The organism is Nocardiopsis alborubida (assembly GCF_012396365.1).
Taxonomy (GTDB): Bacteria; Actinomycetota; Actinomycetes; order Streptosporangiales; family Streptosporangiaceae; genus Nocardiopsis; species Nocardiopsis alborubida.
Genome location: NZ_JAAXPG010000003.1, coordinates 57,672 through 114,547, shown reverse-complemented (window position 1 = coordinate 114,547; position 56,876 = coordinate 57,672). Strand labels below are relative to the sequence as shown.

General features: G+C 71.7%; 51 protein-coding genes (1 of these 51 only partly in view). 18 read left to right on the top strand and 33 right to left on the bottom strand.

The features are described from left to right. Positions 1 to 147 precede the first annotated feature (147 nt). Positions 148 to 990, bottom strand: coding sequence for a GNAT family N-acetyltransferase (locus HGB44_RS04270; protein ID WP_061079888.1), 843 nt, complete (start codon positions 988 to 990; stop codon positions 148 to 150). Between the two features lie 91 nt (positions 991 to 1,081). Further along, on the bottom strand, positions 1,082 to 2,722 hold the full coding sequence (locus HGB44_RS04265; RefSeq protein WP_061079889.1) for an alpha/beta hydrolase: 1,641 nt from the start codon (positions 2,720 to 2,722) through the stop codon (positions 1,082 to 1,084). 148 nt (positions 2,723 to 2,870) lie between these two features. Here HGB44_RS04265 and HGB44_RS04260 point away from each other — a divergent pair, with 148 nt between their 5' ends. Next, entirely contained in the window at positions 2,871 to 3,335 is a 465-nt protein-coding gene (locus HGB44_RS04260) for an Lrp/AsnC family transcriptional regulator (protein ID WP_013154624.1), read from the top strand. Between the two features lie 99 nt (positions 3,336 to 3,434). Here the strand turns inward: HGB44_RS04260 and HGB44_RS04255 are convergent, their stop codons facing one another. From HGB44_RS04255 to HGB44_RS04245, 3 genes are all read right to left on the bottom strand, one after another. After that, positions 3,435 to 5,144 (bottom strand): flavin monoamine oxidase family protein, encoded by a 1,710-nt coding sequence (locus HGB44_RS04255; protein WP_061079890.1) that lies wholly within the window; start codon positions 5,142 to 5,144, stop codon positions 3,435 to 3,437. Between the two features lie 176 nt (positions 5,145 to 5,320). Further along, a complete protein-coding gene (locus HGB44_RS04250) occupies positions 5,321 to 6,127 on the bottom strand; it encodes a carbon-nitrogen hydrolase family protein (RefSeq protein ID WP_061079891.1) in 807 nt (268 codons plus the stop codon). A gap of 236 nt (positions 6,128 to 6,363) precedes the next feature. Further along, positions 6,364 to 7,848 carry an amino acid permease gene (locus HGB44_RS04245; RefSeq protein WP_061079892.1) on the bottom strand — a complete coding sequence of 495 codons (1,485 nt, stop codon included), beginning with the start codon at positions 7,846 to 7,848 and terminating at the stop codon, positions 6,364 to 6,366. A 482-nt stretch (positions 7,849 to 8,330) separates the two neighbouring features. On the opposite strand from HGB44_RS04245, the gene HGB44_RS04240 reads away from it, so the two are divergent. Both HGB44_RS04240 and HGB44_RS04235 read left to right on the top strand, forming a co-directional pair. Beyond that, complete coding sequence (locus HGB44_RS04240; RefSeq protein ID WP_061079893.1) at positions 8,331 to 8,711, top strand: type II toxin-antitoxin system RelE/ParE family toxin; 381 nt, start codon at positions 8,331 to 8,333, stop codon at positions 8,709 to 8,711. A 1-nt stretch (position 8,712) separates the two neighbouring features. Further along, positions 8,713 to 9,030 (top strand): helix-turn-helix domain-containing protein, encoded by a 318-nt coding sequence (locus HGB44_RS04235; protein WP_061079894.1) that lies wholly within the window; start codon positions 8,713 to 8,715, stop codon positions 9,028 to 9,030. Positions 9,031 to 9,118: 88 nt separating this feature from the next. Here the strand turns inward: HGB44_RS04235 and HGB44_RS04230 are convergent, their stop codons facing one another. From HGB44_RS04230 to dxr, 5 genes are all read right to left on the bottom strand, one after another. Next, positions 9,119 to 9,310: a DUF1918 domain-containing protein gene (locus HGB44_RS04230; protein WP_061079895.1), complete on the bottom strand. Its 192-nt coding sequence runs from the start codon at positions 9,308 to 9,310 to the stop codon at positions 9,119 to 9,121. Between the two features lie 157 nt (positions 9,311 to 9,467). After that, positions 9,468 to 9,920: a hypothetical protein gene (locus HGB44_RS04225; protein ID WP_061079896.1), complete on the bottom strand. Its 453-nt coding sequence runs from the start codon at positions 9,918 to 9,920 to the stop codon at positions 9,468 to 9,470. A gap of 177 nt (positions 9,921 to 10,097) precedes the next feature. Beyond that, a complete protein-coding gene (gene ispG, locus HGB44_RS04220) occupies positions 10,098 to 11,255 on the bottom strand; it encodes a flavodoxin-dependent (E)-4-hydroxy-3-methylbut-2-enyl-diphosphate synthase (protein WP_017568356.1) in 1,158 nt (385 codons plus the stop codon). 354 nt (positions 11,256 to 11,609) lie between these two features. Continuing rightward, positions 11,610 to 12,965, bottom strand: coding sequence for a M50 family metallopeptidase (locus HGB44_RS04215; protein WP_061079897.1), 1,356 nt, complete (start codon positions 12,963 to 12,965; stop codon positions 11,610 to 11,612). A 21-nt stretch (positions 12,966 to 12,986) separates the two neighbouring features. Next, positions 12,987 to 14,207, bottom strand: coding sequence for a 1-deoxy-D-xylulose-5-phosphate reductoisomerase (dxr, locus tag HGB44_RS04210; RefSeq protein ID WP_061079898.1), 1,221 nt, complete (start codon positions 14,205 to 14,207; stop codon positions 12,987 to 12,989). Between the two features lie 464 nt (positions 14,208 to 14,671). Between dxr and HGB44_RS04205 the strand changes: the two genes are divergently transcribed. Then, the gene (locus tag HGB44_RS04205; protein ID WP_061079899.1) at positions 14,672 to 16,357 is read left to right on the top strand and encodes a CocE/NonD family hydrolase; all 1,686 of its coding nucleotides are present in this window, start codon (positions 14,672 to 14,674) and stop codon (positions 16,355 to 16,357) included. A gap of 163 nt (positions 16,358 to 16,520) precedes the next feature. Beyond that, a complete protein-coding gene (locus HGB44_RS04200; RefSeq protein ID WP_061079906.1) occupies positions 16,521 to 17,576 on the top strand; it encodes a trypsin-like serine peptidase in 1,056 nt (351 codons plus the stop codon). An 84-nt stretch (positions 17,577 to 17,660) separates the two neighbouring features. Here the strand turns inward: HGB44_RS04200 and HGB44_RS04195 are convergent, their stop codons facing one another. Next, positions 17,661 to 19,085, bottom strand: a complete 1,425-nt coding sequence (locus HGB44_RS04195; RefSeq protein ID WP_061082097.1) for an aldehyde dehydrogenase family protein — start codon at positions 19,083 to 19,085, stop codon at positions 17,661 to 17,663. Between the two features lie 311 nt (positions 19,086 to 19,396). Here HGB44_RS04195 and HGB44_RS04190 point away from each other — a divergent pair, with 311 nt between their 5' ends. After that, the gene (locus tag HGB44_RS04190) at positions 19,397 to 21,205 is read left to right on the top strand and encodes a coiled-coil domain-containing protein (RefSeq protein ID WP_061082098.1); all 1,809 of its coding nucleotides are present in this window, start codon (positions 19,397 to 19,399) and stop codon (positions 21,203 to 21,205) included. 48 nt (positions 21,206 to 21,253) lie between these two features. Here the strand turns inward: HGB44_RS04190 and HGB44_RS04185 are convergent, their stop codons facing one another. Continuing rightward, positions 21,254 to 21,745 (bottom strand): AAA family ATPase, encoded by a 492-nt coding sequence (locus HGB44_RS04185; RefSeq protein WP_061082099.1) that lies wholly within the window; start codon positions 21,743 to 21,745, stop codon positions 21,254 to 21,256. A gap of 154 nt (positions 21,746 to 21,899) precedes the next feature. Between HGB44_RS04185 and HGB44_RS04180 the strand changes: the two genes are divergently transcribed. Next, complete coding sequence (locus tag HGB44_RS04180) at positions 21,900 to 22,784, top strand: hypothetical protein (RefSeq protein ID WP_061082100.1); 885 nt, start codon at positions 21,900 to 21,902, stop codon at positions 22,782 to 22,784. Between the two features lie 81 nt (positions 22,785 to 22,865). Here the strand turns inward: HGB44_RS04180 and HGB44_RS04175 are convergent, their stop codons facing one another. The 4 genes from HGB44_RS04175 to HGB44_RS04160 form a co-directional block, all read right to left on the bottom strand. Continuing rightward, positions 22,866 to 23,288 (bottom strand): thiol-disulfide oxidoreductase DCC family protein, encoded by a 423-nt coding sequence (locus HGB44_RS04175; protein ID WP_061082101.1) that lies wholly within the window; start codon positions 23,286 to 23,288, stop codon positions 22,866 to 22,868. Positions 23,289 to 23,436: 148 nt separating this feature from the next. After that, on the bottom strand, positions 23,437 to 23,856 hold the full coding sequence (locus HGB44_RS04170) for an SdpI family protein (protein WP_061082102.1): 420 nt from the start codon (positions 23,854 to 23,856) through the stop codon (positions 23,437 to 23,439). A 217-nt stretch (positions 23,857 to 24,073) separates the two neighbouring features. Next, entirely contained in the window at positions 24,074 to 24,868 is a 795-nt protein-coding gene (locus HGB44_RS04165; protein WP_061082103.1) for an LPXTG cell wall anchor domain-containing protein, read from the bottom strand. A gap of 166 nt (positions 24,869 to 25,034) precedes the next feature. Beyond that, positions 25,035 to 25,226 (bottom strand): hypothetical protein, encoded by a 192-nt coding sequence (locus HGB44_RS04160; RefSeq protein ID WP_061082104.1) that lies wholly within the window; start codon positions 25,224 to 25,226, stop codon positions 25,035 to 25,037. Positions 25,227 to 25,563: 337 nt separating this feature from the next. Here HGB44_RS04160 and HGB44_RS04155 point away from each other — a divergent pair, with 337 nt between their 5' ends. After that, on the top strand, positions 25,564 to 26,988 hold the full coding sequence (locus HGB44_RS04155; protein ID WP_231972543.1) for an AAA family ATPase: 1,425 nt from the start codon (positions 25,564 to 25,566) through the stop codon (positions 26,986 to 26,988). Further along, complete coding sequence (locus HGB44_RS04150) at positions 26,985 to 28,073, top strand: tetratricopeptide repeat protein (RefSeq protein WP_061082105.1); 1,089 nt, start codon at positions 26,985 to 26,987, stop codon at positions 28,071 to 28,073. Before HGB44_RS04155 ends, HGB44_RS04150 begins: the two co-directional genes overlap by 4 nt. Positions 28,074 to 28,133: 60 nt before the next feature. Here HGB44_RS04150 and HGB44_RS04145 read toward each other — a convergent pair whose 3' ends face one another. The 5 genes from HGB44_RS04145 to HGB44_RS04125 form a co-directional block, all read right to left on the bottom strand. Continuing rightward, a complete protein-coding gene (locus tag HGB44_RS04145) occupies positions 28,134 to 29,240 on the bottom strand; it encodes an ABC transporter ATP-binding protein (RefSeq protein WP_061082106.1) in 1,107 nt (368 codons plus the stop codon). Next, positions 29,237 to 30,343, bottom strand: coding sequence for an ABC transporter ATP-binding protein (locus tag HGB44_RS04140; protein WP_061082107.1), 1,107 nt, complete (start codon positions 30,341 to 30,343; stop codon positions 29,237 to 29,239). Before HGB44_RS04140 ends, HGB44_RS04145 begins: the two co-directional genes overlap by 4 nt. 1 nt (position 30,344) lies before the next feature. Continuing rightward, positions 30,345 to 31,388, bottom strand: a complete 1,044-nt coding sequence (locus HGB44_RS04135) for an ABC transporter permease (RefSeq protein WP_061082108.1) — start codon at positions 31,386 to 31,388, stop codon at positions 30,345 to 30,347. Then, entirely contained in the window at positions 31,388 to 32,392 is a 1,005-nt protein-coding gene (locus HGB44_RS04130) for an ABC transporter permease (protein WP_061082109.1), read from the bottom strand. The genes HGB44_RS04135 and HGB44_RS04130 overlap by 1 nt, the downstream gene beginning before the upstream one ends. Positions 32,393 to 32,649: 257 nt before the next feature. Continuing rightward, on the bottom strand, positions 32,650 to 34,317 hold the full coding sequence (locus HGB44_RS04125) for an ABC transporter substrate-binding protein (RefSeq protein ID WP_061082110.1): 1,668 nt from the start codon (positions 34,315 to 34,317) through the stop codon (positions 32,650 to 32,652). A gap of 341 nt (positions 34,318 to 34,658) precedes the next feature. On the opposite strand from HGB44_RS04125, the gene HGB44_RS04120 reads away from it, so the two are divergent. After that, positions 34,659 to 35,066, top strand: a complete 408-nt coding sequence (locus HGB44_RS04120; protein WP_061082111.1) for a hypothetical protein — start codon at positions 34,659 to 34,661, stop codon at positions 35,064 to 35,066. Positions 35,067 to 35,105: 39 nt separating this feature from the next. On the opposite strand, the gene HGB44_RS04115 is transcribed toward HGB44_RS04120, so the two are convergent. Further along, positions 35,106 to 35,609 (bottom strand): hypothetical protein, encoded by a 504-nt coding sequence (locus tag HGB44_RS04115; RefSeq protein ID WP_210751148.1) that lies wholly within the window; start codon positions 35,607 to 35,609, stop codon positions 35,106 to 35,108. Between the two features lie 106 nt (positions 35,610 to 35,715). Next, positions 35,716 to 36,246, bottom strand: a complete 531-nt coding sequence (locus tag HGB44_RS04110; protein WP_061082112.1) for a gluconokinase — start codon at positions 36,244 to 36,246, stop codon at positions 35,716 to 35,718. A 138-nt stretch (positions 36,247 to 36,384) separates the two neighbouring features. Between HGB44_RS04110 and HGB44_RS04105 the strand changes: the two genes are divergently transcribed. Beyond that, positions 36,385 to 37,101: a FadR/GntR family transcriptional regulator gene (locus HGB44_RS04105; protein WP_061082113.1), complete on the top strand. Its 717-nt coding sequence runs from the start codon at positions 36,385 to 36,387 to the stop codon at positions 37,099 to 37,101. Positions 37,102 to 37,128: 27 nt separating this feature from the next. Here HGB44_RS04105 and HGB44_RS04100 read toward each other — a convergent pair whose 3' ends face one another. Next, positions 37,129 to 38,505, bottom strand: coding sequence for a GntP family permease (locus HGB44_RS04100; RefSeq protein WP_061082114.1), 1,377 nt, complete (start codon positions 38,503 to 38,505; stop codon positions 37,129 to 37,131). A gap of 593 nt (positions 38,506 to 39,098) precedes the next feature. Here HGB44_RS04100 and HGB44_RS04095 point away from each other — a divergent pair. From HGB44_RS04095 to HGB44_RS04065, 7 genes are all read left to right on the top strand, one after another. Beyond that, positions 39,099 to 39,731 (top strand): DJ-1/PfpI family protein, encoded by a 633-nt coding sequence (locus HGB44_RS04095; protein WP_061082115.1) that lies wholly within the window; start codon positions 39,099 to 39,101, stop codon positions 39,729 to 39,731. 2 nt (positions 39,732 to 39,733) lie between these two features. After that, complete coding sequence (locus HGB44_RS04090) at positions 39,734 to 40,189, top strand: MarR family winged helix-turn-helix transcriptional regulator (protein ID WP_061082116.1); 456 nt, start codon at positions 39,734 to 39,736, stop codon at positions 40,187 to 40,189. Positions 40,190 to 40,292: 103 nt separating this feature from the next. Beyond that, a complete protein-coding gene (locus HGB44_RS04085) occupies positions 40,293 to 41,297 on the top strand; it encodes a threonine aldolase family protein (RefSeq protein ID WP_061082117.1) in 1,005 nt (334 codons plus the stop codon). 266 nt (positions 41,298 to 41,563) lie between these two features. After that, entirely contained in the window at positions 41,564 to 42,355 is a 792-nt protein-coding gene (locus HGB44_RS04080; RefSeq protein ID WP_061082118.1) for an IclR family transcriptional regulator, read from the top strand. A 322-nt stretch (positions 42,356 to 42,677) separates the two neighbouring features. Next, positions 42,678 to 44,177, top strand: coding sequence for a glycerol kinase GlpK (gene glpK / locus HGB44_RS04075; RefSeq protein WP_061082119.1), 1,500 nt, complete (start codon positions 42,678 to 42,680; stop codon positions 44,175 to 44,177). 217 nt (positions 44,178 to 44,394) lie between these two features. Continuing rightward, positions 44,395 to 45,147 carry an MIP/aquaporin family protein gene (locus tag HGB44_RS04070; protein ID WP_061082120.1) on the top strand — a complete coding sequence of 251 codons (753 nt, stop codon included), beginning with the start codon at positions 44,395 to 44,397 and terminating at the stop codon, positions 45,145 to 45,147. A 435-nt stretch (positions 45,148 to 45,582) separates the two neighbouring features. After that, complete coding sequence (locus HGB44_RS04065) at positions 45,583 to 47,151, top strand: glycerol-3-phosphate dehydrogenase/oxidase (RefSeq protein ID WP_061082121.1); 1,569 nt, start codon at positions 45,583 to 45,585, stop codon at positions 47,149 to 47,151. An 83-nt stretch (positions 47,152 to 47,234) separates the two neighbouring features. On the opposite strand, the gene HGB44_RS04060 is transcribed toward HGB44_RS04065, so the two are convergent. The 9 genes from HGB44_RS04060 to HGB44_RS04020 form a co-directional block, all read right to left on the bottom strand. Beyond that, the gene (locus tag HGB44_RS04060) at positions 47,235 to 47,438 is read right to left on the bottom strand and encodes a cold-shock protein (RefSeq protein ID WP_061082122.1); all 204 of its coding nucleotides are present in this window, start codon (positions 47,436 to 47,438) and stop codon (positions 47,235 to 47,237) included. 729 nt (positions 47,439 to 48,167) lie between these two features. After that, a complete protein-coding gene (locus tag HGB44_RS04055) occupies positions 48,168 to 49,076 on the bottom strand; it encodes an ATP-binding cassette domain-containing protein (protein WP_061082123.1) in 909 nt (302 codons plus the stop codon). An 8-nt stretch (positions 49,077 to 49,084) separates the two neighbouring features. Further along, the gene (locus tag HGB44_RS04050) at positions 49,085 to 50,041 is read right to left on the bottom strand and encodes an ABC transporter ATP-binding protein (RefSeq protein ID WP_061082124.1); all 957 of its coding nucleotides are present in this window, start codon (positions 50,039 to 50,041) and stop codon (positions 49,085 to 49,087) included. Further along, positions 50,041 to 50,949, bottom strand: coding sequence for an ABC transporter permease (locus tag HGB44_RS04045; RefSeq protein ID WP_061082125.1), 909 nt, complete (start codon positions 50,947 to 50,949; stop codon positions 50,041 to 50,043). The genes HGB44_RS04050 and HGB44_RS04045 overlap by 1 nt, the downstream gene beginning before the upstream one ends. Next, positions 50,946 to 51,941, bottom strand: coding sequence for an ABC transporter permease (locus HGB44_RS04040; RefSeq protein WP_061082126.1), 996 nt, complete (start codon positions 51,939 to 51,941; stop codon positions 50,946 to 50,948). Before HGB44_RS04040 ends, HGB44_RS04045 begins: the two co-directional genes overlap by 4 nt. 190 nt (positions 51,942 to 52,131) lie before the next feature. Beyond that, the gene (locus HGB44_RS04035; RefSeq protein ID WP_061082127.1) at positions 52,132 to 53,835 is read right to left on the bottom strand and encodes an ABC transporter substrate-binding protein; all 1,704 of its coding nucleotides are present in this window, start codon (positions 53,833 to 53,835) and stop codon (positions 52,132 to 52,134) included. 545 nt (positions 53,836 to 54,380) lie between these two features. Next, entirely contained in the window at positions 54,381 to 55,400 is a 1,020-nt protein-coding gene (locus HGB44_RS04030) for a LacI family DNA-binding transcriptional regulator (protein ID WP_061082128.1), read from the bottom strand. Positions 55,401 to 55,521: 121 nt separating this feature from the next. Continuing rightward, the gene (locus tag HGB44_RS04025) at positions 55,522 to 56,403 is read right to left on the bottom strand and encodes an Fpg/Nei family DNA glycosylase (protein WP_061082129.1); all 882 of its coding nucleotides are present in this window, start codon (positions 56,401 to 56,403) and stop codon (positions 55,522 to 55,524) included. Positions 56,404 to 56,536: 133 nt separating this feature from the next. Then, on the bottom strand, positions 56,537 to 56,876 hold the 3' portion of the coding sequence (locus tag HGB44_RS04020; protein ID WP_061082130.1) for a DEAD/DEAH box helicase family protein. It continues 2,780 nt past the right edge of the window; the window shows 340 of its 3,120 coding nt (coding positions 2,781–3,120); its start codon lies off the right edge, out of view — the gene reads right to left on this strand; it ends in the stop codon at positions 56,537 to 56,539.

Here is a 56,876-nt window from a genome sequence, read left to right as displayed (position 1 = left end):
GTGGGTGGCAGAGGGCGCGGTGCGCCACGGACCTGGGACCAGGCTAACCGGCCGCGGCTCCCCCGTCGGCGGTGCGGGGTCGGATCTGACGCGGGTTCGTCAGAACGCCCTCGGCGGTACGGGACCGCGGGGCCGGGCCCGGCACGCTCAGAACAGCACCGACATGACCTCGCCGACCTGGCGGAAGCCGACCCGCTGGTAGGCGGCGCGAGCAGGGGTGTTGAAGTCGTTGACGTAGAGGGTGACGCGGGGCGCGATCTCGGCGAGGGCGTACTCGACCACGGCGGCCATCCCCGCCGTGGAGTGGCCCTGTCCGCGCAGGTCCGGGTGCACCCACACGCCCTGGACCTGGCAGGCGTGCCGGGTGACCGCGCCGATCTCGGCCTTGAACACCACGCGCCCGTCCTCGATGCGGGCGAAGGCCCGGCCGGTGCGCACCAGTTCGGCCACCCGGGCCCGGTAGAGCGCGCCGCCGTCTCCGGAGTCCGGCGGGACGCCGACCTCCTCGGTGAACATGGCCACGCAGGCGGGCACGATGGTGTTGAGCTCGGACAGCCGGACCCGGCGCACCAAGGGGTCGGCGGGCACCGAGGGCGGGCCGCTGATCTCCAGGACGGGTTGGCTGGCCCGGATGACGCGGGCGGGCCCCCACGCCGGGGTGACCTGCTGCCAGAAGTCGCTGACCGCGTCGACGGGACCGACGATCGAGGAGCAGCGGCGTCCCCTCCATCGGGCGTGGTCGGCGAAGCTGCGGATCGCGGCCGGTCCGGCGTTGACGGGGACGAGGTTGGCACCCGAGTAGCACAGGGCGGTCAGGCGTCCCCTCTCCGTGTGCCCCCACACCTCGGCACCGCCGGCGCCGCCGGAGAGGCCGGTGGCCATCAGGCGGGAGGTGACGAAGACGTTGCCCACGGGGTCGGCGTCCAGGAGCGCGCGGACGGCCTCCCGGTCGCGTTCTCCGAGGATCCGTACCGGCGAGGTCCGCAGCATCGCATCTCCCCCATCTTCCCAGTGCCCTCGTGCGGGCGCCGGGGGACGACCAACCAAGCCTGTTCGCGCCGGTTCCAGCCTATTCGACCGGTTACTCCGCCGCCCCGGACTCCACGATCGCGCCCACGTGGTGCCCGGGTACCGGCGCGGGGCGCTCCACCATGGTCCCAGGTGCGTTCTGGGCGGTACGCGGCTGGGGTTCGGGGCGTCCCTCACAGGTGAGGTCGGGCCCCTCGCCCCCGGCGCGCGCGGGCAGCTCTCCGTCCCGGAGGTAGGCGGTGACGATCTCGTCCACGCAGTCGTTGCCGGTGAGCGAGACGCCGTGGGTGTGGCCGCCCTCCTCGGTCACCAGGACCGATCCGGGCAGGCGCTCACGCAGGGCGAAGGCGCCCTCGACGGGGGTGGCGCCGTCCTCGGTGGCGTGGACCAGAAGCACGTCGCCCTCGTAGGCGGAGTGCTCGCCGGGGCCGTCGCCGACCTGGAACCAGTCGCCGGATCCGGCGCTCCAGGACGCGCACGGAGCGTTGTACCAGGTGTTGTTCCAGCTCATGAAGGGCGCCTCGGCGTGGGACTTCTCGGTGTCGGCGCTCCATGTGGACCAGTCCCGGGGCCAGTGGGAGTCGGTGCACTGGACGGCGAGGTAGCCGCCGTAACCGCGGTCGGAGCCGGCGTCCTCGCCGTAGGCCTCGTACAGGGCGAGCAGCGGGGCACTGTCGGACCCGGTGATCCGGGCCGAGAGCGCGTCGGCGACCGAGGTCCAGTAGGCGCTGCTGTAGGCGACCACCATGGCCGTGCCCTCCAGCTCGGTGGGGCCGACGGTGCCCTCGGCGGGCTCGTCCGCCAGTTCCGAGCGCAGCGCGTAGTAGGCCTCGGCGACCTGCTCTCCGGTCGTGCCGAGCCCGTAGACGTCGTCGTGGCGGGCGGTCCAGGCGAAGAAGTCGTTCGCCGCGCGGTCCAGCGCGCGGTTCTGGGCCAGGTTGCTCTCGTACCAGGGCTTGTCGGGGTTGACGACGCTGTCCAGGACCAGGGAGCGGACGCGGTCGGGGTAGAGCGCGGAGTAGACGGTGCCCAGGTAGCTGCCGTAGGAGTAGCCGAGGTAGTCGATCCGCTCCCGGCCCAGGGCGGCCCGGATGGCGTCCATGTCGTGTGCGGTGTCCACGGTGCGGGCGTGTTCGAGCAGGGGGCCGGTGTTGTCCGCGCAGGCCCGGGCGTAGGCCTGGGCGTCGGCGCGCAGCTCCTCCTCGGCGGCCGCGTCGGCGGGCACGGTGTCGGGGCGCACGGGAGTGAAGTGGTCGGGGTCGCAGGTGATGGACGGGGTGGAGGCGCCCACGCCGCGCGGATCGAAGGAGACGACGTCGTAGGTCTCGCGGAGCTCCACGGGCATCCGCCAGTGGGTGTAGGAGGCCCACTGGCGTCCGGCGCTGCCGGGGCCTCCGGGGTTGACCAGAAGGGTGTGCCGGGCCTCGCCGCTGGCGGGGACCCGCGAGAGCGCGAGTTCGACGGTGTCGTCACGGCCGCCGAGCCGCTCGCCGTCGGCGGTGCGTGCGAGGGGGACGGTGAGGGTGGCGCACTCCAGGTTCTCGTCCGCGACGGGCTGGATGTCCTCGCAGGGGACCCAGTCGAGTCCCCCCTGGTCGATGCGGGTGGTCTGACCGGCCTGCGCGGGGACCGCCGCGACAAGGGAGGCCAGGACCGCCACGGCCGAGACGCCGGCCCGGGTTCGTGCTCGCACTCGTCCACTCCCTCACACGGTTGATTACTCTATGAATTGTTATCACTTCGGAGGGTGATGAGCGGATGCGACACGAACCCCCGCGGGACACACCCCGGTAGCATGTGCCCTGCCTCAATCAGACGTGGACAGACGGGGACGAAGCGCAATGCGGCTGGATCGTGTCGATGAGCGGATCATCGCGATACTCGGCGCGGACGCGCGGATGAGCTTCGCCGAGATCGGCCAGCGGGTCGGGTTGAGCCCCTCGGCGGTCAAGCGCCGCGTGGACCGGCTGGTGGAGTCCGGCGCGGTGCGCGGGTTCACGGTGGTGGTGGAGCCCCAGGCCGTGGGGTGGACCACCGAGGCCTTCATCGAGCTGTACTGCCGGGCCCGCACGTCGCCGGGCGAGATCCGGACGGGCCTCGCGGGCTACGCCGAGATCACCTCCGCGTGCACCGTCACCGGGGAGGCGGACGCCATCGTGCAGGTCCGCGCCCGTGACACCCACCACCTGGAGGAGGTCATCGAGCGGCTGGGCGCCGAGCCGTTCGTGGTGCGGACCAAGAGCACGCTCGTGCTGTCGCGCCTGGTGGACCAGCCCATCCTCGCCGGGACGGCCGACCTGCCCTGAGGCGCCTTCCCGCGGCGGGGCCGCGGGAAGGCGCCCAAAAGAGGTACCGTTCGGGCGTCGGCGGGCGACGGGCGGGCGGAGCCCCGAAGAGGTACGGCCTCAGTCCTCGGGGAGGGCGACCGGCGCCAGGTCCTCGAACAGGTCGCCGGGGCCCGGGTTGGACGGGTCGGTCCCGCCGCCGAAGTGGTGGACCACGCCCCACACGGCGTTGAGCGCGGTCTGCACGGCGCCCTCAGCCCAGCCCGCCGTCCAGGACACGTCGTCCCCCGCCAGGAACAGGCCGCGGTGGCGCTCCTCCAGGTCGTCCTGGCGGAAGTGTGTGAACAGGCGGCGCTGGTAGCGGTAGTGGCCCGGCAGGTTGGCCTTGAACGCGCCCATGAAGTAGGGCTCGTCCTCCCACGACACCGTCACCGGGTCACCGGTGATGTGCGAGCGGATGTCCACGCCCGGGTAGATCTTGGACAGCGACGAGAGCATGACCTCCAGGCGCTCGTTGGCCGACAGCGGCAGCCACTTGAGCGAGTCGTCGCACCAGGTGTAGGACATGCAGATCGCCGCCGGGCCGTCCGGGTCGGACCCCTCCAGCAGGTAGGTGCCCCGGGTCATGCGGTCGGTGAGCGTCATGCTCATGGCGTCGCGGCCGGTCTCGGGGTCGCGGTCCCGCCAGAACGCGCGGTCCACCGGCACGAACAGCTTCGAGGACTCCATGTAGTGGGTGCGCTCGATCGCCGTCCAGTGGTCGATGGGCAGCAGGTCCTCGTCGCAGTCGATCTTGGACAGCATCATCCAGCTCTGCGCGGTGAACACGGCCGCCGCGTAGGTCCGGATGGAACCCGAGGCGTCGGTGACCGTGATGTTGCCCGCCGGGGAGCCCTTGGCCGCGGTGCGGCGCAGGGCGGTGACGGCCGGGCGCGGGCCGCCCTCGTGCAGCGAGGCCAGGGTGGTGCCCTGCGCCCAGTGCACGAGCTTGTCCGGGGCGTCCTCCCACAGGCGCAGCGGCAGCTGCTCCACGCCGCCCACGATGCCCATGTGGTCGTCGTCGGCGCCGGTGTAGGTGACGCGCAGGATCTCCAGGATGGAGTTGGGGAAGTCGGTGTCCCAGCCGCCGGTCCCGAAGCCCACCTGGCCGAAGATCTCGCGGTGGCGGAAGGAGGCGAAGGCCGGGGAGTCGCACAGGAAGCCGTAGAAGGTCTGGTTGTCGAGCCGGGCGACCAGCTCGTTCCAGATCTCCTTCTGGGTGGCCACGTCGCGCTCGCGGATGGCCTTCTGCATACGGGTGTGCTGGACGCCGTCCAGGGCGGCGTCCCAGGCGCGGGCCACCTCGCGGTAGACCTCGGGCAGGTCGTCGAGGGAGGTGGCGTAGTGGGACTCGCCCTTGAGGTCGACCACGGTGCTGGGGGTGGCCGGGGAGAGCGGGTTGGGGAACGGTGCCGTCTCCAGACCGGCCCGGTCCACGTAGTGCCAGAAGGCGGTGGAGGAGGGCGGGAAGCGCATGGCGCCCATCTCGGCGACCACGTCGTCGGGGCAGCCCGCGAGCCTCTCGGTGCGCAGCCGCCCTCCGATGCGGTCGGCCTCGTACACGACCGGCTTGAGGCCCATCTTCATCAGCTCGTAGGCGGTGACGATCCCCGACAGCCCGCCGCCGATGACGGCGACCTCGGTGCCGTGGCGCTCCGCCGGGACCTGCCCGAGTCCGGCGGGGTGCTCCAGGTAGGCGTCGTAGGCGAACGGGAAGTCCGGCCCGCACATGTTCAGCGGCGTGCTCCGCTCGGGTGCGGCACCGGCGGCCGTGGGCACGGCAGACGTCATTCTCCAACCCCTCCTTCGTGGGTGTGGTCCGGCGGGGACGCCGGTCGGTGTCCGTGCGCGGCGGCACGGGTCGTGGTGGGTCAACGGCTCGGGTGGGTTCGGGGACGCCTGCGGGTTCGCCTCGGCGCGGGCCTGCGGGGGCCGGGCGACGCGGCGCCCGCCGCCTCAGGCGGCGGTCACGCGGTGAGCGTCCGGTACAGGGCCGGGCGGCGGTCGTCCAGGTAGGACTGCTCGCGGCGGGCGCGGGCGAGAGCGTCCGGGTCGACGTCACCGACCAGGAACTCCTCGCCGGTTCCGGCCCGCAGCGTCTCGGAGCCGTCGGGCGCGAGCAGGGTGCTCAGTCCCGCGTAGCGCAGGTCGCCCTCGGCGTCGCAGCGGTTCACGTACGCCAGGTGGATCTGGTTCTCCAGGGCGCGCACGGGCACGATCCGCTCGGGCACCTCGGTGAAGGGCAGCATGAGCGCGGTGGGGACGACGAGGAGTTCGGTACCGGCGAGGGCGTGGGCGCGCACGGTCTCGGGGAACTCGACGTCGTAGCAGACCAGCAGGCCGACGCGGACCCCGTCGAGGTCGGTCTGGACCACCGGCTCCGTGCCCGGGGAGAACGCCCCGCGGTCCAGGCCGCCGAACAGGTGGGTCTTGCGGTAGGTCCGGCGGGCGCCGTTGGAGTCCACGAGCTGGACGGCGTTGTACACGGTGCCGTCGGCGCGCTCGGGGAAGCCGTGGACGATGGCGACGCCGGTGTCGGCGGCGATGGCGGCGACCGCCTGGCTGAGGGGGCCGTCGAAGGGTTCGGCGAGCCGGGCCAGGAGGTCGGGGCCCAGGTTGTAGCCGGTCAGGGACATCTCGGGTCCCACGAGCAGGCGGGCTCCGGCGGCGGCGGCGGCTCTGGCGCGGTCGGCCAGCCGGTCGAGGGCGGCGGCGGGGTCCGCGCCGGGTCCGGCGCCCTGGTCAAGGGCCACGCGCAGGGGTCCGCGTGTCACTGCCTCACCTCGCTGTTCTCCGTCGTCTCGGGGCCGCGTCCACTCTAGGTGGGCGAAGGCGTCGAAACAGTGCACACGATTCGGGGATTCCCGCGTATTTCCAGCAGTATGCAGCTGTTCCTTGCGTACGAGGACGGATTCGCGCAGCATGACGTACGCCCAACCCTCCCCGCGAACACACGCGGGGGCCGGGGGATCCCCCCGGCCCCCGCACGCGCGGTTTCCGCCCCGCCCGGCTAGGAGCGGACCCCGGTGACCTCGGGGTCGGTCTCCAGCGCGGAGCGGCGCATGCCGTAGGAGAAGTAGACCGCCACGCCGACGGCGAGCCAGACCAGGAAGGCCGCCCACACGCTCATCGACATGCTGAACATGAGGTAGGCGCAGGCCAGCACGCCCAGCACCGGCGTGACCGGCGCCCCCGGCACCCGGAAGGCGCGCGGCAGGTCGGGCCTGCTGCGGCGCAGCACCAGGACGGCGACGTTGACCAGGGCGAAGGCGAAGAGGGTGCCGATGGCGGTGGCGTCGGCGAGCGGTCCGAGCGGGACCAGGGCGGCGAGCACCGCGATGAGCACGGAGGTGATGAGGGTGTTCGTGCGCGGGGTGCCCTTGGCGTCGAGGGTGGAGAAGGCCTTGGGGATGAGCCCGTCGCGCGACATGGCGTAGAGGATGCGGGTCTGGCTGTAGAGCACCACCAGGACCACGCTGGCCAGGGCCAGGACCGCACCGGCGGCGAAGATGACCGCCCACACGGGGGTGCCGGTGACCGAGGTCAGGATGCCCGCGAGGGAGGTCTCTCCGTCGACGAAGCCGGTCCAGTCGAGCGCGCCGACCGCCGCGAAGGCGACCAGGCAGTACAGCGCCGTCACCAGGATCATCGCGAACATGATGGCCCGGGGCAGGTCGCGCTGCGGGTTCTTGGCCTCCTCGCTCGCGGTGGAGACCGAGTCGAAGCCGATGTAGGAGAAGAACAGGGTGGCGCCCGCGGCACTGACACCGGCCATGCCCATCGGCATGAACGGGGCGAAGTTGCCGTCCTGGACGGCGGTGATCGCGATGACCACGAACATCACCAGGATGGCGACCTTGACGGCGACCATGACGGCGTTGACGCGGCTGCTCTCGCGGACCCCGGCGAGCAGGGCGAACATGGACAGCAGGACCACGACGGCGGCGGGCAGGTTGATCACGCCGCCCTCCATGGGACCGGCGAGCACCGCGCCCGGCAGGGACAGACCGGTGGTGAGCTGGAGAAGCTCGTTGATGTACTCGCCCCAGCCGACGCCGACCGCCGCGACCGACACCCCGTAGGTGAGCATGAGGCACCAGCCGCACACCCAGGCCATGAACTCGCCGATGGTGGCGTAGCTGTAGGAGTAGGCGGAGCCGGAGGCGGGGATCATCCCGGCCATCTCGGCGTAGGCCAGCGCGGAGAACAGCGCGGTGATCCCGGCGAGCACGAACGAGACGATGACGGCCGGCCCGGCGACGGGGACGGCCTCGCCCAGCACGACGAAGATGCCGGTGCCCAGGGTGGCGCCGATGCCGATCATGGACAGCTGCCAGAAGCCCATGTGCCGCTGGAGGCCGCTGCCCTCGGAGTCCCGGGTCTCGGCGACGAGCCTCTCGATCGGCTTGCGCCTGGTGAGGCGCTGCCTCAGCGCGGGCGCACCGCCCGGGCCTGGGGCCCCGCGGGTGCCCGCCGAGCTCTTCTGGTCCACCACGTGTTTACTCCTCGTTCATGTACGTGGGCACACCGCTCCCCCGAGGGAGGCACGGAGGGGGATGGGGCCCGGTCGCCACGCATCCGGGCGGCCCGAAGCCCTCAGCAACGGTAGCCGCGTTACCTACGTAACATGACCCACATTCGTTGCGTCTGTCCGTTTGAAGCAGCGGTTTCGTGCGTGACCGCGCAAGGAAACGCACGCCCTTGTGAGGGATGCCACACAAAATCACCCTGGGTGACCGCCGCCACTTCGGACAGCGAACAGGCTGGTCAGGAGCGCACGAAGGAGCCCCGGGCACGACGACGGGCCGGAACCGCCCGTGTGCGAACGCGTTCCGGCCCCCGTGGCCAGCTCCCCGGCCAGCGAAGAGCAGCGCGAGCCGGCAGGCTTCCCGGAGCTCCGCTCGCGACCCGAGCCTCGCCGGCAAGGCCACTTCTCCAGCAAGTAGAACCTTCACATCATAGAACGCTCATAGCATAATGAGTGTGTCCTGGAACGTGATCCTGCTGGATGAGGTGGATGCTTGGCTACTGAATCTGGCAAAGGAAGAACCCGATCTGGCTGATCGTGTGATCGCCGCCGTCAACCGCCTGGAGACGGCAGGCCCTACCCTGGGCCGCCCCTTGGTCGACTGCATCAAGGGCTCAACCGTCCACAACATGAAGGAACTGCGCCCCAGAACATCGGGGACGACGGCCGTGCGCATCCTGTTCGTCCTCGACCCGGCGAGGCAGGCCGTATTACCGGTCGCTGGTGACAAGGCCGGTCGGTGGCAACGGTGGTACGAGGAGAACGTTCCGCTGGCCGAGGAGCGCTACCAGCGGTGGTTGGACGGCGAGTACGGCGTGGAGAGAGGTTGACATGGCAAGAAGCTGGAAGGACGTCAGAGCCGAGATGGTCGAGTCAGCAGGGCTCGACGAGGAACGGATCTCCGCGCTGGAGGCCGAACTCCGAAACGAAGAACGCGCTTATCGACTCGCGGAGATCCGCAGGGAGCACGGGCTGGATCAGACTGCCCTCGCCCAGAAGCTGGGCGTGTCCCAATCCCGGGTTTCCCGGATCGAGCGCGGAGAACTCGACCGCGCCGAGATCGCCACCATCCGGAGCTACGTCGAGGCGCTGGGGGGAACGATGGAGATCGTGGCGAGATTCGGGGACGAGGCACTCACCGTGAGCTGAGGCCCCGCGTCGGGTGTGGGGCGGGCGCCCTTCCCCACACCCGACGCGTCTGTCCGGCCGAAACGGCGGGACCGCGCGACCGGTCGGGCTACTCCGCCGTCGCGGGCACGACCACGGCGTCCGGCCCCGGGTAGATCAGGGTCTCGCGGCCATCGGGGAAGCGCACCACGTAGGGCGGTCCCCCGTCGGAGCCGCGGACCTCGACGACCTCTCCCGCCCGGTCCTCCGTACTCGTCCCTCTGTCCCTGACATGGATCCGGTCCCCCACACTCGCATGCACCGGCAGGCCCTCCCGTTTCTCGCGTGCTCGTCCTCACGTCACCGCCGACCGGCGGAACGGGATGTTCCTTTCCCGCCCCCACCTGCGCAGACAACGTCCCCTTACCGCGGGAAGCGGGACAGGGAAGGCACGGGGTGACGTTCCCGACGGCCCCCGGTCAGGAAGCTCCGCCGTCCGGGGTCCGGGGCTCCCGGAGCCGGGCCGTCTCCAACAAGGCGGCCTCCAGCGCGCGCCAGTCGGCCCTGTTCGCCATCCACCGCCGCACCGGGACGGGGGTGCGCGTCCCGTCGGCGGCCACGTGCACGAGGCCCGCTCCCTCCGCGGCGAAGCGCTCCCCCCGCTCGGCCGTGACCCCCCTGGCGAGCGGGCCGAACCTTCCGGGACCGGAGACCGACGACCACCCCGCCCCGATCTCGGGGTCGAACCAGAAGTAGGTCCTGGTCAGCTGCACGGCACCCGCGACGGTGACGGCGACGCCGATGAGCAGGCCCATGGTGAACTCCCCCAGTCCCAGCAGCCACACGCCGAGGACGAGGTTGAGCAGACCGAGTGCGAGGAGGAGTCCTCCGACGACCGGGGTGAAACGCACCTTGATCCGTGAGGGGGACACGAGGGCTCCTGAGGGGGTGTCGTTCCGGCTGTTGCCGGTCCCATCATGGCCACTGGGTGCGCTGAGCACAACGGAGAGCGACCGTTCCGTCGCGCTGTCGTGGGGTGCGCACCGCACACGCGAACGGCCGCGCCGGTCCCGGGAGGGGCGGCGCGGCCGTCGGGGCAGCGGGGCGGGTCAGCCGGCCACGGAGACCGTGGGCGCACCCGACTCGGCGCCGGACTCGCCCATCTCCTCGGCGATGCGCATGGCCTCCTCGATGAGGGTCTCCACGATCTGGGACTCGGGCACGGTCTTGATGACCTCGCCCTTGACGAAGATCTGGCCCTTGCCGTTGCCGGAGGCCACGCCCAGGTCGGCGTCGCGGGCCTCGCCGGGGCCGTTGACGACGCAGCCCATGACGGCCACGCGCAGCGGCACCTCCATGCCCTCCAGGCCCGCGGTGACCTCCTCGGCGAGCGTGTACACGTCCACCTGGGCCCGGCCGCAGCTGGGGCAGGAGACGATCTCCAGGCCGCGCTCACGCAGCCCGAGCGACTCCAGGATCTGGTTGCCGACCTTGACCTCCTCCGCGGGGGGCGCGGACAGGGACACGCGGATGGTGTCGCCGATGCCCTCCGAGAGCAGCGCGCCGAAGGCCACGGCGGACTTGATGGTGCCCTGGAAGGCGGGACCGGCCTCGGTCACACCCAGGTGCAGCGGGTAGTCGCAGGCCGCGGAGAGCTGGCGGTAGGCGTTGACCATGACCACGGGGTCGTTGTGCTTGACCGAGATCTTGATGTCGCGGAAGCCGTGCTCCTCGAACAGCGAGCACTCCCACAGCGCCGACTCCACCAGCGCCTCCGGGGTGGCCCTGCCGTACTTCTCGAGCAGGCGCTTGTCCAGCGAACCGGCGTTGACGCCGATGCGGATCGGAGTCCCGGCCTCACCGGCCGCCTTGGCGATCTCGGCGACCTTGTCGTCGAACTTCTTGATGTTGCCCGGGTTGACGCGCACGGCCGCGCATCCGGCGTCGATCGCCTGGAACACGTACTTGGGCTGGAAGTGGATGTCGGCGATCACCGGGATCTGCGACTTCTTGGCGATGATCGCCAGGGCGTCGGCGTCGTCGTTGGTGGGCACGGCCACGCGGACGATCTGGCAGCCCGCGGCGGTCAGTTCCGCGATCTGCTGGAGGGTCGCGTTGATGTCGGAGGTACGGGTGGTCGTCATCGACTGCACGGACACCGGGGCGTCCCCACCGACGGGAACGTTCCCGACCATGATCTGCCGCGTCTTGCGCCGGGTCGCGAGCGGGCGCGGCGGTGCGGCGGGAATACCGAGATCGACGGTCACGCTTGATTCACCTCGTCTGCCGCCGGAGAGGGGGCGGCACTTGATTCGTCCGTTTCGGGAATGGGTGTCCGGCGCAGCGCGCGGGTCCGCGTCCGGGGATCACCGTGTTCGGCGGCCTTGGCTACGCCGTCGTTCCCGGATCGCGCCCCCAGGTTACCCGTACCCGGGGGCCTTCCCGGCACGGAAGGCGGACCAGGCGTACCAGGATGAACGCCCGGCGCCGCGGGGGTGGCCACCGCAGGTCGCGGGGTCACCGGAGCGGTGACGAGGAGCGGTCCCGGTACACGGCGTCGGCTCGCCGGACCGACCGGAGGGACCCCCGTCCCGGCGGCCGGAAGGCCGCCGGGACGGGGGTCAGCCGAAGAGTCTGACCGGGTTGAACAGGTCGGCCACGAGCAGGACCACGCTGAACACCAGGAAGCAGGCCACGACCACGTAGGCCACCGGTGTCAGCATCGCCACGTCCACCGGCGCCGGTTCGGGCCGCCGGAACGCTCTGGCCCAGCCGCGCTTGATCCACTCCCAGATGGCACCGGCCATGTGCCCGCCGTCCAGCGGCAGGATCGGCACCAGGTTGAAGGCGAACAGGAAGAGGTTCACCCCGGCCAGGATCTGGATCATGATCGCGGCGGTGTCGGCCACGGGGAGCCCCTGGGCCATGATCTCGCCGCCGATGCGGGAGATGCCGACGATGCCCACCGGGGAGTCCTGCGTGCGCTGCTCGCCCAGGAAGGCGGCGGCGAAGACGTCGGGCACCTTGCTGGGCAGGGAGATGAGGGCCTCGCCGACGCCGATCATCATGCCGCCCATCTCGGCGGCCGACTCGGCGAGGGTGAGCGGGGCGCGCTCGGTGGCGAAGACGATGCCGAGGAAGCCCACGACCTCGGTCTCGTAGACGCGGTAGCCCTGCTCGTCGTAGACCGGCTCGCCGTCGGCGTCGGTCTCGTAGACGAACTCGCCCTCTGCGTCGCGGGCCGGGAGTTCGTTCTCGACGATGTCGACGTCCAGCGGCAGCCGCTCGCCGCCGCGCTCGACCACGATCTCGGTGCCGCCCATGGCCTCGCGGATCTGCCGGTTGGCGGTGCTCCAGTCCGGGGTGGACTCGCCGCCGACGGAGACGATGACGTCGCCGGGCAGCATCCCGGCCTCGGCGGCGGGCGTGGGCGGGGCGTCCTCGCAGTCGGTGGCGGAGCTGTCCGCGGGGACCACGCACTCGCTGACCGTGGCGATCTGGGTGGTGCTCTGCGGCACCCCGATGCCCATGAACAGCACGGCGAGCAGGATCGCGGCCAGGATCACGTTCATGCCGGGCCCGGCGAACATCACGATGAGGCGCTTCCACGGCGCACGCTGGTAGAACTGCCGGTCCTGGTCCTCGGGGGAGAGCTCGACGTAGGACGCCTCCCGCGCGTCCTCGGCCATGGCCCGCCAGCGCGAGAGCCTGCGGGAGCTGCCGTCGGCGGCCTGGCGCGAGGGCGGGAGCATGCCGACCATGCGCACGAACCCGCCCAGCGGCACCGCCTTGATGCCGTACTCGGTCTCGCCCCTGCGGACGGACCACAGGGTCTTGCCGAAGCCCACCATGAACTCGGTGCACTTGATCCCGAACATCTTGGCCGTGGACATGTGTCCCAGCTCGTGCCAGGCGATCGAGAACAGCAGGCCGAAGACGAACAGGACGATCCCGACCACGGTCATCAGGGCGACCATGCATCTCTCCTCAGGGCGGTGTCAGGCCTGGCGCGCGAGCAGCTCGCGCGCACGCGTGCGGGCCCAGGTGTCAGCGGCGTACACGTCGTCCAGGCTCAGGTGTCCTCTGTGGGAGGACGCTCCCCCGGTACGTTCTGTTCGCTGGTGCTCCGAGACTACCCGGGAGACGGTGTCCATGATGGCCGGGAACGCGAGGTTTCCGCGGAGGAAGGCGTCGACCGCCTCCTCGTTGGCCGCGTTGTAGACCGCGGGCGCGGTCCCGCCCGCGGCGCCGACCTCGCACGCCAGGCGGACCGCGGGGAAGGCGTCGTGGTCCAGGGGCTCGAAGGTCCAGGTGTGGGCGCGGGTCCAGTCCATGCCGGGCGCGGCGTCGGGCACGCGGTCGGGCGCGCCGAGCCCGTAGGCGATGGGGATCATCATGCTGGGCGGGCTGGCCTTGGCGATCGTGGAGCCGTCCACGTACTCGACCATGGAGTGGACGACCGACTGCGGGTGGACGACCACGTCGATCCGGTCGAAGGGCACGTCGAACAGCAGGTTGGCCTCGATGACCTCCAGCCCCTTGTTGACCAGGGTGGCGGAGTTGACGGTGATGACCGGGCCCATGCTCCACGTGGGGTGGTTGAGGGCGTCGGCGGGGGTGACGGAGGCCAGTTCGTCGCGGCCGCGGCCGCGGAAGGGGCCTCCGCTGGCGGTGACGACCAGGCGGCGCACCTCGTCGCGGCGGGCGTGGACGTGGCCCTGCGCGGGGCTGGCGAGTTCGCCCTCGGGCAGGTGGGGGAAGCACTGGGCGATGGCGAAGTGCTCGGAGTCGACCGGGACGATCTGGCCCGGCCGGGCGAGTCCGCGCACGAGCGGCCCGCCGATGATGAGGGACTCCTTGTTGGCCAGGGCGAGGGTGCGCCCGGCGCGCAGCGCGGCGAGGGTGGACTCCAGGCCCAGGGCTCCGGTGATGCCGTTGAGGACCACGTCGCACTCGCTCCCGGCGAGCTCCGCGACCCCCTCGGGTCCGGCCAGGACGGTGGCGCGGCTGCCGTGCCCGGCGAGGGCGCGTGCGAGCTCGGCCGCGCGGTCGGGGTCGGCGACGGCGACCAGCGGGACGTCGAGCTCGGCCGCCTGCTTGGCGAGCAGGTCCACGCGCCCGCCTCCCGCGGCCAGGCCCACCACGCGGAAGCGGTGGGGGTTGCGCTGGACGATGTCGATGGCCTGGGTCCCGATCGAACCGGTGGAACCGAGGATCACTGCTGTTCGCTGTTCTTCTCGCACGCTCCCCATTGTTCCGCAATCCGCCGGGTGGAGTGCGGGGGCTGTGGACGAAGGCCGACCGTCGAAGGCGGCGGCCCGCCGGAGGGAGGGCGCGGACCGGTGGTCCGCTCCGGGGGCGGTGCGGGGGCACGGGTCGGCGTTCACCCCCCCGGGGGGGGTGACGTGGAGCTTGCGGCGGTCCCCGGCGAGGCGCCCGCGGGGCTGGCGGCGGAGGACCGCCGCGAACGCGCGTCACCGGGTCTTTACAACCGGTGGCGGGTGACCTAACTTAACCGGTGAGTAAGTTACCCCCCGGTTAAGGCAACACGACAAGACCACCCCCGTGAGGCGGCCCCCGGGCGCCTCCGCCGGAACCCCCGGGTTCCGGCCTCCCCGATGGCGAGACGGCGCGACGACCCATCGGTCACCCCACCCCGCCAGTCCCCTGAGGTTCCCCCGTCATGCGCCCTGCCAGAACCCCCTCCCTCCCCGCGCCCTCCGAGGGCGGACCGCCCCCGAGCGCTTCCGGACTCCGCGCCCTCGCGCGCCTCCTCCCCCGCCTGCTGTCCCTGGCCCTGGCGGCCGTGCTCGCCGCCGCGGTCCTCTCCCCCACCCCGGCCTCGGCCGCGGTCGGCGCCAGCATCAGCTACGAGACCATCGTCAGCCACGACGGCACCGAACTGAAGGCGAAGGTCATCACCCCCACCGGAGTCGAGGGCCCGCATCCGCTGCTGGTCATGCCGTCCGCCTGGGGCACGCCCCACCTCCTCTACGTGGGCGCCGCCGCCAGGCTGGCGCACGAGTCCGGCTACCAGGTCGTGGCCTACACCTCGCGCGGCTTCTGGGACTCGGGCGGCGGGATCGGGGTGGCCGGTCCCGAGGACCGCGCCGACGCCAGCGCCGTCATCGACTGGGCGCTGGAGAACACCGACGCCGACCCCGACCGCATCGGCATGGCCGGGATCTCCTACGGGGGCGGCATCAGCCTGCTGACCGCCGCCGAGGACGAGCGGATCCGCGCCGTGGCCTCGCTGAGCGGCTGGGCCGACCTGGCCGTCTCGCTGTACCCCAACGAGACCGTCGACGCACAGTCGGCCGAGCTGCTCCTGCTGGCGGGCAACCTCACCGGCACCCCCGGCGAGGAGCTGGCCGGGATCGGGGCCGCCTACCGGCGCGGCGACATCCAGCCCGCCCTGGACGTGGCCCCGGACCGGTCGGCGGCCACCAAGGTGGACGCCATCAACGCCAATGGCACGGCCGTGATGATGGCGCACGCCTGGAACGACGGCATCTTCCCCGTCGGCCACATCACCGACTTCTACGAGGAGCTGGAGGTCCCCAAGCGGCTCATGCTCACCCCGGGCGACCACGCCACGCAGGAGCTGTTCGGCGCGGCCGGACTGCCCAACGAGGTGTGGGAGGCCCTGGGCGACTGGTTCGACCACCACCTGCGCGGCCAGGCCAACGAGGTGGACGCCGAGGGGCCCGTGCACGTCAGGCCCAACAACGGGCGCGGCGGCTGGTCCACGCACCCCGACTGGCCGTCGGTGACCGCGAGCACCGACCGGTACCACCTGGCCGAGCCGAGCACCGACTGGTTCCGCTGGCAGAGCAGCGGCGCCATGGAGCCCGAGCCCTCCACCGGCTGGAGCTACCGCTTCCGGACGGGGATCGGCACACCGGCCGAGAGCGGCACGGTGATGGTCTCCGGTGCCCTCCAGCAGTTCTTCGACATCCCGACCGGGGTGCTGCTGCCGACGGTGGACCGCTACCGGGCCGCCGTGTGGACCAGTCCCGCCTACTCCGAGGGGGTGCGCGTGGCGGGGACGCCGGAGGTCTCCCTCACGTTCACGCCGACCGCTCCGGACCAGTCGGTGTACGTGTACCTGTACGCGATCGACGGGCGGGGGACGGGTTCGCTGCTCTCGCACACGCCCTACACCATGCGCGGGGCCACCCCCGGTGAACCGGTCACGGTGGACACGGAGCTGGCGCCGGTGGTGTGGGACGTGCCCGCGGGGCACCGCCTGGCCGTGGTGGTGGACAGCATGGACGCGCGGTACCAGGACGAGAGCGACGTCGGGGACCGGGTGAGCGTGACCTCTCCCGAGGAGGCCCCCGCCCGGGTCACGGTGCCGCTCGCCTGACGGTCGCCCGCAACGGCGCGGTCTCCCGCGGCGCCGGTCCGGGCGCCCTCCCGACCGCCTCCGGCACGCCCCCGCGCCGGAGGCGGCCCCTTCTTCCCCCGCCGCGCGCGACACAAACACAAAGTAGCAACTCGACTACCGAAAGTGTGCGAGGATGCTGGTCATGACCTCGTCCACCGCACACAGGATCCTCGCACCCCTCGCCGCCGCGACGGTCGCCGCCGGGGGGCTCTTCCTCGCCGAGCAGATTCCCGCGCCCGCGTCCGCCGTCACCCAGGCCATCCACTCCCCCGCGGTTCCCGCGCAGGAGGACCGCGAGGCCCTGGCGCGCGTGGCGGGGCTCTCCCACCAGAGCGCCGCCGTGACCGGCGACCAGCACCAGGCCGTGCTGGACTACTGGACCGAGGAGCGCATGGCCGCCGCCGAGCCCATCACCGGCATGCTGGAGGACGTCCTCCTGCCCGCTGAGAGCGGGGCCGCGCCGGACGAGGGCGTCGAGCACCAGGCCGCGCCGCGCCCCGACAGCCGGGGCGAGCGCTGGACCTCGGGCGGGCTGGTCACCAGGACCACCGGCAAGGTCTACCTGACCATGGACGGGCGCGACTTCACGTGCTCGGCGTCGGTGGTGGACGCGGCGAACCGGAGCACCGTGGTCACCGCCGGGCACTGCGCCAAGGACGGCCGGGGCTCGTGGGCCCGCAACTGGACCTTCGTGCCCGGCCACGCGGACGGGGAGAGCCCCTACGGGCGGTTCACCGCCAGCGATCTTCTGGTGGCGCCCGAGTGGTCCCGCGAGGCCGACGACAGCTACGACTTCGCCATGGTGGTGCTCAACCCCGACGGGGGCACCACCGTCCAGGAGCGGGTGGGCTCCCAGCGGATCGCGTTCGGCACCTGGACCGAGGACAGGGTCCGCGAGGGGGTGCAGGTGTACACGTTCGGGTACCCGTCGGCGTCCCCGTACGAGGGCAGGCACCTGCACTACTGCTCGGGCCGCACCGAGCCCGACACCGGCGGCACCACGGCCAACGGGGTGCGCTGCTCCATGACGCAGGGCTCCAGCGGCGGCCCCTGGTTCACCGGTTTCGACACCGGTACCGGCCGGGGGACGGTCACCTCGGTGGTCAGCTTCAAGTACGCCGACGACCGCAGCGTCCAGTACGGCCCCCGGCTCGGCCAGGAGGCGCGTGACCTGTACGAGCAGGCCGCCCAGCTGTAGTGTCCCGCGGAACGGGCGGTGCCCCCCGGCCCCCGTGGCCGGGGGGCACCGCCCGTCGCGGACGCGGGGCGGGCCCCGGCGGTCCTACACGTCGATTCCGGTCAGGACCAGGACCCGCTCGTAGGACAGGTCGGTCATGGCGGCGCGCACGCCCTCCTTGCCCACACCCGACCCCTTGACGCCGCCGTAGGGCATCTGGTCGGCGCGGAACGTGGGCACGTCGCCGATGACCACGCCGCCCACCTCCAGCTCGCGGTGGGCGCGGAACGCGGTGGGCAGGTCGCGGGTGAACACGCCCGCCTGGAGCCCGAAGTCGCTGTCGTTGACCGCGGCGAAGGCGGCGTCGGTGTCGGCCGCGCGCTGGAGGACCAGCACCGGGCCGAAAACCTCCTGGCGCACCACCCGGGCGTCGTCCGGGGCCTCGGCGAGCACGGTCGGCGCCACGGTCACGCCGTCGCGCGTGCCGCCGGTGAGGAGCTTGGCCCCGGCGGCGACGGCCTCGTCGATCCAGGAGGCCACGCGCTCGGCCGCGGCCGCGTCCACCAGCGGGCCCACGTCGGTGGCCGGGTCGGCGGGATCGCCCACGCCGAGCGCCTCCACCCGCTCCACCAGGCGCGACACGAACTCGTCGTACACGGCGTCCTCGACGATGACGCGCTGCACGCCGATGCACACCTGTCCGGCCTGGTTGTTGCCGAACAGGGCCACCCGCTGGGCCGCCCAGTCCAGGTCGGCGTCGGCGAGCACCACGGCCGCGGCGTTGCCGCCCAGTTCCAGGGTGACGTGCTTGTGCGGGGCCAGGCGGGGCAGCTGCCAGCCGAAGGCACCGCCGGTGAAGGAGATGACGGGCAGGCGCTCGTCGGTGATGAGGGAGGCGGCGCGGTCGTTGGGCATCGGCAGCACCGACACCATGCCGCCGGGCAGGTCCGTCTCGGCGATGATCTCGCCCAGGATCAGGGCGGTCATCGGGGTGGCGGGGGCGGGCTTGAGGAGGATCGGCGCTCCGACGGCGATGGCCGGGGCGACCTTGTGGGCGACGAGGTTGAGGGGGAAGTTGAACGGCGAGATGCCCAGGACCGGCCCCTTGGGGACGCGGCGCACCAGGGCCATGCGACCGGTGCCGCCCGGGTCGGTGTCCAGGCGCTGGAGCTCGCCGCTGTCGCGGCGGGCCTCCTCCGCGGCCCAGCGGAACACGGACACGGCGCGTCCGGCCTCGGCGCGGGCCCACTTGATCGGTTTGCCGCTCTCGGCGGTGATGGTGCGGGCGATCTCCTCGGCGCGCTCGCCGATGCGCCGGGAGACGTGGTCGAGGGCGTCGGCCCGCACGTGGGCGGGCAGGGCGGCGGCCTCGGCGGCGACCGCGTGCGCGGCGGCCACCGCCTCCTCGATCTGCTCGGCGGTGGGCACGGAGACGGTACCCGCGTCCTCGCCGGTGTAGGGGTTGACGACGGTGATCTCGGTGTCGCCGGTCGCGGCGGTGCCGGCCAGCCAGAACGGACGCGTAGACATGCCCGTGACGCTAGTGCCCCGTTCTCCCGGTATGCCTTGTCCACTGTTGCCAACCCGAGCACGGGAGTTGGCCACGGTGGCGCAAGACTGACGCGCGCACGGCCCCGCGCTCCGAACAGTGCCGACAACGGGGGGTGTACACCGGAGTGACGGGCGGTATCGTCTGAGGATCCGACAGCCTGACCGGGGATCTTTGGTCGGCCGACTGGCGCCGGCGGCTTCCTTCGTCCACAGTGGTGAGGAGGGCTCTGCCAGCGCGTTCGGCCGGACCCTCGGGTCCGCCACCGCCGACGGGATCCCGGGAGTGCCCATTGCCGCTTGTCTACCGCACGCTCGTCGCGGTCCCGGAGCACGACGGCGACCTGGTCGCCGTCACCTCGACGGTCCTGTCGCGGTGGCTGAGCAAGCGCGGCAACTCGGGCGCGCGCGTGGACTTCTCCGTGTCGGGGCGCCATGAGCTGAGCAACCGCTCCCGCGCCCTGGTCGTCCGGCACGACAACCCCGACGAGGGCCTGTCCTTCCTGCGTCTGACCACCGAGTCCGACAAGACGGACGGGGTGTGGCGGACGGTCGCCACCGCGGTCGTCGACCCGGCGCTGTCCCCGTGGCGGTACGTGTGGATCGACATGACCGTCGCCCCCTCCTCCCCGCTGGGGGAGGGCTCCGAGCAGCCCCGCCTGGACGTCATGCCGCCCGAGGCGGCGCGCATGCTCCTGGAGTCGGTGCACGGCCACGACGGCGGCCACCCGCTGCCGCCCGTGCCCCGGATCGTGCGCGGGCGCGACGACGACCTCGTCGACACGCTCGTGGCCACGATCCGCGACCCCCTGCGGCGCATGGCGGTGGTGGCCACCGGTTCCCCCCGGGACGTGACCGTCGCCGACTGGCGCGGGGCCATGGCCGGGGCGCTGTCGCGCTGCACCGGCATGTGCTCCGGGTACGTGCTCGACGCCGCCGCCCTGGAACGCGTCGGCGCGCTCCTGCCGCCGGGCCTGGACGTCCCTCCCGGCGGAGTGCGCACCTTCTTACCAGGGGTGGACCTGCGCGACGAGGCGGACGCCGCCCGCCACCCCCGGATGAGCCCGGCCACACTGGACACCGCGCGCGACGGCGAGCGCATCCGCAACTGGGTGGGCGCCGCCCTCTCGCGGCGGGTGCGCGACAACGCGCTGGAGGTGGACCTGCCCGAACCGCTCCAGGCCGTGGACGCCCTGCTGGACGAGGAGACCCACGACCTGCGGCGGTCCGGGCCCAGCGCGGCGGGACCGCGGGTGAGCGTGCCCGCGGCCCGGGGCGCGGCCATCGTGCACCAGGCGGCGCAGGGCGGGGCCGATCCTGCCGGGACCGCCTCCGCGCTGGAGCGCGAGGCCCTGGAACAGCAGGCCCAGCGGCTGCGGGAGGAGGTCACCCGGCTCGGCGCGCGGGTCAGTGAGCTGTCCGAGGAGCGGCACGAGCTCCTGGCCGAGACCGCCGACCTGAGCGAGGAGCTCGACACCGCGCGCGAGCAGGCGCGCGCCGCCCGCTACGAGGCCCGCTGGCTGCGCGAGCAGGCGCGCGAGGCCGGCCTGTTCCGGCTGGCCGCGGCGCCCGCGCCGAGCGACCCGCAACGGCGGGCCCCGATGAGCGTGCGCGAACTGCTGGAGCGGATCACCGACGACTCGGTCCTGCCGCACCTGTACTTCACCATCGAGGACGCCACGGTCTACGAGCTGTCCGACAGCCGCAAGGAGTCCCTGTGGGTCACCCGCGCGTGGGAGGCGCTGCTGGCCCTGAACGACTACGCGCGCTACCAGTTCGACAACCCCGGCACCGGACTGGACTTCCACTCCTACCTGCGCGAGACCCCCGACGGGTACCAGGTGATCCCCGTCAAGCGGCTGGCCTCGCAGGAGTCCGACCACGTGCGCAACCGGGGCAAGCTCAACGACAAGCGCCTCTTCCGGGTACCCGAGGAGGTGGAGCCGAGCGGGCGTCTGCCCATGTACGCGCACATCAAGCTCGACATCGAGTACGGGATCTGCCCGCGGCTGTACTTCTACCCCCACCTGGGGCCGGGCACCACGAACCGCGTCTACATCGGTTACCTGGGCCGCCACCTGCCCGTGCAGCAGTCGAACTGAGCCGTGCCCGTGCGTGGACCGGCGTGGAACCCGCGCGGCGCGAAGCGCCTATCCCGCTGCGCGGCGGATGATCTCGTCGACGACGCGCGCGAGCGGCCTGGTGGCGTCGATGACGACGCCGTCCTTCGGGACGTCCTCCTTCGTCCGGTGCAGGCGCGTGATGAGGTCGCGTTCCGACTGCCGCCCGCCCCACTCGTCCTCCGGCCGCCCGTCGAGTCGCCGGTTCAGTGTCCCAAGGTCGACTTCGAGGACGAACACGCCGTCGAACAGGCCCAGGAACTTCGGGAAGTTCCTGGATCCGCCGCAGAAGAACGTCACCGCGCTGCCCTGGTCGGCTACCAGGGACCTCACCCTGTCGACATGCCAGACGTGATGCTCGTGCCTCATGCCCTCCGTCGGCTCTCCGGTTTCCGGATCGCCCTGATAGGCCAGTTCGAGGTCACCGTTGACGGCGTGGTAACCGCGCCGCCGCAGTTCTTCGCAGACCGAGGTCTTGCCGGTTCCGGAAACGCCTTCGACCAGATAGTTCCGCACGCCCATCCGCCGGATCGTACAAGAACGTGGGAGACGGGACCCGGGGTCGGAAAGAACCCGCCGCCCGGTTCGCCGCGGCCGGAAAGGCGTCGATCCGCTGGCCGCCCGAAGGGCGGGGTACGGGGGCGGGGGATCCGGCGGCGCGCATACCCTGGGGGCCGTGACGGAAGCGAGTACCCGGGCGCAGGCCGCCCTTCCCGAGGAGCGGTGGCGCGAGCGCGCCGAGAGGCACCGCGACCGCGTGGACGCGCTGGTCGGGGACCACCTGCGCCGCCGCCGGGAGGGCGTGCGCCACCCGGTGGAGGACTTCCTGTTCACCTACTACAACCTCAAGCCCGCGCAGCTGCGGCGCTGGCACCCGGGCGCGGGGACGGTGCTGCTGGGCGAGGGCGCCCGCGCCCGCCTGGACGAGCGGTTCTACACCGAGCTGCCCGGGGGCGCGGTGGGCCTGGACACCGCGGCGTTCCTGGCGGCGCGACCGGTGCTGGACTTCGTGGAGCGGCTGTTGTCGTCGGTCGCCGGGCGCCCCGCCCACCTGGGCTGCTTCGGGCTGCACGAGTGGGCGATGGTGTACCGGGCCGGACAGGTGCGGCACGGACAGGTGCCGCTGCGGCTGGGCCGGGAGGGCACCGACCGGGTCGTGGAGACGCACCGGATCCAGTGCTCGCACTTCGACGCGTTCCGCTTCTTCACCGACGCCGCACGCCCGCTCAACACGCTCCAGCCCAGCCGGGAGCGTCAGGACGAGCTGGACCAGCCGGGGTGCCTGCACGCCAACATGGACCTGTACAAGTGGGCGTACAAGCTGACCCCGGCGGTGCCCTCCGAGCTGGTGGTGGACTGCTTCGAACTCTCACGGGAGATCCGGACGCTGGACATGCGCGCCTCCCCCTACGACCTGGCGGCGTGGGGGTACGCGCCGGTGCGGATCGAGACCGCCGAGGGCAAGGCGGAGTACATGGAGGCGCAGCGGGGGTTCGCCGGGCGCGGCGCGGTGCTGCGCGAGCGGCTGCTGGACGTGTGCCGGGTCCTGCGCGCGGCCTGAGTCCCCGGCCGGTCCGGCGTGCGGTCGGTGCGCCGGTGTCCGCTGACCGGCGCACGGCCACCGGTTACGGGAGCGCCGGGTTCATCCGCCCTCCGGACGGGGAGCCGCGGGATCGAGGCCGCAGGAGGGCGCTCCTCCGGGAAGAGGGATGCGGTGGCGGTTGGCGGCCACCCAGCGGTAGGCGGCCCGGTTGAGCGCGCGCAGCAGCGGAAGGCGCGCCAGGCGGCCCAGCGGCCGGGTGAGCGGCCGCCCGTGCAGCAGGAGTTCGGCGACGGCGTCGCCCCCGGAGAAGCGGCGCCCGTCCGCGTACACGAACCAGGCGCTGGCGTCGGTCTGCTCCGGCGTCAGCCCCGCCGAGTCCAGGTCGAAGTCCTGCCAGGCCACGAACCGGCTGCGGGTGCGCAGCCGGTCGCGGGCGAAGACCACCGAGCGCTTACAGAACCCGCAGTCCCGGTCGTACAGGAACGCCCCGGTACCGGGGACGGTGTCCAGTGAAGGCCTCATGCCACCATCCTGCCCGCCGGGAGGCGCCCCCTCCCGGTTCCGGCGGATGTTCTCACCGCCCGCCGAGCACGGGACCGCCCCACCTGGCGCTCCGCGCCCTCGCGTGAGCGACCGCACAGCCGCCGCGCGGCGGCCCGCCCCGCTCTCCTCACCGGGCGCCGGTGTCGCGGGCGGCCCGGCTCCGCGCGGCCCGTTCCGCGCGCCGCACGCCCAGGCACAGCAGCACCAGGCCCGCACCCATCGGCGCCAGCATCACAGCCGTCTGGAGACGGACGTCGTCCGTGAAGAAGGGGGGCAGCACGACGGACAGTGCCATGACCGCACCCGAGGCGATCGTCCAGGGCGCGGACAGGGAGTGCACGGTGTACCAGGCGTCGTCGTCGGAGAGGGTGTACGTCGTGCGGATGCCGAACACCAGGTTGGGGCGGAGCAGTCCCCGAGCACCCAGACAGCCCGCAGCGATCAGGATCGCCGGGGCGACCGCCAGGACCGCCAGGGTCAGGACCATGGTCCAGCCGGTCAGGGGTTCGGTGCTGTCGGACGCGGCGTCCGCGAGGAACGGCGGCAAGGGGGGCTCCTTCCGTCGGAACGCCGGGAGTGCACGGGTTCTCCGTCCCGGCGGATGGCGGGTGTCCCACGATAGCCGTGCCCTCTCTGGGGAGCCGCCGGGGCCGTCGCCGGGTCCGGGCCGCGGCGGCCGGGGCCTCGGCCCCGCGGGCAGAGCGGGTGAAGACAGTGGAAGGGGGCGGCCGCGGTCGCGGCCACCCCCTCACGGTCCTGCCGTCCTACTCCTGCGCGTCGGCGTTCTTCCTGCGGCGGGCGAAGTAGACGGCCGAGCCACCGCCGGCGACGGCGACGGCTCCGGCGGCTACCAGAGCGGTCAGGGCCGAGCCGGTGACGGGCAGGGACTGCTCGTCACCGTCCGGGGCGTTGCCCTCGTCGGCCTCAGGCTCCGTGCCCTCGGGCGCGGACGGGTCGGCGGGAGCGGTCGGGGCCTCGGTCTCCCCGGGAGCGGTGGGCTCGACGGGGTCGGTCGGGGCGGGGGACTCGTCCGGGGTCTCCTCCTCGGCCGGAGGTGTGGAGGGCTCCTCCTCCGGGGTCTCCTCGGGGGCGGTCGGCTCCGGTTCCTCGGAGGAGTCCCCGCAGTCGACCTTGAAGACCTTGTGCTTGGCGTCGTTGCCGCGCTGACCCTCGAAGGTCCAGTCGAGCTTGTAGTGTCCGTCGTCGAGTTCGAGGATCTCGGTGCTGCCCGCTCCCTCGCCGTCGAGAACGAGGGTGCCCTCCAGCACGACGTCCTTCCAGCCGCCGTTCCCGGCCTTGGCCAGGATCTCCCAGGACACCTCCTGGACCGCGTCGAAGTTGTCGGCCACGATCTGGAAGTCGCAGACCTTGGGCTCGTTGCGGTTGTCCTGCTCGGAGGTGGACGGGTCGTGGATCTTCACGGTCCCGTTGTCTCCGGGAGCGCTGGCGGGGGAAGCGGCGAACGCCGCGGAGGCGCCGCCGAGAACGGTGCCCGCCACCAGGGCGGCACCGAGGAACAGCCGGGCGCCGAACGCGCCCGCACCGGGGTTGGGGGACAAAGGGGACTCCTGTGATGAGGGATGCCCGTGTGACTGATTGGGCTCACGTGCAGACAGCGAGCCAACCTACCTTGGCTCCCCCGTACAAAGACCGATAATCGCATTACAGATCGCCAAAAATACGGGGCGCCCCTCACCTGCACCCGCCATGTTCCCGGAGGCCGGTTCAGGCCGCGGCGGCCGCCAGGCCCGCGCCCAGTGCCCCAAGGACCATCGGGGTCAGCTGCCAGCCGTCCCGCCAGTGGTCGCAGACCAGCCAGGCGGTGGCTCCCGAGGCGAGGTGGGCGAGCCTCAGCCGGTCCGCCAGGCGCCGGAGGACCAGGGTCGCACGGCGCAGCACGAGGAGGGCCAACAGCACGGGCGGAGCACCACCATCAGGAGTCGTCACGGGTTCGGACGGGGCCGTCCGCCGAGGGGAGCCGGACGGCCCCGCCCCCGTGGGCGGGGCCGGGACCGGGACCGACGGGAGGCCCTGGTCCAGCCTGCCGGGAGCGGGGACGCGGCGTGAAGAGGCCGCTGTCATCCGCCGGCCGTGAGGATCACGCGGTTTCGCGATGACAGGTGTCATGCCCGGGGGCGCGGGGACGGGAGGGGTTCCCTGTTCCGGTCAGGGCGAAACAAGGGTTCTCTGCCACCGTGGCTACAATTCCCACCGCGAGGATCAGCGACGTCCCGTGACCACGAAGGAGCGAGGATTGTCCTCCCCAGACCCCCGGTTGATCGCCAGCATGACCTCCGCCGTGACGGCGGCCCCCGACGACGCGGTCCTGCGTCTGCACCTGGGCGGACTGCTGCTGGACGCCGGAGACGTCCAGACGGCCATCCCCCACCTGGCCACCGCCCTCCAGCAGGATCCCGGTTCGGAGCGGGCCCGGCAGCTGATGGCACGGGCACTGAACCCCGGCCAGCAGCCCGCGGCCGCCCCCGCGCCGCCTCCCCCCGCGCCTCAGGCGTCTCCTGCGTCTCCGCCCGGGACGACCCCCGCGCCCTCTGCCGCACCAGCCGCCCCCGCGCCCCCGGCACCTTCGTCCGGAACGGCCGCGGCGGCCCCGACCACCCCGACGGCTCCGTCGCCCCCTGCCCCGGACTCCCCCGCTCCGCCCCGGGTCCCGGACCCGGCGGGCTCCGCTCCCCCGCCCGCGCCGGAGGAGCCCTCCGACCGTCCGGCGCACCCGTCCGCCGACCGCAGGGAGCATCCGGAGCCCTCCTACGACGACGGCAGCCCCCTGCGCCCCGACGACTACGAGTTCACCTCCTCGCGCACCACCCTGGCCGACGTCGCGGGCATGCGGACCGTCAAGGACCGGCTGGAGGCGGCCTTCCTGGCGCCCATGCGCAACGCCGAACTGCGCAGGGCCTTCGGCAAGAGCCTGCGCGGCGGCCTGCTGCTGTACGGTCCGCCCGGCTGCGGCAAGACCTTCCTCGCCCGGGGCGTGGCCGGTGAGATGGGCGCGGACTTCCTCACCGTCTCCCTCGCCGACGTCCTGGACCGCTACATGGGCAACAGCGAGCGCAACATCAAGGCGCTGTTCCAGCGCGCCCGCGAGTACAGCCCGTGCGTCGTCTTCCTGGACGAGCTCGACGCCATCGGCGGACGCCGCAACAAGGTCGGCCCCTACCTGCGCAACGTCGTCACCCAGCTGCTCACGGAGCTGGACTCGGTCTCCGAGAACAACGAGGGCGTGTTCCTGCTGGCGGCCACCAACCACCCCTGGGACATCGACCCGGCCCTGCGCCGCCCGGGCCGCCTGGACCGCATGCTGTTCGTGCCCCCGCCGGACGAGCCCGCCCGCGCCGCCATCCTCACCGCGGGCCTCACCGAGCGCCCCACCGAGGGGCTGAACGTCACCACGCTGGCCCGCCGCACCGGGGGCCTGTCCGGCGCCGACCTGTCCCACCTGTGCGACAGCGCCGCCGAGCGCGCGCTGCTGGACTCCTCCCGGCTGGGCCGGATCCGCCCCATCGGCATGGCCGACTTCGAACACGCGCTGGCGGAGGTGCGCCCCTCGACCGGCGACTGGTTCGAGGGCGCCCGCGCCGCCGTGGCCTTCGCCAACAAGGACAACAGCTACCAGGAGCTGGCCGAGTACCTGCGCGGGCACGGCGGATCCCGGCGGTGACGGAGGAGGGCGCCGAGTCGTTGCAGCGGATCCTCCTGCTGTTGAGGACCGGGCGGTGCGAGGAGGGGGTCGTCGAGGCCGGGCGCCTGCTGGGCGAGCACCCCGACAGCGCGGCCGCCTGGCGGCTCAGGGCCGTCTGCCACCTGGAACTGCACCGTTTCCCGGAGGCGCACGGGGACGCGAGCCAGTGCCTGCGGCTCGACCCGGGGGACACCGCGGCCCTCAACGTGCTGGGCCAGTCCCTGCTGCTGGGAGGGCACACCGAGGAGGCCCTGCGCGTCTTCAACGACCTGGTGGCCAGGAGGCCCGACGAGGGCGTCCACCACCTGCTGGCGGCCCGGGCCCTGGCCCGCCTGCACCTCGCTCTGGGCGCGCACAACCCGCGGTCGCTCAACACGATCCACGAGGCGCTGAACCGCGCGGCCGCACTGGACCCGGACAGGGTGGAGACGCACAGCCAGGCGGGCGACGTGTACCGCTCTCTCCAGTTGCTGGAGCACGCGGAGACGGCCTACCGGCGGGCACTGGAGCTGGACCCCCAGTGCGAGGACGCGGTCCGGGGTCTGAGCGCGCTCAGCGTGATGCGGGGCAGGCTGCGCGGCGCGGCGGACCACGGCGCGCTGCTGATGGCGCTCAACCCGCGCGCCCAGGGCGCCTCCCGGATCATGTACGCGGGGATCCTGCGCGGCGGGCTGCGCGTGAACCTCTACGCCACCATCGTCACACCGTTCTGCCTGGGGATGGGGGCGCTGGCCACGCACGAGGACGTCTCCGCGCGGATCTTCGGCGCCGTGCTCACCCTGGTCCTGGCCGCCCTGCCCTCCTGGCACCTGGCCAGGATCCTGGCCATCCCCGCGAACGTGCGGAGCTACCTGGGCGGCTTCCAGGGGTTCAGGGGCTGGTTGACGGGCCTGGTGCTCATGCCCGTGGCCCTCCTCGTCCTGGGCCTGGCGCCCCTGCCCTGGGGGCTGTACGGCCTCGCCCTGCTTCTGACCGCCTACCTGTGGCAGCGCTACGGCCGCAACCGGATGCTGACCGACGTCGCGGCCCGTGAGGACGCCAACGCACGGGCCGCCGCGCGGTGACCCCGCACGGCGCGGCGGGCGGCCACCCGGATCCCGGATGACCGCCCGCCGCCGGTCGGCTCAACCGGTACCGTGCACGATGCGCTCGGCCATCTCCTCCCTGGGGCGGATCTCACCCGAGAGGATCTGCTCCGCGTAGTGGCAGGCCACCCGGTGGGTACCGCCGTCGGAGGCGTTCCCCACCGGGCGCAGTTCGGGTCGTTCGGTGTCGCACCGCTCCTCCTGCCGCCACGGGCAGCGGGTGTGGAAGCGGCAGCCCTTGGGCGGGTCCGCGGGCGAGGGCAGGTCCCCCGCCAGCAGGATGCGCTCGCGGCTGTCCTCCACCTCCGGGTCGGGGACCGGCACCGCCGACATGAGCGAGCGCGTGTACGGGTGCATCGGCGTCTCGTACAGGTCGTCGCTGGAGGCCTCCTCCACCAGGCCTCCCAGGTACATCACCCCGACCACGTCGCTGACGTGGCGGACCACCGCCAGGTCGTGCGCGATCACCAGGTAGGTCAGCCCCAGCTCCTTCTGGAGGCTCTCCAGCAGGTTGAGCACCTGCGCCTGGATCGACACGTCCAGCGCCGACACCGGCTCGTCGCAGATGATGAGGTCGGGCTCCAGCACCAGCGCGCGGGCGATGCCGATGCGCTGGCGCTGGCCGCCGGAGAACTCGTGCGGGTAGCGGGTGAGCGCCTTCGCCGACAGGCCCACCCTCTCCAGGGCGTCGACCACGCGCCTGCGCTGGTCCTCCAGGACCAGGGCCCGGCGCTCCCTGCTGCCGGAGGGCCCCTCCCCCGGCGCGGGGCCGCCGATCCCGTGGGTCTGCAAGCCCTCCAGCAGGATGGAACCGATGTTCTGCCGGGGGTTGAGGCTGCCCAGCGGGTCCTGGAACACCATCTGGAGGTTCTTGCGCTGGCGGCGCATCGACTCCTCGTCCAGACCCGCCAGGTCCTGTCCGCCGAAGAGCACCTCGCCCTCGGTGACGTCCACCAGCCGCAGCACCGCGCGGCCCAGGGTGGTCTTGCCGCAGCCGGACTCACCCACCAGGCCGTAGGTCTGGCCGCTCTCGATCTCCAGGCTGACGCCGTCGACCGCGCGCACGTGGCCGACGGTGCGGTCGAAGAGCACCCCCCTCCTGATGGGGAAGTGCACCTTGAGGTCGTTGATCCGCAGCAGGCTCATCCCCGCTCCTCCTCGTCGTCGCCGTCCGGGCCGTCAAGCGTGGGCCGGTCGGCCGCGTCCGCGCCCCGAAGGGGGTTCACGCACCGGTGCACGTGTGCGGCCGCGGGCCCCCCACCGGAGCGGCCGCCGTCCTCCACGCCCGCCGCGGCACCCACCGCCACGAGCTCCGGCGGACCCTGGAGGCACTCCATCGTGTAGTGGTCGCAGCGGGGCGCGAACGCGCACCCCTGCGACCAGGCGATGTTGTCGTTGACCGACCCGCGGATGGGGGTGAGCCGCTCCCCGCGCGGGGCGTCCAGCCGGGGGATGGAGCCCAGCAGTCCGACCGTGTAGGGGTGGGTGGGGTCGGCGAACAGCGGAGCGCGCTGCGCCGTCTCCACCGCCCGTCCCGCGTACAGGACGTTGATGTCGTCGCACAGCCCGGCGACCACGCCCAGGTCGTGCGTGATCATCAGCAGGGCGGTGCCCTCCTCGGTGACCAGGTCCCGGAGCAGCTCCAGGATCTGCGCCTGGATGGTGACGTCCAGGGCTGTGGTGGGCTCGTCGGCGATCATCACGCGGGGGCGGCAGGCCACCGCCATGGCGATGAGCGCGCGCTGGCGCATGCCGCCCGACAGCTGGTGCGGGTACTCGCGCAGCCGCCGTGTGGGGTCGGGGATGCCCACCCGGTCCAGCAGGTCGGCGGCCTCCTTCTCGGCGGCCGAACCGCGCAGTCCACGGTGGCGGCGCAGGATCTCGGTGACCTGGCGGCCGATGGGCACCACGGGGTTGAGGGAGCTGAGCGGGTCCTGGAAGATCATCGCCAACCGGGAGCCGCGCAGGTCGCGCATCCGTTTCTGCGACAGCCTCAGCAGGTCGACGGGGCCGTCGGACAGCCGCATGACGGCGCTGCCGCCGACCTTCACCCCCCTGTCGGGGAGCAGGCCCATGAGGGCGAGCGAGGTGACGCTCTTGCCGCAGCCGGACTCGCCGACCAGGCCGGTCACCCTGCCCTCCTCCAGGGTGAAGGACACCCCGTCCACGGCCCGCACCTCGTCGGAGCCGCGTCCGTCGAACACCACGGACAGCTCGTCCACCGCCAGCAGCGGCGTGCTGGAACTCATGTCACTTCCTCAGCTTGGGGTCGAGCGCCTCCCGCATCGCCTCACCCAGCAGGGTGAAGCCCAGGGCGGTGACGATGATGGCCAGCGCCGGGTACACGGCCAGCTGCGGCGCGCTGGACAGGAACCGCTGGGCGTCGGCGAGCATGGTCCCCCATTCGGGGAAGGCCGGGTCCGGGTTGCCCAGGCCCAGGTAGGACAGGGCGGCCGCGTCGATGATGGCGGTGGCCAGGGTGAGCGTGGACTGCACGATCACCGGGCCGAGCGAGTTCGGCAGGATGTGCACGAGCGCGATCTTGTGCTTGCGCACGCCCAGTGCGCGGGCGGCCAGCACGTAGTCGCGGTTGCCCTGGGAGAGCATCGCGCCGCGCAGGAGGCGGGCGAAGATGGGGATCTGCGCCACGCCGACCGCGAACATGACCGTGGTCAGGCTGGGGCCGACCAGGGCGGCGATGGTGACCGCGAGCAGCAGGGTGGGCAGCGCCAGCATCATGTCGATGACGCGCATGACGGCGTTGTCGACCTGGCGCCCCCAGCGGCCGCCGAGGACCGCGGCGGCCCCGGCCGCGCCGCCGAGCACCGCGCCCACGCCGAAGCCGACCAGGGTGGCGACCACGCCGACCAGGAGGGTCTGTCGGGCGCCGATCACCATGCGGGAGAACTGGTCGCGGCCGAGGTTGTCCAGGCCCAGCCAGTTCTCGGCTCGCGGGCCGACGAACACGTTGCGGTTGGGGAAGACCTCGTCGCCCCAGCTCTGGGAGACGGGGTCGTAGGGCGCGATGAGCGGTGAGAACAGCGCCACGGCGACGAACAGCACGACGATCACGGCGCCGGTGATGGCCATGGGGCTGCGGCGCATGCGCTCGAACGCGGTGCGCCAGATCCCCGAGCCGTGCTCGCCCTGCTCGTGCTGGCCCATGAGTTCGGCCAGCCGGTCGACCCTGGCCGCCTTGCGACCCAGGAGGGGCGTGCGCTGGGCCGCGGTGCCCTCGGGCACCGGGGCGCCCGCGGGCTCGGACCTGTTCTGGGAGCTCGGTGTCGTCGGCATCACTGGGCCCGCACTCTCGGGTCGAGGAGGCTGTAGGAGATGTCCACCAACAGGTTGATGAACACGTACATGGTCGCGATGAGCAGGATGAACCCGGTGAGGACCGGGTAGTCGCGCCCCTGTGTGGCGGCGTAGACGAACGAGCCGATGCCGGGGAAGGCGAAGACGCTCTCGGTGAGCACCGCACCGGCGAACAGGCTTCCGGTGAGCAGCCCGACGGAGGTGACCACGGGGAGCATGGCGTTGCGCATCACGTGGCGGGTGCGCACGGTGTTGCGGTGCAGCCCCTTGGCGTTGGCGGTGCGCACGTAGTCCTCGCCGACCACCTCCAGGACACTGGCGCGGGTCATCCGGACGATCACGGCGAGCGGGATCGAGGCCAGCGCGACCCCGGGCAGCACGAGGTGGAGCAGGGCGTCCCACACCACGTCGAACTCCCCGGTCCGCAGGCCGTCGAGGACGACGAACCCGGTGAGGTCGGTGCGGGACAGGCCCGGGGAGAGCCTGAAGGCGGAGGGGAACATCCCGAGCTGCTCGGCGAAGACCACCTTCAGGATGAAGGCGAGGAAGAACACCGGTGTGCAGATGCCCAGGAGGGATCCGCCCACGGCCGCGAAGTCCAGCACGGAGCCGCGTCTGCGCGCGGCGAGGTAGCCGAGGGGGACGCCGACGACCACCGCGATCAGCATCGCGGTGAGCGACAGTTCGAACGTGGCCGGGAAGCGTGTGAGGAACTCCTCGGTGACCGGCCGCCCGGTGGAGAGCGAGGTCCCGAGGTCGCCCTGGAGGATACGGCGCAGGAAGGCCAGGTACTGAACCGTGATCGGTTCGTCCAGGCCGAGGGAACGACGCAGCGTCGCACGCTGTTCGGCCGTCGCGTCGTCGGGGAGGAGGGCGTACTCCGGTCCGCCCGGCAGCCGTTGCAGCCAGACGAACAGCAGGATCGACAGGCCGCCCAGTGTCGGGATCAGCTGGAGGAGACGCCTGACGATGAATCGCAGCACCTTCGCCGCCTTTCGCCAGTGGTGGGAACGATGGACGCGAAGCGTCCCCGCCGGATCGCGGCGGGAGTTCGAGCGGGTGGTTGGTCAGGGGCCCGGGCGGCGCGCGGGCGGCGCGCCCTGCCGGGTGGTGCCGCGGCGCGGGGCGCGCGGTCCCGGACGGACCGTGGACCGCGGCCCCGGGCAGTGGGCGGGCCCGACCGGCGGCCGGTCGGGCCCCTTCCCCCTCCCCTCGGGGAGGTCGGCCGGACTGCTTCGGGTTACTTCCAGGAGGCCTCGGCGAAGTTCTCCTGGGTCAGCGGGCTGACGTTGGGCGGGTTGACGCTCTCGGCGAAGGCGATGGACGGCGGGGAGCTGGAGATGGGCAGCCCCGGCAGGATGTCCATGATCTGGTTGTTCAGCTCCTGGTAGGCGGCGACACGCTCCTCCTGGTTCGGGTTGGTGCTCGCCTCCTCCATGGCCTCGAACAGGTCCTCGTCACGGAAGCCGAACTCGCTGTTGTACCCGGAGAACCAGGTGCCGATGAAGTTGTAGGCGTCGTTGTAGTCGCCCGTCCAGCCGAGCAGGTACAGCGGGCACTCGCCGGAGTTGGTGCGCGGGACGTACTCGGTCCACTCGTAGGTGACCGGCTCCACGGTGACGCCGACCGCCTCCAGGTCCGCGGCGATGACGTCGAAGATGTCGCGCGGCGCGGGCATGTAGGGGCGGGTGACGTCGGTCGGGTAGCAGAACTCCAGAGTCAGGTCCTCCTGCCCGGCGTCCGCCAGCATCTCCCTGGCCAGATCGGGGTCGTACTCGTAGGTCTGCACGTCCGGGGACCAGCCGTCGAGGGTGTCGGGGTGGAACTGGGTCGCGACCTCGCCGCCCTCGGGCAGGATCGTGTCGACGATGCGCTGGCGGTCCACGGCGTGGGCGAGGGCCTGGCGCACCTCCAGGTCGGCGAGCGCCTCGCTGGCCTCCTGCTGGTAGGCCATGTACATGACGTTGAAGACGCCGCGGGTGGGCACCTGGAACCCGGCCTCGGACAGGGGGGCGACGTCGGCGGGGGCGACCAGGTCGTAGCCGTGGATGTCACTCGCCTCCAGGGCCTGGCGGCGGGCGGTCTCGTCCGGGATCGCGCGCAGGATCATCGTCTCGAAGCCCGCGGCGTCGCCCCAGTAGTCGTCGAAGCGCTGGAGGGTCACCTCGGCCTGGTCGTGGTCCCACTCTTGGACGGTGAAGGGCCCGGTGCCCGCGACGGTCCCGGCCGTCTGGGTGTACTCGGGGAGGGTGAAGTTGCCCTCCTCGCCGGTGATCTCGGCGTCGGCGATGGCCTCCAGCGTGCTGGGGCTCATGATGCCGAACGAGGCGAGGCTGAAACCGCCGGGGAAGATGGAGGAGTACTCGTCGATCGTGATGACCGCGGTCAGCTCGTCGGCGGCCTCGCAGGAGACGTACCGGGACTCGGCGAGGTCCTCGCTCTCGTTCTCCGCGAAACCGCCGAAGATCGACTGCCAGTAATAGGAGTTGTTGGAGCTCTGGAAACCGCCGGTGAGGTTGTGCCAGCGGTCGAAGTTGGCGCAGACCGCCTCGGCGTTGAACTCGTCGCCGTCGTGGAACAGGACTCCGTCACGCAGGTGGAAGGTCCAGACGGTGCCGTCCTCGGACTGCTCCCACTCCTCGGCGAGTCCGCCGACGATCTCGGTCCCGCCCGATTCGTGTTCGAGAAGGGTTTCGAATACCTGCCTGCTGTAACGGAAAGTCTCACCGTCACTGGTGAGGAAGGGGTCGAGGGTCTTGATGTCGCCCGCGGAGGCGAAGACGAAGGGTTCCGACGCGTCGGTCCCCTCGCCCTCGCGGTTACTCTCGGCGCACGCCGTGGCCACCAGCGTGAGCGCGGCCGCGGAGGCCAGGAGGGCCAGCGGCTTTCGGAAAGGCTTCCTGAACATGGTCCACCTCAGTGCGGGGCCCGGCAGGCCCTGGAACGATTGAGTGGACCCTAGACCGCTCCGAGAGCGGCTGTGAAGGTAGACAGCTGGGTATTAATACAACCGTTTCCCATCTGTGCCGTGATCCGTGGGCGCATTTTCGGATACGAGTTGTCGAACAGATGAACGCACTATCACGTGAAACCTCACTGCGACACCCCCGTAACTCCGGGAAAAGAATTTTCCTGTCACCTGATATCCGATGATCGGATGAAAAGGTGTGTTTTTCGGGCCCGCGGATCCGCCTCCGGGGCCCGGACTCCGGTGTCGGTGGAGGCACCGGGCGGGCCTATGATCTGCGAATGACCACACCGCTTGACGACGCGGCGCTGACCGCGTTCCTCGAAGGCCAGGAGGCCTCCTGGCTGGCCGAACAGCTGATGCTGGTGGCCGACGAGGATCCCATCACCAGGATCCGGCTGACCGCCGCGGCCGGTTCCGAGAGCGCCGTGGACGAGGCGCGTGCCGCCGTCCTCGCCAGGGTCGTGGACCACCTCCCCCAGGAGTCCGCCCAGTCCCCCGACGACGGCGACGCCCTGCACCGGGCGCTGGACCTGCTGGACGACCTGGCCGACTACGGTTTCGAGGACGAGTCGGCCGACATCGCGGACGAGGCCAGGGAGATCTACCTGGGCCGCCACGGGGAGGACGACAGCGACCACCTGGCGCGGCTGCACGCGGCCGCCGACGGCGAGGACGACGAGGACTGACGGAGGAGCGGCCTCGGGGCGCCGGAGCCGCCGCCGGGCTCAGGAACGCCCGAGGCCGCACCAGCGGCGGACCTCGGTGCTCCACAGCGCGATGTTGACGACGATGGCGGCGACCGCCACCAGGACTGCGGCCAGCAGCAGCGGAGTGTCCACCAGCCGCGCGGCCGCGTACAGACCGGCCGGGGCGACCCCCAGCCCGGCCACGGCGCCGACCTGGGCGCCGCGCCACAGGACGTTGCCGCCGCGGCGCACCGGGAGGGCGAGGGCCGCCAGGACAACGCCCACGAGCGCGGCGGCGACCATCAGGGCGCGCAGGCCGCCGACGGCGTCCTCGTGCGCGCCCGAGAGCATCCGGTCGCCCGCCAGGTAGGCCAGCAGGCCGTACGCGGGAAGGCCGACCAGCATCAGGACGCAGGTCTGGCGCACGTCACGCGGAGGCCGAACACCGGGGTGGCGCTCCGCGAGGAGGCCCGCGGCGGAGGACCGTGCGGTGCCGAGGATCCGTGAGGCGGGGGACACGGGGGACGAGACGGAATTCGACATGCCGAACAGGGTCGCGTTCCGGGAGGAACCGCGCAAGGCACCCGCGGAACCGTGCACGGAAGTTGAGACCCGACGGTGACGCGACCGTGGCCCGCCGCCGCTTCCCTCAGTCCCCGACGGCGGGCGCCTTCGCCGGACGCAGCAGCGGTCCCACGTACTCCAGCGCCTGCCCGACGAGGGACTCCACGTCGTCCCTGACGTCGAGTTCGAGGCCGGGCTCGTCCGCCTTCAGCCGTTCCAGGGTGTCGAGCTGCGACTCCAGGAGCGCGGGCGGCATGAAGTGGTCCCGACGTGCCTCGATCCGCCGCCAGATCACCTCGGCGGAACCGTGCATGTGCAGGAAGCGCACCCCCGGGGCGGCCTGGCGCAGGACGTCGCGGTAACTGTGCCTGAGCGCCGAGCAGGCCATGACCGTGGACTCGCCGGCGGCCTCGTGCTCGCCGATCCAGCGGGCCAGCTCGTGGAGCCACGGCCAGCGGTCCTCGTCGGTCAGCGGGACGCCCGCCTCCATCTTGTCGATGTTGGCCCGCGGGTGGAACTCGTCGGCCTCGGCGAAGGGCAGACCCAGCTGCTCGGCCACACGTTCGGCGACGGTGGTCTTGCCGCTACCCGAGACGCCCATGAAGACAAAGTGCATGGTTTCTCCGTGTCGTGGTGCCCCTGCGTGGCCGCAAGCGTCACCATTAATAGTGATATCAATCAATCCGGCTAGGCTTCAGCGTGACCCCCCGGCCGCATGTGGCCAACCGGACGGTCCCGGAGCGCGAGGAGAACGATGGCCGCTGACCACCGCACACTGCACAACCGGGTGCTGGCGGTGCTCGGTCCCGCCATCGCCTCAGGCGAGTACCGGACCGGCCACACCTTCACCCTCCAGGGCCTGGAACAGGACTTCGGCGTCTCCAGGACGGTCGCGCGCGAGGCCGTGCGCGTCCTGGAGTCCATGCGGCTGGTGGTCAGCCGCCCCCGCACCGGCATCCGCGTGCGCCCGAGCCGGGACTGGAGCGTCTTCGACCCCCAGCTCATCCGCTGGCGCCTGGCCGGACCCGGCCGGATGGAGCAGCTGCGCTCGCTCAACGAGCTGCGCGCCGCGCTGGAACCGGGCGCCGCCGCGCTCGCCGCCGAGCGCGGAGACGCCGAGGAGCGGGCCCAGCTGGTGGTGGTCGCCGACCAGATGGTCCGCACCGGGCGGGCCGGGGACCTGGAGACCTTCCTGGAGTTGGACGTCACGTTCCACCGCCGCATCCTGGAGCTGTCCGGAAACGAGATGTTCGTCGGCCTGTCCCAGGTGGTGGCGGAGGTCCTGGTCGGACGCACCTCCTACCACCTGATGCCGCGCAACCCGCGCCCGGAGGCGCTGCGGCTGCACAAGGCCGTGGCCCAGGCGATCCGGGACGGCCTCCCCGACGTGGCGGAGGCCGCGATGCGCTCCATCGTCACCGAGGTGTCCGTCGCGCTGGAGGACGACCGGAGGGCGGAACCCGCGTCCTGAGCGGACGGCGGGGTTCCGCCCGTGCGGTCACAGCACCAGGCTGAGTCCGAAGGCGAGCCCGAAGCCGATGAAGCCGATCAGGGTCTCCATGACCGTCCAGGTCTTGAGCGTTGTCTTGACGTCCATACCCAGGAAACGGCCGACCAGCCAGAACCCGGAGTCGTTGACGTGCGACAGGGCGGTGGCGCCGGAGGCGATCGCGATGACGATCAGGGCCAGGTCGATCGAGGACAGTCCCGATGCGGCCGCCACGGCCGGGGCGATCAGACCCGCCGCCGTGGTGATGGCGACGGTGGCCGAGCCCTGGGCGACGCGCAGCGCGAGCGCGATGACGAAGGCGGCGACGATCACCGGCAGGCCGGTGGACTCCAGGCTGTCGGCGAGGGCGTCGCCGATGCCGCTGGTGCGCAGCACGCCGCCGAACATGCCGCCGGCGCCGGTGATGAGGATGATGGCGCAGACCGGGCCGAGCGCGCCGCCGACGATCTCCTCCACCCGCTGGCGGGTGAAGCGGCCCCGGCTGAGCACGACCATCGCGAAGAGCACGGTGATGAGCAGCGCGATCGGGGTCTGGCCGAGCAGCTGGAGGACCTGCACCCACGTGGCCTCGGCGGACACCGCGCCCGTGGAGACGAACGTGGTCACACCGGTGTTGGCGAAGATCAGCAGCATCGGCAGCAGGAGGATGGCCATGACGGTACCCAGGTGCGGCGGGTTCTCGTGCTCGACGGTGCCGTCGGACATGATGTCCTCGGGGACCGGCAGCTCCCACTTCTTCCCGGCCCACAGGCCGAACAGGTAGCTGGCCAGGTACCAGGTGGGGATGGCCAGGACGGTGCCGACCAGGAGCACCAGCCCCATGTCCGCCCCGACCTCCACCGCCGCGGTGACCGGTCCGGGGTGCGGGGGCACGAAGGCGTGCATGACCGCGAAGGCGCCCGCCGTGGGCAGCGCGTACATGAGCACGGACCCGCCGACGCGGCGGGCCACGCTGAAGACGATCGGCAGCATGACGATGAGGCCGACGTCGAAGAAGATCGGGAAGCCGAAGAGCAGCGAGGCCACCCCGAGTGCGAGCGGCGCGCGCTTCTCACCGAAGAGCCTGATCAGCGCCCCGGCCAGGACGGCCGCGCCACCGGTGATCTCCAGCATGCGGCCGATCATCACACCGAGCCCGACGAGCAGGGCGACGTTGGCGAGGGTGCCCCCGAAGCCGTCCAGGAGAGTGGGCACCACCCCGGAGACGGGGATGCCGGTCGCCAGGGCGGTCAGGACGCTGACCAGGATGAGTGCCACGAACGCGTGCAGCTTGAGGCGGATGATCAGGAACAGCAGGAGGGCGATGGCGCCCGCAGCGATCCCGAGAAGGGGGCCCGTCCCGTAGACGGGTTCGAAGTTCTCCATGACGGAGCCTTCCGTGGGTGTGCGGTGGTGCTGAGCTGTACGGGAGTACGACTCCGACCTGCTCTGGGGGCAGGCTCCGAGAATGGTAATACCATTTGTGAGGTTATGTGAACACCGCCGTTCCGTTCTGTTACGCCCACGAGACCTGCGTCACCGGAAACCCGACCCACCAGCAGCTTCCAGGGCAGGGGTGACATGCGACACAGCGATGCGTTCGGTCGTCACTCCGCGGCGGTCGGGGGCGGAACGCGGACCGAGGGCCCGCCGGGACTGGGCGTGCTCGGCCCCGCCCCTCGGCCCCCGCGGGGCGGACCACACGAACGGGTTCGACTTCCTCGCGCCGGCCGCCAACCCGCGCCCCACCGGCACCGACCGGGGTAACTTTCCGGGTTTCTTCAGGGGAGACGCGCACTTGTAGACCGGCCGAAAAAGCACGACGGGCGACACCTGATCCATGATGTCCGTGGGCGCGCCGACCGCCTGGCCTGCGGACCAGCGCATATCCCCTCAGAGGGCGCATCGGACGCACCGGACGACGCCGATCCGCCCCCTCGATCGTTGACAGTATGTTGTCCATTTGACAGCATGCTGTCATGATCGAAGACACCAGGCAGACCGTCCACCTCGCCGTGTACGACCAGCTGGCGGACTGGGAGATCGGGCACACCACCGCGACCATCCGGGGCGGCGACTGGCAGCGCGACCCCGGGCGCTACGACGTGGTGACCGTCGGCCTCACCGGTGCGCCCGTCACGACCGCGGGCGGACTGACCATCCTTCCGGACATCACCCTGCCCCAGCTCAAGCCCTCCTCCAGCGCGATGCTGATCCTGCCGGGGGCCGACGGCTGGGACCTCGACCCCGAGTCCTTCTCCCCGTTCGCCTCGGCGGCCGGGATCTGGCTCGACGCCGGCGTACCGGTGGCGGCCATCTGCGGCGCCACGGCCGGGCTCGCCCGGGAGGGCCTCCTGGACTACCGCGACCACACCAGCGCCGCGCCCGAGTACCTGCTGGCCACCGGCTACGCCGGCATGCGCCGCTACCGCTCCGCGCTCGCGGTCTCCGACGGCGGCCTCATCACCGCGGGGCCCACCGCGCCCCTGGAGTTCGCCCGTGAGGTCTTCGCGGCCCTGGACCTGTACACGCCCCGCGTCCTCGACGCGTGGTACCGGCTGCACGCCGAGCACGACCCCGGCGCCTACCACGTGCTGCTGGAGGGGGCCTGAACATGGCCCCTGCCGAGGACAGACACTCCGACCTGCTCACCGGGACCGCGCTCACCGTCTTCCGCCTCAACGGACAGCTCCTGTCGGTGGCCGAGGAGCTGGCCCGCACCGCCGGGCTGACCGCCGCGCGCTGGCAGGTGCTCGGCGCGGTGACCCGTGAGCCCCTGCCGGTGTCGGCGGTCGCCCGCCGCTTCGGCACCACGCGGCAGAGTGTGCAGCGCATCGCCGACCTGCTGGTGGAACAGGGGCTGGCCGAGTACCGGCCGAACCCGGCGCACAGCCGCGCCAAGCTGCTCGCCGCCACGGGGGAGGGCCTGGACGCCCTGCGCCGGATCGGTCCCGACCACAACCGGGTGGCCGAGGCCCTGGTCACCGAGCTGGGCGAGGAGGACAGCGCGCGCGTGCTGGAGGCGCTGCGCCAGCTCTCGCGGGCCCTGGACCGGATCGGGAGCGACTGAGCGCCGGGCAGTATCGTCGGGCGGACACCCGTTCACCCCGGACACGGCCCCCGGGTCCGCTCCCCTCGCCCGAGGGCACGCGTCCCGCCAGGAGGAAGACGCCATGATCGACCTGCGTTCCGACACCGTCACCCGACCCACCCCGGCCATGCGCAGGGCCATGGCCGAGGCCGAGGTCGGCGACGACGTGTGGGGCGAGGACCCGACCGTGCGGGAACTGGAGGAGGAGACCGCCGGGCTGTTGGGCAGGCAGGCCGCGCTGTACGTGCCGTCCGGGCACATGGCCAACCAGCTGGGGCTGTACGTGTCCACCCGCAGCGGCGAGGAGGTGTGGGCGCACGAGAACCACCACCTCATCGGTGACGAGCAGGGCGCGACCGCGGTGCTGGCCCGGGCCCTGCCGCGCCTGTACTCGGACGGCCTCTGCCCCACCGACGCCCTGTTGGAGTCGTGGATCGCGGGCCGGGGCGACGTCCACCGGGCCGAGCCCGCCCTGGTGTGGCTGGAGAACACCTTCACCGGCCGGGTCCTGCCGCTGGCCGAGCAGCGCCGGGTCACCGGGTTCGCGCACCGGCACGGGCTGCGCGCGCACCTGGACGGGGCGCGGCTGTGGAACGCGGCCACCGCCCTGGGCGCGACTCCAGCGGAGGTCGCGGACGGGTTCGACACGGTGTCGGTGTGCTTCTCCAAGGGCCTGGGCGCACCGGTGGGCTCGGCGCTGGCCGGGGACGCCGACACGGTGCGCAGGGCCCGGCGCGGGCGCAAGCTGCTGGGCGCGGGGATGCGCCAGGCCGGGATCATCGCCGCCGGGGCCCTGTACGCGCTGCGCCACCACCGGGAGCGGATGGCCGAGGACCACGAGCGCGCCGCGGAGCTGGCCCGGCTGATCGCCGATCAGACCGGGCTGGCCGTGCGGGCGCAGACCAACATGGTGCTGGTGCCCACCCCGGCCGGGCAGGGCGCGCGCCACGCCGAGGCCTTCGCCCGCCACGGGGTCGCGGGGCTGGGCATCGGCGACGCCGTGCGCCTGGTGGTGCACCTGGAGACCACCGACCGCGACGTCGAGGAGGCCGCCCGGGGCGTGGCCGAGGCCACCGCCGAGCTGTGACCCCGGCTGCCGACCTCATGCCGTGAACCGGGGTCGCCCCCTCCGCCGCGATCTTGTACCTATAGCGCGCCTCGACCGTCCAACCTCGCCATAAGTACAAGATCATCGCAGGTCAGGGCCTCATGACACACCAGCGACGGTTTCGGCCGGTCCACTAGACTGTGCCGACCGCCTGACCGTCCGGCTGCCGCGGTCGTGCCGCGCGTCACAACGCGTAGTAGCATTCCGCGTATGACATTGTCGTACTAGAGAGTGGTAGCACCGCAATGCCGGGAAGAATCCAGTCGATCGAACGCGCGGCAGCCATCCTCCGGATCCTGGCCACCGGCGCCCGCGGGCTCAGCCTGGCGGAGATCTCCCGGTCCCTGGAGCTGCCCAAGGGCACCGTGCTCGGCATCCTGCGCACCCTCCAGCACGTGGGCTTCGTCGAGCAGGACCCCGAGTCGGGCCGTTACCGCCTGGGCGGGGGCATGCTCAGCCTGGGCACCCGCTACCTGGACGGCAACGAGCTGCGCACCCGCGCCCTTAACTGGGCGGACAGCCTGGCCTCGCGCAGCGGCGAGAGCGTGCGGATCGGCACCCTGCACAAGCACCAGGTGCTCGTGGTCCACCACGTGTTCCGTCCCGACGCCTCACAGCAGACCCTGGACGTGGGCACCCTGCTGCCGTTGCACGCCACCGCCATCGGCAAGGTCCTCATGGCCTTCGACCCCCTGGCGGCCCCCGAGGAGGACCCGGCCGTGGTCGAGACCGGCGGGGCCCCGGTCCTGACCTCCTTCACCCGGCACACCGTCACCTCCCCCGCCGCACTGGAGCGCCAGCTCGACCAGGTGCGCGACGACGGCTGGGCGTGGGAGGCCGAGGAGCTCGTGGACGGCGAGGTCTCCATCGCCGCCCCCATCCGCGACCGGCGCGGCACGACCGTCGGCGCCATCGGGGTTCGCGGCGCCGTCGAGCGCCTGCGCGGCGAGGGGGGCAGGCCCGACATGGAGCAGGTCTCCTACGTGCGCGACGCGGCGCGGGCCATCTCCCGGGAACTCGGCGTCACCCCCTACTGAGCCTGCCTCCTCGGGGCTCCGCTCCGTCTCTCCCCCCGCCGCCCCCAGCCGGCGGTCCGCGAACGCGTCCCCCTCCCGTGCCCGAACGCCCGCGGGACGCCTCCCGCGCGGCGGCTTCCGGCGTTCGCCCGCGCCTGGCAGCGTTGCCGCCGGGAGGGCGTGACGCACGCGACACGATTGCGTCACGCGGCCTTGACATGGGAAGGAAAGACGGATGAAACTAACGGCTACTCATACGTCAATGTCGTACAACGTGCGGGTTTAATCCGAAACCGTGTGCGTCCGGCCCCGTCCCGAGCCCCACCCTGAAGGCGAGCACCCGATGAGTCAGCAGTACGTCGCCGCGATCGACCAGGGCACCACGTCGAGCCGCTGCATCCTCTTCGACCGCGACGGACGTATCGTCTCGGTCGACCAACGCGAACACAGGCAGATCTTCCCCAGGCCAGGCTGGGTCGAACACGACGCCTCGGAGATCTGGACCAACGTCGAGGCGGTCGTCCGGGGGGCTCTGGACAAGAACGACATCACCCCCGACCAGATCGCGGCCATCGGCATCACCAACCAGCGCGAGACCACCCTGGTCTGGGACCGCGAGACGGGCGAGCCGGTCCACAACGCCATCGTCTGGCAGGACACCCGCACCGACGACCTGGTCCGCGAGCTGGGCGGCGAGGAGGGGCAGGACCGCTTCCGCGAGCGGTGCGGGCTGCCGCTGGCCACCTACTTCTCCGGCCCCAAGCTGCGCTGGCTGCTCGACAACGTCGACGGCCTGCGCGGACGCGCCGAGCGCGGCGAGGTCCTGTTCGGCACCATGGACACCTGGATCATCTGGAAGCTGACCGGCCGCCACGTCACCGACGTGACCAACGCCAGCCGCACCATGCTGATGAACCTGTCCACCCTCCAGTGGGACCCCGAGATCCTGGAGGCCATCGGTATCCCCGAGGGCATCCTGCCCGAGATCCGCTCGTCCTCGGAGGTCTACGGCGAGGCCAACGGCTACCTGGCCGGAACCCCCGTCGCCTCCTCGCTGGGCGACCAGCACGCCGCCCTGTTCGGCCAGACCTGCTTCGACCCGGGCGACGTCAAGGGCACCTACGGCACCGGCACCTTCCTGGTGATGAACACCGGCACCGAGCCGGTGACCTCCGAGAACGGCCTGCTCACCACGCTGGGCTACAAGCTCGGCGACGAACCGGCCGTGTACGCGCTGGAGGGCTCCATCGCGGTGACCGGCTCCCTCGTGCAGTGGCTGCGCGACAACCTGGGCCTGATCTCCACCGCCCCCGAGATCGAGACGCTGGCCCGCACCGTGGAGGACAACGGCGGCTGCTACATCGTGCCCGCCTTCTCCGGCCTGTTCGCCCCGCACTGGCGCAGCGACGCGCGCGGCGTCATGGCGGGCCTGACCGGCTACGTCAACAAGGGCCACATCGCGCGCGCCGTCCTGGAGGCGACCGCGTGGCAGACCCGCGAGGTCGTCGACGCGATGAACGCCGACGCGCCCACGGAGCTGACCACGCTCAAGGTGGACGGCGGCATGACCGCCGACAACCTGCTCATGCAGATCCTGTCCGACGTGCTCGACACCGAGGTCGTGCGCCCGATGGTCGCCGAGACCACCTGCCTGGGCGCCGCCTACGCCGCGGGACTGGCCGTGGGCTACTGGCCCGACGTCGAGACGCTGCGCGCCAACTGGCACAAGGCCGCCGAGTGGACCCCGAAGATGGAGCCCGCCGTGCGCGAGCGCGAGTACCGCAACTGGAACAAGGCCGTGCGCCGCACCCTGGACTGGGTCGAGCACGAGGACGCCCAGTAGCGCGGGGGCGGCGGCACCCCACCGAACAACCGGTTCCCAGAAGCCCCGGCTGCCACCTTCGGCTCCCGGGAACCGGCCCGCGGAACGCCCTGCGCGCTCCGCTCCATCCCATTCCTGTGACGGGTGCGTCCTATTGAACCCCCGCCTCCGGCCCGGCGCCGGTCGGCGGGGGCGAGGCCCCCGTGACCCGGTTCCCCCTGACGGGGCGGAGGTCTCCATGGTCTATCTGGCAGAGTTCGTCGGTACGGCGATCCTGGTCCTGCTCGGCGGCGGTGTCGTCGCCGGTGTCTCACTCGCGCGTTCCAAGGCCCTCAACGGCGGCTGGATCGTCGTCACCTTCGGTTGGGGCATGGCGGTCGCGATGGCCGTCTACGTCGTCGGCGCCACCAGCGGCGCCCACATCAACCCGGCGGTCACGCTCGGCCTGGCCAGCATCGGCGAGTTCGCCTGGGCCCAGGTCCCGGGCTACGTCCTGGCCCAGATGGGCGGCGCGTTCACCGGTGCCGTCCTGGTCTACCTGGTCTACCTGCCGCACTGGAAGATCACCGACGACCCGGACGCGAAGCTGGGCGTGTTCAGCACCGCTCCGGCCGTGCGCAACCCGGTGGCCAACCTCATCACCGAGATCATCGGCACCGCCATGCTGCTCCTGGGCGTACTGGGCATCGGTGCGAACTCCGGCTACGTCTCCATCGAGGGCGGCGTCGACCTGAGCGGCCTGTTCACCAACGGCCTCGCGCCGCTGCTGACCGGTCTGCTGGTGCTGGCGATCGGCCTGTCCCTGGGCGGCCCGACTGGGTACGCCATCAACCCGGCCCGTGACCTGGGGCCGCGCATCGCGCACGCGGTGCTGCCGATCCCGGGCAAGGGCCCGTCCGACTGGGGGTACGCCTGGATCCCGGTGGTCGGCCCTCTGGTGGGCGGTGTGATCGGCGCGTGGATCTGGAGGCTCACCGGCTTCGGCGCCTGAGCACCGCGGGCCCCGGGGGCGGTGCGACCGCCGCTCCGACCGGCCCTCCCACGACCGCCCGGGCCCCGAAGGCCCCTCCTCCGGGGCCTCCGCGACGGCCCCAGGGCCGCACCGCCCCGGGGCGTTCCGCGCACGCGGAACGCCCCGGGGCTTCGCTGTGCGCGCCCTCCACGCGGGCCTGCCGCGCGTGCGGCCATCGAAGTTCGACAATGCCGCATCTTTCGAGCCCCGTGTACTGATCCGGTTCCCCTGCGCGATCTTCGGCGAACTTCCCTTCGCCCTGGGGCGTTCCTAGGCCTGTTTTTCCGGCTGAACCACCCCCTCACCTTCACCAGCGTTCGGCATTGTCGTATTATGAAGGCGATACATCGCCTGAAACGTGGAGACTGTTCAGGTGCACGCGAGGCCCCCTCCATCCCTCCGAGGAGCACAGCCATGACCGTCAGCGCCAGCCAGAACCGCATCGCCTCGTCGCGCTCGCGCACACGCGACGAACTCACCCGGGGGACCTTCGACCTCCTGGTCGTCGGCGGCGGGATCCTCGGGACCTCCGTCGCCTGGACCGCCACCCAGGCGGGCCTGCGCGTGGCCATGGTCGATTCGGGGGACTTCGCCGGGGCCACCTCCAGCGCCTCATCCAAGCTGGTGCACGGCGGACTGCGCTACCTCCAGAGCGGCCAGGTGCGCCTGGTCGCCGAGAACCACCGCGAGCGCCGTTCCCTGGCCTCCGACGTGGCACCGCACCTGGTCAACCACATGCCGTTCCTGGTCCCGATCTACTCCGGCGGCCCGCACGGAGCCGCGAAGATGGGCGCCGGGGTGTTCCTGTACTCGGCCCTGTCCGCCTTCGGCGACGGCATGGGCCGCCTGCTCTCCCCCGCCCAGGCGCGGCGGCTCGCCCCGGGCCTGCGCACCGACGGCCTGCGGTCGGTGGCCGCCTACAGCGACCACCAGATGAACGACAGCCGCATGGCCGTCATGAGCGTGCGCGCCGCCGTGGACGCGGGCGCGGTGGTGCTCAACCACGCCGAGGTCGTGGGGCTGCGCACCACACGGGGCCGGGTCACCGGCGCCGACCTGCGCGACCGCGTCGAGGGCGGGGAGTTCGGCATCGACGCACGGCTGGTCCTCAACGCGACCGGTCCGTGGGTGGACCGGCTGCGGAGCATGGAGGACCCCTCCGCCTCGCCCAGCGTCCGCCTGTCCAAGGGCGCGCACCTGGTGCTGCGGACCCCCGAGCCCTGGCGCGCCGCGCTGACCATCCCCGTGGACAAGTACCGGGTGTCGTTCGCGATCCCGTGGGAGGGCAGGCTGCTGCTGGGCACCACCGACGAGGAGTACACCGGGGACCCGGCCGACGTGTCGGTCGTACCCGCCGACGTGGAGCAGATCCTCGGCGAGGCGGCGCTGGGCATCGACGCGCCCTACCTGGACGCCTCCCACGTCGACTACTCCTTCGCCGGGCTGAGGGTGCTGCCCGGCGGGCCCGGCGGCACCAGCGCGGCCAAGCGCGAGACCGTGGTCAGCCAGGGCCGGGGCGGGATGCTCTCGGTCGCGGGCGGCAAGTGGACGACCTACCGCCACATCGGCCGCGCCGTCCTGAAGGAGCTGCGCAAGGTCAGCGCCGTGCCGCTGTCCGAGGACATGGCCGACCCGCTGCGCACGGTGCCGCTGCCCGGGCTGGCCAGTCCGGACGCGGTGGCCCAGCGGCTCATCACCGACCGCGCGCCCGGCGCCCCGCTGGACCCGCTGGTGGCCCGTCACCTGGCGTCGCACTACGGGAGCCTGGCCATGGACATCGCGGCGATGGTCCGCGAGGAGCCGGGGCTGGGCGAGCGCATCCACCCCGACGGCCCCGACATCTGGGCGCAGGTGGTCTTCGCCCGCGACCGCGAGTGGGCGGTGACCGCGGACGACGCGCTGCGCCGCCGCACCACGGTGACCGTGCGGGGACTGGACACCCCCGAGGTGCGTCAGCGCACCGAGGCCCTGCTGGAGGAGTGAGTTCCCGCCCCCTCCGGGGGGCCGGACACACGAACGCCCCGGAAGGCGGTGCCTTCCGGGGCGTTACGCGAAGTTATCGCGTGCTAGAGCGCGACGACGTTCTCGGCCTGCGGGCCGCGGGTGCCCTCAACGATCTCGAACTCCACGCGCTGGTTCTCCTCCAGGTTACGGAAGCCCGAACCCTGGATGGCGCTGTAGTGAACGAAGGCGTCGGGGCCGCCGCCGTCGGGGGAGATGAAGCCGAAGCCCTTCTCGCCGTTGAACCACTTCACAGTTCCCTGAGCCATGTTCTCTCCTTCAGCTCGGTGTACACGGACGCAAACTCACGTCCGCGAATTGCCGCGAGCCGGACTCCCTTGGAAACCGCCCGCCGGTCACAAACTCCGCGGGCAAGACACCAACTGCGAAATTCAACGACTAACAATCACTTCGAACCTACCACAGACGGGCCAGCTGGCAGAGGATTCAGGTGTGGCAACCCGCACGGCCCGCCGGGGAATACCGATGGACCTTCCAGGGTACCCGTGTGCCGCGTGTGACCGCACACCGGGATGCCCTCTCCCGTTCAGACGGATGTCGCCGGCACGTCGTCGACGCACCTCAGGGCGGGTGCGCTCGTGGCCGCGTCCGGGTCCGGGACGACTCCGCCCGCGACCACGGGGGTGTGCGGCCCGCCGGGCGGCGGGGCGTCCGGGAAGGCGTCCGGGTCCCCCTACGGACCGAGTTCGCCGACGTTCGGGAGCAGGTACCGCAAGAGGACCCGGGACCGTACGGACATCCGCGAATCACCACCGACCGCCCGGGTTCGCGCGTCGAATTCCGGCTTTCGGCGGTCGGTGTCGAGACCGTGCGCGAAGAACCACCGCGCCCGCTTCCCCGCCCCTTCGACGGCGGGGATCCCGCGCCCCGGACCCCCGGGTCCGGGGCGCCTCCCACAGCGGGCGCGGAGGGGTCCGGAAAAGACCGAGGCGCCCGCGGGGGGTGGACGGGCGCCGGAATGGGGGAAAGCGGGGGGCTCAGCCCTGGTCGATTCCCACGAAGTGGCCCTCCTCGGCCTCGATCAGCGGTGCAGAGTCCTCGTCGGGCGCCGTCGGCAGGACGACGTCCTCGGGGGGGTTGGCCGCCAGTTCGGCGTCGACCTCGGCCCAGGTGCGGTGCAGCTGCGGCACGCAGGACAGCAGGTGACGGCTGTAGGGGTGCAGCGGGTTGTCGAAGACCCTGGCCGTGGGCCCCATCTCGGCGATCGCGCCCTTGCGCAGGATCACCGACTTGTCGCTGACGTAGTTGCCCAGCGACAGGTCGTGGGTGACGAACAGGATGCCCAGGCCGCGCTCCTTGAGGTCGGCGAGCAGGTTGAGCACGTCGATGCGCGTGGAGGCGTCGAGCATGCTGATGATCTCGTCGGCGACCAGCAGCTTGATGTCCAGCAGCAGCGCCCGCGCGATCAGCAGGCGCTGCAACTGGCCGCCGCTGAGCTGGTGCGGGTACTTGTTGAGGACGTTGCCCGGGTCCAGGCGCACCGTGGCGATCGCGGCCAGCACCTTGTCCCGCCACTCCGTCTCCGGGGTCTGCGGGAAGTAGGAGGTGCGGACCATCTCGAAGACGCGGTCGGCCTTGAAGATGGGGTTGAAGCAGCTGAACGGGTCCTGGAAGACCCCCTGCACGCGGCGGTAGTACTCCTTGCGCGCGGTGTGGCCCTTGATGGTGGTGATGTCGGTGCCCTCGAAGGTGATGCTCCCCGAGGTCGGACTCGACAGGCCCAGCACCATCTTGCCGAGGGTGCTCTTGCCGCTGCCGCTCTCACCGATCAGCGAGACGACCTCGCCCGCACCCACCGTGAGGCTCACGTCGCGGACGGCGCGCAGGCGGCCACCGCCGAACGCGCCCACCTTGTACACCTTGTGCACGTGGCTGAGTTCCAGCACGGTCTACCTCACCCCGTCTTCCAGCAGGCGGCCCAGTGGCCGGGTTCGATCTCCACCAGCGGCGGCTGTTCGGAGCACTTGGAGAACGCCATCGGGCAGCGGTCCTTGAACCGGCAGCCGGTGGGCGGGTTGAGCAGCCCCGGCGGGGTGCCGGGAATGCCCTCCAGACGGCCGCCCTGCACGGTGGAGGTGGAGCCGACCTCGGGCAGCGCCCCGATGAGCATCTGGGTGTAGGGGTGCTTGGGATCGTTGATGACGGTGCCCGCGGGCGCCTTCTCCACGACGTGGCCCGCGTACATCACCATGATCGTGTCCGCCATCTGGTACACGAGCGAGATGTCGTGGGTCACGAAGACCATGCTCTTGATGTAGCCCCGGTCGCGGAACTCCACCATCGACTCCGCGACGGAGCGCTGGGTGGACACGTCCAGGGCCGAGGTGACCTCGTCGGCGATCAGCAGCGACGGGTTGAGCAGGGTCGAGATGACCATGACGACGCGCTGCTTCATGCCGCCGGACAGCTCGATCGGGAACCGGTTGAGCACGTCGGTGTCCAGGCCGACCAGTTCCAGGCGGCGGTGGAGCTCCTCGGTGATGTCGGCGGGCCGCACGCCTCGGGCGCGCAGCAGCTCGTTGATCATCTTCCCGATCTTGCGGGTCGGGTTGAGTGCGCTCATCGCGTACTGCGGGATGAGCGAGATCTCGTGGTACCGCAGGGGCACCATCGCCTGGTCGTCGGCGATGGGCACATCCTTGCCGTCCAGCTCGATCGTGCCGCCGACGTGGCGCATCCGCGAGTCCAGGCGGATCAGGCTCTTGCCCAGGGTGGTCTTGCCGCAGCCGGACTCCCCGGCCAGGCCCATGATCTCCCCGTCGGCGAGGTCGAACGTGACGCCGTCGAGGGCGTGGACGTCCCCGCGCAGGGTCTGGTAGTAGACCTTCAGGTCCTTGACGCGCAGGGTCATCACAGCTCCCGCAGCTTGGGGTTGAAGACCTCGTCCAACCCGACGTTGAGGATGTACAGCGAGCCCACGATCACCGTGATGCCGAGGCCCGGCGGGATGAACCACCACCACATGCCGAGGGTGAGCGCGCTCCAGGAGACGGCGCTCTCCAGCATCAGGCCGAGGGACACGCCGTTGGAGGGGCCGAGGCCGATGAAGTCCAGGCCGGCCGCGGTGAGGACCGCGCCGCCGAAGAGCAGGATGAAGGACATCACCAGGTACGAGCTCATGTTGGGCGCGATCTCGGTGGTGATGATCTTCCACGTGCGCCGACCGCTCAGCCGGGCCAGGTCCACGTAGTCGCGGGTGGCCAGGGACAGCGCCTGCGAGCGGACCGCGCGGGCCGCCCACGGCCAGGCGGTCAGGCCGATGAACAGGCCCTGCACGAACAGGCCGCGCGCGTCCAGGTAGGCGATCGCGACGATGAGCACGACCATCGCGGGCAGCACCAGGACCACGTTCGTGATCATGTTGAGGATCTCGTCGACGATCCCGCCCTTGTACCCGGCGACGAAGCCGACCGCCGTGCCGATGACGAAGGCGACGCCGCCGCCGAACAGGCCGATGATGAACGTGGCGCGCACGCCGTGCACGAACTGGGCCCAGATGTCCTGGCCGAACGTGGTGGTGCCGAACCAGTACTCGCCGTTGGGGGACTGGGTCTGGGGGCCGACGTACTCGTTGGGGCTGTCGCTGACGAAGAGGGGGCCGATGATCCCGAGCAGCAGGAAGACCAGGACGATGCCCGAGCCGATGAGCAGCTTGGGGTTGCGCCGGGCGTAGTACAGGGCCTCGGAACCCTTGCGCTCGGCTGGTTCGGGGGCGGCCGCCTTCTCGGCGGTGCCCGGAGCTCCGGCGACGTTCGTCATGAGGAGCCTCCCGTCATCTGGACCCGGGTGCGCGGGTCGATCAGCACGTAGACGATGTCGATGATGAAGTTGGCGATCAGCACGCCGATGATCACGAACAGGAAGACGCCCTGGAGCAGGAAGAAGTCGCGGCTCTCCAGGGAGTCCAGGATGAGCTTGCCGAGGCCGGGGTAGTTGAACACGATCTCGGTGAGCAGGGAGCCCGCGATGATCGTGCCCAGCTGGACGGCCAGGCCGGTGATCTGCGGCAGCATGGCGTTGCGGAACGCGTAGCGCCGGACCAGCTTGCGCGGGGCGCCGAGGGCCTGGAGGTAGTTGGAGTAGTCCGCGTCCAGCTCGTAGATGATCATGTTGCGCATGCCGATCGCCCAACCGCCGAGCGCCACCAGGAACATGGACAGGAACGGCAGGAACCAGTGGGCGATCAGGTCGGAGATGAACAGCCAGCTGAACTCGGGGCGCAGGGAGAGGCTGTAGCCGTTCGAGGCCGGGAAGATCCCGGCGACGATGCCCAGGCTCCAGGCCAGCAGCAGGGCCAGCCACATGTACGGCGTGGCGGTGAGGATGTAGCCGACCGGCAGGACCGTGTTGTCCAGGGCCTTGCTGCGGGCGGCGAAGGCCCCGAAGCGGTTGCCGACGATCCAGCTGAGCAGGATCGCGGGGAGCAGCAGTCCCAGGGTGAAGGGGACCGCCCTCATGATGACGTCGGTGACCGGCTCGGGGTAGAGCATCACGCTGATGCCCAGGTCCCCCCGGAACAGGCCGGCCCAGAAGCTCAGGTACTGCTCGTGCAGCGGCCTGTCGAGGCCGAAGACCTCCTCGTAGTAGGTGGTCATGGCCGCCAGGGCCTCGGGGTCGCCCACCGAGGCCCGGCCGAGCATGCTGCGGATGGGGTCGCCGGGCATGAAGCGCGGAATCATCCAGTTGATGGTGACCGCGACGATGAACGTAAGCAGGTAGACGAAGAGCTTACGACCGATATAGCGCCACACACGTTCCTCCAGGTGATGGCGGCGGACAGTCGAGTGGCCCCGGAGCGGGCGCGGCGCGGACCCTGTGGGGGTGTTCCGTGCCGCGCCCGCTCTCCCGGGGCGTCCCCCGGCCGGGCTCTTTCGCGCCGGGCCTCGGCCGGGGTCGGGGAGTGGTCAGCGGTGTGGACGGGGGGAGGTCTCTCCCCCGCCCCTACTCGACCGGTTCGATCGAGGCGAGGGTCTCGACCCCGCCGAGCTCGTACCAGCCCTCCCACATCACCGCGGGGGTGCTGGGCGCGCCCTCCGCCTCACTGGGCCAGTTGGTCCAGGCGGCGTTGTTGGCCTGCGACCACTGGCCGTTGTACCAGAGCGGGATGGTCGGCAGCTCGGCCAGGAAGTGCTCCTGGAGCTGCGAGGTGACCTCGGCAGCGCCCTCCACGTCGTCGGCGGGGACCCGGGCGAGCTCCTCGGTGAGGGCCCAGGCCTCGTCGCTCTCGTAGCGGTGGAAGTTCACCGTGGTCTGCTGCTCCTGGACGGGCAGCTGGTAGAGGTAGTCGTAGTAGGTCCACGGCGAGTTGCTCAGCTGCCGGGCGTTGTTGATGACCAGGTCGAACTCGCCCGCGTTGCGGTTGTCGTTGAGCAGGCCCTCGTCGGGGAACTCGGCCGTGATGTTGATGCCGACGTCCTGGGCGTTCTGCGCGATGAGGTTGGCGGCCTCCATCCAGTCGGTCCAGCCGGAGGGCACCGCGAGGGTCAGGGCGATGGGCTCGCCGTCGGGCGTCTCGACGAAGCCGTCGCCGTCCTCGTCCAGGTAGTCGGCCTCCTCCAGGATGGCCACGGCCTCGTCCGCGTCGTAGCTGAAGCCCTCGCGCTCGACCAGCTCGTGGTCGATGTAGGCGTCCCACTCGGGCAGCAGGCCCGTGGGGTTGGCCGGCTGGACCAGGTTGGCGTACGGGCCCTCGACGATCTGGGTGATGTTGATCGAGTGGGCCAGGGCCTGGCGGAACGCCGTGTCGTTGAGCGGCTCACGGGTGTGGTTGGGGATGAGCCACGCCGTGTTGGCGCTCTTCATGTACGGGGGGCCGTCGTAGAAGCTGGTGATGCTCTCGTTGCTGTTGAGGACCTGGTCGATGCCGGGCAGGAAGTTGTTGGAGAGGTCGACCTCGCCCTGGTTCAGCATGCCCATCGTCACCTCGTTGGAGGCGTTGACGATGTCGACGATGTAGCGGGCGTCCATCGTCATGTCGAGGGCCTCGATGGCCCACCACTCGTCGTTGCGCTCCCAGACCATGCGGTCGTCGGTGTGCGACTCGTAGACGTAGGGGCCGGTGCCGACGGGGTTCTCGTTGGAGCTGTCGGTGATCTGGGTCTCCTCCATGTCGGCCCAGATGTGGTCCGGGACGATGGGGTTGGAGTAGGCCCAGTTCATCCACTCCTGCGGACGGCTCTCCGAGAAGGTGACGGTGACCGTGCGCTCGTCGGTGGCCTCGACGCTCTCGATGTAGTCCCAGACGTTGCTGTAGGGCACTCCGGAGATCTGGCCGAGCTCCAGCGTGGTGACCACGTCCTGGGCGACCAGGGGCTCACCGTCGTTCCACGTGACGCCCTCGCGCAGGGTGATCACGTGCTCGGTCTCCGAGGTCCACTCGTCGCTCTCGGCGAGCCAGTGGACGTACTCGCCCGCCTCCGGGTCGTAGTGGAAGAGCGACTCGTAGACCAGACCGTTGGTGCCGACCGCGAACTGGCCCCGCATCATCGGGTTCCAACTGGTCGGCGCGGACCACGCCGTACCCGTGGTGTACAGGGTCTCGTTCCGGGGGTACTGCCCCGAACCGCCCTCGCTGTTCCCGCCGTCACCCGCGCAGGCGCTGACCGCGAGGGCCAGGGCCGCGAGTGCCGCCGGAAGCCGCAGCATTCTCATCTCGACTCCTCCTTGTCACCCGGCCGGCCTATGGGGGGAGTCCCCTCCGAGAGACCGGAAGGGTTGGGAGCGCTCCCAGTGGTGAGCGCGCGAGACCGTTGCTGAACCGGGTAAGTGACGTTAACAACAACACGTCCACAGGAAGGGCGTCAATGCCCGACACTTCGCTGTTATTCGCTTGTAACAGCACAGATGCGGGTATGTCAGTAAGTTCGGCGGCGCTGAACCGGTTCCGCACGGGTGTTCTCGCTCCCTCGGAGGCCTGTCGGCGTGGGGCGTTACGCACCGTAGCCTTCCACAACCCGCAGGAAGGGGGCAGTACCCTCACGGTCACCTTTTGGACACCAAAGCCACAGAGATCACCGAGGCAACTCACGGCTCAGTTTTCACATCGTTAACATCCGTCGCGGCGCACGCCCCGAAACCAGGTGTCCGCGCCACGCGGGGCTTCCGTGATCTCACGCGGTGTACGCGCCGGACGGGACACACGGCCCGCCGGAGCAGGTGTCCGGGAGCCGCGACCGGGCGGGGACGCCGGATCAGGCACCCAGAGGGCCGGTGCTCCCCCGGGGGAGCAGCTCCCCCCGGGAGGTCTCCGTGTTCTCCACCGGCTTGCCCTCGATCGTCCTGGCCAGCATCAGCGCGGCCTGGCGGCCGTAGGACACGATGTCGCGCACTATGGCGGTCAGCGAGGGGCGGACCAGGCGGCACAGCACCGAGTCGTCCCAGGCCACGATGGACAGCTGCGAGGGCACGTCGACGCCCATCTCGTGGGCCACGCCCAGCCCGGCCACGGCCATGAGGTCGTTGTCGTAGATCAGGGCGGTCGGCCGGTCGGTGGCCGCCAGCAGCTTGCGCGTGGTCCTCGTGCCCCCCTCGCCCGTGTAGTCGGCGTGCACCCAGCGGGCCTCGCTCAGCCCGGCCTGCGCCGCGGCGTCCAGGAAGGCCTGGGTGCGCACGCGTGTGTGCACGAACTTCTCCGGGCCCGCGACCTGGACGATGCGCCGGTGGCCGAGGGCGGCCAGGTAGTGGACGACCTCGCGCATGGCGGTGGCGTCGTCGGTGTACAGGTACGGCAGGGAGCCCACGCCCTCGGGTCCGCCGAGGACGACGGCGGGCAGCGGGAGCTCCTCGACGACCTGGACGCGCGGGTCGCCCACGCGCAGGTCGACCATGATCACGCCGTCCACCCGGCGTTCGGACGACCAGCGCCGGTAGGCCGCGATCTCGGCGCCCATGTCCTCGGTGACCTGTAACAGCAGGTCCACCCCCGAGGAGGCCAGCTCGGTCTCGATCCCCGAGACCAGCTGCATGAAGAAGGGCTCCAGCCCGAGCGAGTGGGCGGGGCGGTCGACCACCAGGCCGACCGCCCCGATCCGGCCGCCGGGGGCGAGTGCGCGCGCCGGGCTGCTGGGAGCCCAGCCGAGGTCGCTGGCGATCGCCAGGATGCGTCTTCGGGTCTCCTCCGAGACCCCCGGACGCCCGTTGAGCGCGTAGGACACGGCCCCCTTGGACACCCCCGCGGCCTTGGCGATGTCCATGATGGTCGGACGCCGCATCAAACCCCCCATTCGTCCCCCTGATCACACAATGCTGAACCGGTTAAGCAGACGGTTGGGGATTGTACTGCATGACCCTGGGACCTAATCAGACAAATGGGTACTTAGCTCACTAACACCCTCAAACTCCCTGGCATCCGGGGCACCAGTAGAGGGTGCGCCCGGCCAGTTCCGCGGAGGCGACCGGCGAGGAGCACACCCGGCAGGGGTCGCCTGTTCGGTAGCACACGTAGAGGCTGTCCTCCCGTGGCACGGGACGCGCGTCCGGGTCGGGGCGGTGCTCGGGGAGGGTGGTGATGATGTAGCCGTCCCGCACGCCGTCGCGGAGCAGGCCCGACAGGTCGTCCCACAGCCGCGACCACTGGTCGGCCGTGAGGTCGCGGCCCGGGGTCAGGGGGTCCAGGCCCGCCCGGAACAGCGACTCCGCGCGGTAGATGTTGCCGACGCCCGCCACGACGTCCTGGCGCATGAGGAGCGCGGCGACGCTGGTCCGGGAGCGGCTGACCACGTGCCAGGCGCGTTCGGGGTCGGCGTCGGCGCGCAGGGGGTCGGGGCCCAGCCTGCCCTGGACGGCACGCTTCTCGTCCTCGTTGACGACCTCGCAGGCCGAGGGGCCGCGCAGGTCGGCCCAGCCGGAGGAGTTGACCAGCCGGGCGCGCACCGCGCCGACGGGTTCGGGCGCCACGACGAAGCCCTCGGCGTCGCGGAGCAGTTCCGTGCGGGCGCCGCCCGCGGCCCGCGGCGCGCCCAGGTGGCGTTCGCCGTCGGCGTCGCCGAAGGACCAGGCGCCGTACAGGCCCAGGTGGACCCGCAGCCACTCCCCCGAGTCGAACCCGAGGAAGAGGTGCTTGCCGTGGGCCTCGCTCCCGGTGAGGACCCGGCCGTCGATCCGGGCGGCGCCGTCGGCGAAGCGCCCCTGCGGGCTGCTGGCGCGTACCGTGCCGCCGCCGAAGGTCTTGTCGAAGTGCGCCGCCAGGCGGTGCAGCGTGTGGCCCTCAGGCACCGGTCATCCCCTCTCCCGTCCGCCCGGGACGGCGGCGTGGCCACCGTTTCCCGGACATCCGGGTCCAGGGTAGTGCGCCCGTCCCGGCCGCCGGTCCGGCCAGCGGTCGGCTCCGAAGGGGCCTCCCGGCGGGTCAGTGGGCGGTGAGGATCTCCTCCACGAGGGTGCGCGGATCGGCCAGGCAGCGCCAGGCGGGCACCACGACCACGGGGTCCCCCGTGGTGCGGTTGAGCGCCTCCCCCCGGGCGAGCAGCCAGCGCAGGGACCGGCCGTCGGGCTCGCGGTCGAGCAGGAGCAGCAGGCGACGGGAGCCGAACCGGACCACCATGTCGGCGGTCCAGCCCTCGACCGTCTGCTGGAGGGTCACCTCCGTCCCCACCCCGCGCAGCTCCCCGACCAGTGCTGAGGCGGCCGCGTCGGTCCGCTCCGTCCCGCCCCCCGCCGCCGCCGCCTCCAGCTCACCCAGCGGGCCG

Excerpts from the sequence above, each read along its gene's own strand:
- HGB44_RS04095 (WP_061082115.1), top strand. The coding sequence starts at position 39,099 with ATGATCGAAGACACCAGGCAGACCGTCCACCTCGCCGTGTACGACCAG.
- HGB44_RS04120 (WP_061082111.1), top strand. The coding sequence starts at position 34,659 with ATGACCACACCGCTTGACGACGCGGCGCTGACCGCGTTCCTCGAAGGC.
- HGB44_RS04110 (WP_061082112.1), bottom strand. The coding sequence starts at position 36,246 with ATGCACTTTGTCTTCATGGGCGTCTCGGGTAGCGGCAAGACCACCGTC.
- HGB44_RS04030 (WP_061082128.1), bottom strand. The coding sequence starts at position 55,400 with ATGCGGCGTCCGACCATCATGGACATCGCCAAGGCCGCGGGGGTGTCC.
- HGB44_RS04050 (WP_061082124.1), bottom strand. The coding sequence starts at position 50,041 with ATGACCCTGCGCGTCAAGGACCTGAAGGTCTACTACCAGACCCTGCGC.
- HGB44_RS04240 (WP_061079893.1), top strand. The coding sequence starts at position 8,331 with ATGAGTGTGTCCTGGAACGTGATCCTGCTGGATGAGGTGGATGCTTGG.
- HGB44_RS04135 (WP_061082108.1), bottom strand. The coding sequence starts at position 31,388 with ATGCCGACGACACCGAGCTCCCAGAACAGGTCCGAGCCCGCGGGCGCC.
- HGB44_RS04195 (WP_061082097.1), bottom strand. The coding sequence starts at position 19,085 with ATGTCTACGCGTCCGTTCTGGCTGGCCGGCACCGCCGCGACCGGCGAC.
- HGB44_RS04255 (WP_061079890.1), bottom strand. The coding sequence starts at position 5,144 with ATGACGTCTGCCGTGCCCACGGCCGCCGGTGCCGCACCCGAGCGGAGC.
- HGB44_RS04205 (WP_061079899.1), top strand. The coding sequence starts at position 14,672 with ATGCGCCCTGCCAGAACCCCCTCCCTCCCCGCGCCCTCCGAGGGCGGA.
- HGB44_RS04045 (WP_061082125.1), bottom strand. The coding sequence starts at position 50,949 with ATGACGAACGTCGCCGGAGCTCCGGGCACCGCCGAGAAGGCGGCCGCC.
- HGB44_RS04065 (WP_061082121.1), top strand. The coding sequence starts at position 45,583 with ATGACCGTCAGCGCCAGCCAGAACCGCATCGCCTCGTCGCGCTCGCGC.
- HGB44_RS04090 (WP_061082116.1), top strand. The coding sequence starts at position 39,734 with ATGGCCCCTGCCGAGGACAGACACTCCGACCTGCTCACCGGGACCGCG.
- HGB44_RS04115 (WP_210751148.1), bottom strand. The coding sequence starts at position 35,609 with ATGTCGAATTCCGTCTCGTCCCCCGTGTCCCCCGCCTCACGGATCCTC.
- HGB44_RS04235 (WP_061079894.1), top strand. The coding sequence starts at position 8,713 with ATGGCAAGAAGCTGGAAGGACGTCAGAGCCGAGATGGTCGAGTCAGCA.
- HGB44_RS04035 (WP_061082127.1), bottom strand. The coding sequence starts at position 53,835 with ATGCTGCGGCTTCCGGCGGCACTCGCGGCCCTGGCCCTCGCGGTCAGC.
- HGB44_RS04175 (WP_061082101.1), bottom strand. The coding sequence starts at position 23,288 with ATGAGGCCTTCACTGGACACCGTCCCCGGTACCGGGGCGTTCCTGTAC.
- HGB44_RS04125 (WP_061082110.1), bottom strand. The coding sequence starts at position 34,317 with ATGTTCAGGAAGCCTTTCCGAAAGCCGCTGGCCCTCCTGGCCTCCGCG.
- HGB44_RS04070 (WP_061082120.1), top strand. The coding sequence starts at position 44,395 with ATGGTCTATCTGGCAGAGTTCGTCGGTACGGCGATCCTGGTCCTGCTC.
- HGB44_RS04200 (WP_061079906.1), top strand. The coding sequence starts at position 16,521 with ATGACCTCGTCCACCGCACACAGGATCCTCGCACCCCTCGCCGCCGCG.
- HGB44_RS04085 (WP_061082117.1), top strand. The coding sequence starts at position 40,293 with ATGATCGACCTGCGTTCCGACACCGTCACCCGACCCACCCCGGCCATG.
- HGB44_RS04145 (WP_061082106.1), bottom strand. The coding sequence starts at position 29,240 with ATGAGCCTGCTGCGGATCAACGACCTCAAGGTGCACTTCCCCATCAGG.
- HGB44_RS04185 (WP_061082099.1), bottom strand. The coding sequence starts at position 21,745 with ATGGGCGTGCGGAACTATCTGGTCGAAGGCGTTTCCGGAACCGGCAAG.
- HGB44_RS04215 (WP_061079897.1), bottom strand. The coding sequence starts at position 12,965 with ATGGTCGCCCTGATGACCGTGGTCGGGATCGTCCTGTTCGTCTTCGGC.
- HGB44_RS04100 (WP_061082114.1), bottom strand. The coding sequence starts at position 38,505 with ATGGAGAACTTCGAACCCGTCTACGGGACGGGCCCCCTTCTCGGGATC.
- HGB44_RS04270 (WP_061079888.1), bottom strand. The coding sequence starts at position 990 with ATGCTGCGGACCTCGCCGGTACGGATCCTCGGAGAACGCGACCGGGAG.
- HGB44_RS04105 (WP_061082113.1), top strand. The coding sequence starts at position 36,385 with ATGGCCGCTGACCACCGCACACTGCACAACCGGGTGCTGGCGGTGCTC.
- HGB44_RS04060 (WP_061082122.1), bottom strand. The coding sequence starts at position 47,438 with ATGGCTCAGGGAACTGTGAAGTGGTTCAACGGCGAGAAGGGCTTCGGC.
- HGB44_RS04080 (WP_061082118.1), top strand. The coding sequence starts at position 41,564 with ATGCCGGGAAGAATCCAGTCGATCGAACGCGCGGCAGCCATCCTCCGG.
- HGB44_RS04140 (WP_061082107.1), bottom strand. The coding sequence starts at position 30,343 with ATGAGTTCCAGCACGCCGCTGCTGGCGGTGGACGAGCTGTCCGTGGTG.
- HGB44_RS04260 (WP_013154624.1), top strand. The coding sequence starts at position 2,871 with ATGCGGCTGGATCGTGTCGATGAGCGGATCATCGCGATACTCGGCGCG.
- glpK (WP_061082119.1), top strand. The coding sequence starts at position 42,678 with ATGAGTCAGCAGTACGTCGCCGCGATCGACCAGGGCACCACGTCGAGC.